The 57,528-nt window shown below is 61.6% G+C and carries 47 protein-coding genes and 1 pseudogene (1 of these 48 only partly in view); 16 read left to right on the top strand and 32 right to left on the bottom strand.

All coding sequences use genetic code 11. The features are described from left to right. From AC07V4_RS05600 to AC07V4_RS05620, 5 genes are all read right to left on the bottom strand, one after another. Positions 1 to 1,029: the beginning of a hybrid sensor histidine kinase/response regulator gene (locus AC07V4_RS05600; RefSeq protein WP_492635659.1), read on the bottom strand. Its footprint begins 2,145 nt before the window's first position; the window shows 1,029 of its 3,174 coding nt (coding positions 1-1,029); its start codon is at positions 1,027 to 1,029; the stop codon falls past the left edge of the window. Between the two features lie 81 nt (positions 1,030 to 1,110). Then, the gene (gene pvrR, locus AC07V4_RS05605; protein WP_492635658.1) at positions 1,111 to 2,304 is read right to left on the bottom strand and encodes a response regulator cyclic di-GMP phosphodiesterase PvrR; all 1,194 of its coding nucleotides are present in this window, start codon (positions 2,302 to 2,304) and stop codon (positions 1,111 to 1,113) included. Next, positions 2,291 to 5,089 carry an ATP-binding protein gene (locus tag AC07V4_RS05610; RefSeq protein WP_492635717.1) on the bottom strand — a complete coding sequence of 933 codons (2,799 nt, stop codon included), beginning with the start codon at positions 5,087 to 5,089 and terminating at the stop codon, positions 2,291 to 2,293. Before AC07V4_RS05610 ends, pvrR begins: the two co-directional genes overlap by 14 nt. A 59-nt stretch (positions 5,090 to 5,148) precedes the next feature. Next, positions 5,149 to 6,132 carry a fimbrial protein gene (locus AC07V4_RS05615; RefSeq protein ID WP_492635657.1) on the bottom strand — a complete coding sequence of 328 codons (984 nt, stop codon included), beginning with the start codon at positions 6,130 to 6,132 and terminating at the stop codon, positions 5,149 to 5,151. A 22-nt stretch (positions 6,133 to 6,154) separates the two neighbouring features. Further along, positions 6,155 to 6,838 (bottom strand): fimbrial biogenesis chaperone, encoded by a 684-nt coding sequence (locus AC07V4_RS05620; protein WP_492635656.1) that lies wholly within the window; start codon positions 6,836 to 6,838, stop codon positions 6,155 to 6,157. Positions 6,839 to 7,046: 208 nt separating this feature from the next. Between AC07V4_RS05620 and AC07V4_RS05625 the strand changes: the two genes are divergently transcribed. Beyond that, positions 7,047 to 7,568 carry a chemotaxis protein CheY gene (locus tag AC07V4_RS05625; protein WP_492635655.1) on the top strand — a complete coding sequence of 174 codons (522 nt, stop codon included), beginning with the start codon at positions 7,047 to 7,049 and terminating at the stop codon, positions 7,566 to 7,568. A gap of 22 nt (positions 7,569 to 7,590) precedes the next feature. Here the strand turns inward: AC07V4_RS05625 and AC07V4_RS05630 are convergent, their stop codons facing one another. Further along, on the bottom strand, positions 7,591 to 8,796 hold the full coding sequence (locus AC07V4_RS05630; RefSeq protein WP_492635654.1) for a DUF1835 domain-containing protein: 1,206 nt from the start codon (positions 8,794 to 8,796) through the stop codon (positions 7,591 to 7,593). 274 nt (positions 8,797 to 9,070) lie between these two features. On the opposite strand from AC07V4_RS05630, the gene AC07V4_RS05635 reads away from it, so the two are divergent. Together AC07V4_RS05635 and AC07V4_RS05640 are read left to right on the top strand one after the other, a co-directional pair. Then, entirely contained in the window at positions 9,071 to 9,748 is a 678-nt protein-coding gene (locus tag AC07V4_RS05635; protein ID WP_492635653.1) for an ABC transporter ATP-binding protein, read from the top strand. Next, positions 9,745 to 10,539: an ABC transporter permease gene (locus tag AC07V4_RS05640; protein ID WP_492635652.1), complete on the top strand. Its 795-nt coding sequence runs from the start codon at positions 9,745 to 9,747 to the stop codon at positions 10,537 to 10,539. Before AC07V4_RS05635 ends, AC07V4_RS05640 begins: the two co-directional genes overlap by 4 nt. A gap of 9 nt (positions 10,540 to 10,548) precedes the next feature. Here AC07V4_RS05640 and AC07V4_RS05645 read toward each other — a convergent pair whose 3' ends face one another. Next, entirely contained in the window at positions 10,549 to 11,763 is a 1,215-nt protein-coding gene (locus AC07V4_RS05645; protein ID WP_492635651.1) for a DUF2599 domain-containing protein, read from the bottom strand. A 284-nt stretch (positions 11,764 to 12,047) separates the two neighbouring features. Between AC07V4_RS05645 and AC07V4_RS05650 the strand changes: the two genes are divergently transcribed. The 4 genes from AC07V4_RS05650 (at position 12,048) to AC07V4_RS05665 (ending at position 15,503) form a co-directional block, all read left to right on the top strand. Beyond that, positions 12,048 to 12,668, top strand: coding sequence for a glutathione S-transferase family protein (locus AC07V4_RS05650; RefSeq protein ID WP_492635650.1), 621 nt, complete (start codon positions 12,048 to 12,050; stop codon positions 12,666 to 12,668). A gap of 18 nt (positions 12,669 to 12,686) precedes the next feature. Further along, on the top strand, positions 12,687 to 13,607 hold the full coding sequence (locus tag AC07V4_RS05655; protein ID WP_492635649.1) for a LysR family transcriptional regulator: 921 nt from the start codon (positions 12,687 to 12,689) through the stop codon (positions 13,605 to 13,607). Next, positions 13,607 to 14,482, top strand: a complete 876-nt coding sequence (locus AC07V4_RS05660) for a LysR substrate-binding domain-containing protein (protein ID WP_492635648.1) — start codon at positions 13,607 to 13,609, stop codon at positions 14,480 to 14,482. The genes AC07V4_RS05655 and AC07V4_RS05660 overlap by 1 nt, the downstream gene beginning before the upstream one ends. A gap of 88 nt (positions 14,483 to 14,570) precedes the next feature. Next, positions 14,571 to 15,503: a flavin-nucleotide-binding protein gene (locus AC07V4_RS05665; RefSeq protein ID WP_492635647.1), complete on the top strand. Its 933-nt coding sequence runs from the start codon at positions 14,571 to 14,573 to the stop codon at positions 15,501 to 15,503. Positions 15,504 to 15,671: 168 nt separating this feature from the next. Here the strand turns inward: AC07V4_RS05665 and AC07V4_RS05670 are convergent, their stop codons facing one another. Next, complete coding sequence (locus tag AC07V4_RS05670; RefSeq protein WP_492635646.1) at positions 15,672 to 17,159, bottom strand: aldehyde dehydrogenase family protein; 1,488 nt, start codon at positions 17,157 to 17,159, stop codon at positions 15,672 to 15,674. 235 nt (positions 17,160 to 17,394) lie between these two features. Between AC07V4_RS05670 and AC07V4_RS05675 the strand changes: the two genes are divergently transcribed. Both AC07V4_RS05675 and AC07V4_RS05680 read left to right on the top strand, forming a co-directional pair. Beyond that, positions 17,395 to 18,564 carry a p-hydroxyphenylacetate 3-hydroxylase oxygenase component gene (locus AC07V4_RS05675; RefSeq protein WP_492635645.1) on the top strand — a complete coding sequence of 390 codons (1,170 nt, stop codon included), beginning with the start codon at positions 17,395 to 17,397 and terminating at the stop codon, positions 18,562 to 18,564. Positions 18,565 to 18,621: 57 nt separating this feature from the next. Beyond that, positions 18,622 to 19,101 (top strand): annotated as a pseudogene (locus tag AC07V4_RS05680) (flavin reductase family protein); the annotation flags it as partial. A 32-nt stretch (positions 19,102 to 19,133) separates the two neighbouring features. Here AC07V4_RS05680 and AC07V4_RS05685 read toward each other — a convergent pair. Continuing rightward, the gene (locus tag AC07V4_RS05685; protein WP_492635644.1) at positions 19,134 to 20,456 is read right to left on the bottom strand and encodes an alginate export family protein; all 1,323 of its coding nucleotides are present in this window, start codon (positions 20,454 to 20,456) and stop codon (positions 19,134 to 19,136) included. A gap of 217 nt (positions 20,457 to 20,673) precedes the next feature. Here AC07V4_RS05685 and AC07V4_RS05690 point away from each other — a divergent pair, with 217 nt between their 5' ends. From AC07V4_RS05690 to feaR, 3 genes are all read left to right on the top strand, one after another. After that, positions 20,674 to 22,173, top strand: a complete 1,500-nt coding sequence (locus tag AC07V4_RS05690) for an APC family permease (RefSeq protein ID WP_492635643.1) — start codon at positions 20,674 to 20,676, stop codon at positions 22,171 to 22,173. Next, positions 22,136 to 22,702, top strand: coding sequence for a DUF3156 family protein (locus tag AC07V4_RS05695; RefSeq protein WP_492635642.1), 567 nt, complete (start codon positions 22,136 to 22,138; stop codon positions 22,700 to 22,702). The genes AC07V4_RS05690 and AC07V4_RS05695 overlap by 38 nt, the downstream gene beginning before the upstream one ends. A gap of 112 nt (positions 22,703 to 22,814) precedes the next feature. After that, positions 22,815 to 23,747, top strand: a complete 933-nt coding sequence (gene feaR / locus AC07V4_RS05700; RefSeq protein WP_492635641.1) for a transcriptional regulator FeaR — start codon at positions 22,815 to 22,817, stop codon at positions 23,745 to 23,747. 91 nt (positions 23,748 to 23,838) lie between these two features. Here feaR and AC07V4_RS05705 read toward each other — a convergent pair whose 3' ends face one another. From AC07V4_RS05705 to AC07V4_RS05725, 5 genes are read right to left on the bottom strand one after another with little or no spacing between them, the layout of a single operon-like run. Then, a complete protein-coding gene (locus tag AC07V4_RS05705; protein WP_492635640.1) occupies positions 23,839 to 24,591 on the bottom strand; it encodes an SDR family oxidoreductase in 753 nt (250 codons plus the stop codon). Continuing rightward, positions 24,584 to 25,384 (bottom strand): SDR family NAD(P)-dependent oxidoreductase, encoded by an 801-nt coding sequence (locus AC07V4_RS05710; RefSeq protein WP_492635639.1) that lies wholly within the window; start codon positions 25,382 to 25,384, stop codon positions 24,584 to 24,586. Before AC07V4_RS05710 ends, AC07V4_RS05705 begins: the two co-directional genes overlap by 8 nt. Next, complete coding sequence (locus AC07V4_RS05715; RefSeq protein WP_492635638.1) at positions 25,377 to 26,198, bottom strand: molybdenum cofactor biosynthesis F family protein; 822 nt, start codon at positions 26,196 to 26,198, stop codon at positions 25,377 to 25,379. Before AC07V4_RS05715 ends, AC07V4_RS05710 begins: the two co-directional genes overlap by 8 nt. 12 nt (positions 26,199 to 26,210) lie before the next feature. Beyond that, on the bottom strand, positions 26,211 to 26,576 hold the full coding sequence (locus AC07V4_RS05720; RefSeq protein ID WP_492635637.1) for a cupin domain-containing protein: 366 nt from the start codon (positions 26,574 to 26,576) through the stop codon (positions 26,211 to 26,213). 31 nt (positions 26,577 to 26,607) lie between these two features. After that, on the bottom strand, positions 26,608 to 27,906 hold the full coding sequence (locus AC07V4_RS05725; protein WP_431752021.1) for an NAD(P)/FAD-dependent oxidoreductase: 1,299 nt from the start codon (positions 27,904 to 27,906) through the stop codon (positions 26,608 to 26,610). A gap of 208 nt (positions 27,907 to 28,114) precedes the next feature. Between AC07V4_RS05725 and hpaR the strand changes: the two genes are divergently transcribed. Continuing rightward, positions 28,115 to 28,537: a homoprotocatechuate degradation operon regulator HpaR gene (hpaR, locus tag AC07V4_RS05730; protein WP_431752026.1), complete on the top strand. Its 423-nt coding sequence runs from the start codon at positions 28,115 to 28,117 to the stop codon at positions 28,535 to 28,537. A 111-nt stretch (positions 28,538 to 28,648) separates the two neighbouring features. On the opposite strand, the gene AC07V4_RS05735 is transcribed toward hpaR, so the two are convergent. The 6 genes from AC07V4_RS05735 to AC07V4_RS05760 form a co-directional block, all read right to left on the bottom strand. Then, positions 28,649 to 30,280, bottom strand: coding sequence for a GMC family oxidoreductase (locus tag AC07V4_RS05735; protein ID WP_492635636.1), 1,632 nt, complete (start codon positions 30,278 to 30,280; stop codon positions 28,649 to 28,651). A 33-nt stretch (positions 30,281 to 30,313) separates the two neighbouring features. Beyond that, the gene (locus AC07V4_RS05740) at positions 30,314 to 31,588 is read right to left on the bottom strand and encodes a carbohydrate porin (RefSeq protein ID WP_492635635.1); all 1,275 of its coding nucleotides are present in this window, start codon (positions 31,586 to 31,588) and stop codon (positions 30,314 to 30,316) included. 94 nt (positions 31,589 to 31,682) lie between these two features. Next, positions 31,683 to 32,408, bottom strand: coding sequence for an SDR family NAD(P)-dependent oxidoreductase (locus AC07V4_RS05745; RefSeq protein ID WP_492635634.1), 726 nt, complete (start codon positions 32,406 to 32,408; stop codon positions 31,683 to 31,685). A gap of 11 nt (positions 32,409 to 32,419) precedes the next feature. Continuing rightward, positions 32,420 to 33,478 (bottom strand): 2,3-butanediol dehydrogenase, encoded by a 1,059-nt coding sequence (locus tag AC07V4_RS05750; protein WP_492635633.1) that lies wholly within the window; start codon positions 33,476 to 33,478, stop codon positions 32,420 to 32,422. After that, positions 33,475 to 34,734, bottom strand: coding sequence for an MFS transporter (locus AC07V4_RS05755; protein ID WP_492635632.1), 1,260 nt, complete (start codon positions 34,732 to 34,734; stop codon positions 33,475 to 33,477). The genes AC07V4_RS05750 and AC07V4_RS05755 overlap by 4 nt, the downstream gene beginning before the upstream one ends. A 70-nt stretch (positions 34,735 to 34,804) precedes the next feature. Beyond that, the gene (locus AC07V4_RS05760; RefSeq protein ID WP_492635631.1) at positions 34,805 to 35,338 is read right to left on the bottom strand and encodes a 2,4'-dihydroxyacetophenone dioxygenase family protein; all 534 of its coding nucleotides are present in this window, start codon (positions 35,336 to 35,338) and stop codon (positions 34,805 to 34,807) included. 285 nt (positions 35,339 to 35,623) lie between these two features. On the opposite strand from AC07V4_RS05760, the gene AC07V4_RS05765 reads away from it, so the two are divergent. Continuing rightward, positions 35,624 to 36,583, top strand: coding sequence for a helix-turn-helix domain-containing protein (locus tag AC07V4_RS05765; protein WP_492635630.1), 960 nt, complete (start codon positions 35,624 to 35,626; stop codon positions 36,581 to 36,583). Positions 36,584 to 36,712: 129 nt separating this feature from the next. On the opposite strand, the gene hpaI is transcribed toward AC07V4_RS05765, so the two are convergent. The 8 genes from hpaI to AC07V4_RS05805 all read right to left on the bottom strand — a co-directional run bounded on the left by hpaI (position 36,713) and on the right by AC07V4_RS05805 (position 44,005). Next, positions 36,713 to 37,513: a 4-hydroxy-2-oxoheptanedioate aldolase gene (gene hpaI, locus AC07V4_RS05770; protein WP_431752398.1), complete on the bottom strand. Its 801-nt coding sequence runs from the start codon at positions 37,511 to 37,513 to the stop codon at positions 36,713 to 36,715. Positions 37,514 to 37,529: 16 nt separating this feature from the next. Continuing rightward, positions 37,530 to 38,333, bottom strand: a complete 804-nt coding sequence (gene hpaH, locus AC07V4_RS05775) for a 2-oxo-hept-4-ene-1,7-dioate hydratase (RefSeq protein WP_492635629.1) — start codon at positions 38,331 to 38,333, stop codon at positions 37,530 to 37,532. Between the two features lie 11 nt (positions 38,334 to 38,344). Then, positions 38,345 to 39,649, bottom strand: a complete 1,305-nt coding sequence (locus AC07V4_RS05780) for an MFS transporter (protein WP_492635628.1) — start codon at positions 39,647 to 39,649, stop codon at positions 38,345 to 38,347. Between the two features lie 46 nt (positions 39,650 to 39,695). After that, complete coding sequence (locus AC07V4_RS05785; RefSeq protein ID WP_431752401.1) at positions 39,696 to 40,088, bottom strand: tautomerase family protein; 393 nt, start codon at positions 40,086 to 40,088, stop codon at positions 39,696 to 39,698. Between the two features lie 15 nt (positions 40,089 to 40,103). Beyond that, positions 40,104 to 40,961, bottom strand: coding sequence for a 3,4-dihydroxyphenylacetate 2,3-dioxygenase (gene hpaD / locus AC07V4_RS05790; protein WP_492635627.1), 858 nt, complete (start codon positions 40,959 to 40,961; stop codon positions 40,104 to 40,106). 145 nt (positions 40,962 to 41,106) lie between these two features. After that, positions 41,107 to 42,567 (bottom strand): 5-carboxymethyl-2-hydroxymuconate semialdehyde dehydrogenase, encoded by a 1,461-nt coding sequence (hpaE, locus tag AC07V4_RS05795; RefSeq protein WP_492635716.1) that lies wholly within the window; start codon positions 42,565 to 42,567, stop codon positions 41,107 to 41,109. Between the two features lie 5 nt (positions 42,568 to 42,572). After that, positions 42,573 to 43,343 carry a fumarylacetoacetate hydrolase family protein gene (locus AC07V4_RS05800; protein WP_492635626.1) on the bottom strand — a complete coding sequence of 257 codons (771 nt, stop codon included), beginning with the start codon at positions 43,341 to 43,343 and terminating at the stop codon, positions 42,573 to 42,575. Further along, positions 43,340 to 44,005, bottom strand: a complete 666-nt coding sequence (locus tag AC07V4_RS05805) for a fumarylacetoacetate hydrolase family protein (RefSeq protein ID WP_492635625.1) — start codon at positions 44,003 to 44,005, stop codon at positions 43,340 to 43,342. Before AC07V4_RS05805 ends, AC07V4_RS05800 begins: the two co-directional genes overlap by 4 nt. Before the next feature lie 119 nt (positions 44,006 to 44,124). On the opposite strand from AC07V4_RS05805, the gene hpaA reads away from it, so the two are divergent. Beyond that, positions 44,125 to 44,994, top strand: coding sequence for a 4-hydroxyphenylacetate catabolism regulatory protein HpaA (gene hpaA, locus AC07V4_RS05810; protein ID WP_492635624.1), 870 nt, complete (start codon positions 44,125 to 44,127; stop codon positions 44,992 to 44,994). Here hpaA and AC07V4_RS05815 read toward each other — a convergent pair. Next, positions 44,921 to 46,390 carry an efflux transporter outer membrane subunit gene (locus AC07V4_RS05815; RefSeq protein ID WP_492635623.1) on the bottom strand — a complete coding sequence of 490 codons (1,470 nt, stop codon included), beginning with the start codon at positions 46,388 to 46,390 and terminating at the stop codon, positions 44,921 to 44,923. The genes hpaA and AC07V4_RS05815 overlap by 74 nt on opposite strands. After that, on the bottom strand, positions 46,390 to 47,184 hold the full coding sequence (locus AC07V4_RS05820) for a helix-turn-helix transcriptional regulator (protein ID WP_492635622.1): 795 nt from the start codon (positions 47,182 to 47,184) through the stop codon (positions 46,390 to 46,392). The genes AC07V4_RS05815 and AC07V4_RS05820 overlap by 1 nt, the downstream gene beginning before the upstream one ends. A gap of 489 nt (positions 47,185 to 47,673) precedes the next feature. Here AC07V4_RS05820 and AC07V4_RS05825 point away from each other — a divergent pair, with 489 nt between their 5' ends. Then, entirely contained in the window at positions 47,674 to 53,943 is a 6,270-nt protein-coding gene (locus AC07V4_RS05825) for an amino acid adenylation domain-containing protein (protein WP_492635621.1), read from the top strand. Positions 53,944 to 54,172: 229 nt separating this feature from the next. Here AC07V4_RS05825 and AC07V4_RS05830 read toward each other — a convergent pair whose 3' ends face one another. Then, the gene (locus AC07V4_RS05830) at positions 54,173 to 55,690 is read right to left on the bottom strand and encodes an ArnT family glycosyltransferase (RefSeq protein WP_492635620.1); all 1,518 of its coding nucleotides are present in this window, start codon (positions 55,688 to 55,690) and stop codon (positions 54,173 to 54,175) included. 26 nt (positions 55,691 to 55,716) lie between these two features. Beyond that, a complete protein-coding gene (gene arnT, locus AC07V4_RS05835; protein ID WP_492635619.1) occupies positions 55,717 to 57,372 on the bottom strand; it encodes a lipid IV(A) 4-amino-4-deoxy-L-arabinosyltransferase in 1,656 nt (551 codons plus the stop codon). Positions 57,373 to 57,528: the final 156 nt, after the last annotated feature.

The raw sequence follows: 57,528 nt of genomic DNA on the forward strand, positions 1-57,528 counted from the left end.
CCGATACCAACGGCTGCCGGCCCAACCCAGGGTCATCAGGCTGGCCAGCAGCAGGGCCAGACTACTCAGCGGCCACACGGTGGAATGGAAAAAGTGCGAGTAGTTCAGGCCATAGATCGCGCTCCATGGCTGGTCGCCGGTGTGGGTAATCTTGAATTCAAAGCCATTGGCCGTGAAGTGCACGCCATCACTGAGTGACGCCGGCGTCGCGGGCCCGATCAACCGCTTGCCGTCCGGTGCGATCAGGGTAAAGCGATCAAAGGCCGAGTGATCCAGGGCACGCTGTACGTCGTCGACCCGCGACAGGTCGAGCAAGGTGCCCACCACCGCCTGGCCTGGGCCGTCGAGTGGCAGTCCGATATAGGCCAGCAGGTGTTTGGGTTCTGGCCCTGTCTGCCAATACACGCGATCTTGCTCCAGCGGTTGCGGCGTCTGCGCGAGGGTGTGTTGCACCGCCTTGACCAGCGCCACCAGATTGCCGGTTTCCTCGGTGCTTTCCCTTCGTTGGTAACCCACCGACGGAATCGTGATGGTGTAGTTCGCCTGGCGGTTGAACAGAAAGGTTTGCGGCGCCTCGTACGGCGACGAGGACCAGAAGGCGCTGTAGTAGCTGGTCAGGTGCGCGCCCAGGGCAAAAATGGGCGGCCTGTCGGCGGCGCCGATCTGCTGTTCATCCAACTTGACGCTGAACGGCACCGAAAACGAATACTTCTGGCCTTCGTACAGCGTGCGACGGTTGTCGACCATGCGGCTTTTCAGGCTGACCTGAACGTTGGTGGCACGCAGCAGTTCGGCCTGGATGCCCGGATGGGCCAGGCTCTTGAGGTAGGTTTGCTGCTCTGCGAGGTTTTCCATCAGGCGCGCGAAGTGAAAGCGCGTGGCGCCGTAGCGAGTCTCGACTCCCCGTTGCAGTGACCAGTAATTGGTGAGGACCAGCAGCAACGCGATTCCAATCAGCATCATCAAGCCTTTGTTCAGGCGTGCAGAGCTACGGGTAAAGGCTTCGAGGATCGCGTTGTTGTGCTTCATCAGGGGGTTCCGCAGGCGCTGGATAAATCGGCACTGGATGGAGCTTAGTCCTTAAAAGGGCAAATAATCCGGGGCCGCCAGCTAGTGAGATGTCGCGGGGCCATCATTGTTCAGTAGTTGTTGAAATTGGTCTGAAGACACCGCGTGAGAAATCAGGAAACCTTGCACCTGATTGCAGTCGATCTTGCGCAGCAGGGCCAGTTGCTGGGGCGTTTCCACGCCTTCGGCGACCACCGTAAGGCCGAGTTTGCGGCCCAGTGCAATGATGCTCGCCAATGCCTGGGCCATGCCTTCGTTATCGTGGCTGCCCTGGACCAGGGCCTGGTCGATCTTCAGTTCGGTGAACGGTGTGGACACCAGGTTGAGGTACGAGCTGTAGCCTTTGCCGAAATCGTCCTGGGACAGCCCGAAGCCCTTGATACGCAGACGGCAGGCCCCGGCGTAGAAGTTACTGATGTCCTGCGGCACCGAGCACTCCATCAGCTCGAAGCAAATCATTCCCGGGATACCGTCGTAGTGCAGCACGAACTCCAGCAGGCGGTCGGCCAGGTCGTGGCTGTTGAGCAGGTGCGTGGGCAGGTTGATCGACACCGGTATTTCATAACCCCGCTGGCGCCAACGCTCCTGGGCGTGAATCGCCTGCTTGAGCACCACCCACAGCAGGCGCTCCTCCAGTTCGAATGCCTTGATCGCCGGCAGGAACGCGGCCGGCAGCATCACGCCTTGCTCGGGGTGCATCCAGCGCACCAGGGCTTCGGCGGCGACAATGCGACCGTTGGCCAGGGACTTTTTCGGCTGGAACCACGCTTGGAACTGGCCGTTGCCCATGGCCTGGACCAGCGTGTGGCGGTCGATGTCCACGTGCTCGGCCAAGTCGGGCGAGGGCCGGTGTATCTTGTTCTTGAGCTGTTCTACCAGGCTGCGCAGAGCGTCGGCGGCGACCGGTTTGGAGATCAGCCCGATGACCTCCACATCGAGATTTTTTGCCACCAGGCTGGCCGCCATCAGCATACGCCGCGATGCTGCGCTCATGATCGCCAGGGCCGGTTTGCAACGCAGGTTGGCCAGGCACTGAATGAACTGCACACCGTCCATGCCGGGCATCAGCAGGTCGGTCAGGACCAGATCGAAATCCCGCTGGCGCAGGCGCTCCAGCGCTTCTTTGCCATCCTCGGCGGTTTCGAGCCTGAAATCCCCCAACTCACTGAGCAGGTGCTGCAGGTAGATGTGCTGCAGGGGATGATCCTCAACAATCAGAATACTAAGGGGCTTCATGGGTGATCCGTGCATAAGGCGCCAGGGAGTTGAATAGAGCCCGCAACGCAAAGGGTTTGACCAGGCAATGGTTCATGCCGGCGGCCAGGCACAGGTCGGCCTCGCCGCGCATGGCGTTGGCGGTGGCCCCGATAATCGGCAACGGGCAGCCCTGGCGACGCAGTTCGCGCGCCAGTTCATAGCCGTTGATGTGGGGCATATTGACGTCGGTGAGCACCACGTCGAAATGACCGGCGCTGTACAACTGCAGCGCCTCCTGGCCGTCGGCCGCCAGCTCCACGGTGCAGCCGAGTTCTTCGAGTTGGTCGCGCAATATCAGTTGGTTGATGATGTTGTCCTCGGCCACCAACAGGTGCAGGTTGAGTTTGTCCACGTCGTGCTGGCGCGTTTGCTCATCGCTACGGACCACCCACAGTCCCTGGGCCTGGCTGACGGCCTGGTGGATCGCGCCCAGATGGTTGAGATTGACGTGCCACGCACCCGTATCGGCTTCCAAGGTGGTACAGGCATTGCTGCTGACATGAATCACCGGCCCTGGCCAGTCGGGCGCCAGCAAGGGATCGACGCTGCCGGGGTGTAATTGCAGCAGCAGATGCTGGTCGGGCAGGCTCGGCAGGCCGGCCTGGGCGCGTGCGCCCCAGCGGCGCAGCCAGCCGCTGATGGCGTGGGCCAGTTCCGGGATAGGCGAGGCGACGTAGATGGTGTCGGCCAGCAGCGCAGTCATTGGCAGGCTGGGCGCTTCTTCCAGTGGCAGGGTGAGGCTGAAACTGCTGCCCAGGCCCAGCTCGCTGACCATGCGCAGCGAGCCATTCATCAACTCGGTCAGGCGTTGGCAAATCGGCAGGCCCAGGCCGGTGCCGGCCACCACATTGGTGTTGCCTTCGCTCTGGTAGAACGGCTCGAAAATCATCGCCTGGTCTTCCTGGGCGATGCCTTTGCCGGTGTCCGAGACTTGCCACAACACACTGGAGCGCTCGCCGTCGCGGCCCAATACCTTGACCCGCAGCACCACACGCCCGTAATCGGTGAACTTCACCGCATTATTGAGCAGGTTGTTGAGGATCTGGCGGATGCGCGTCACGTCGCCGATCAGCCGCTCGGGCAGCTTGGGGTCGAAGCAGGCGTACAGCTGCAAACCTTTACCCTGGGCGGCTGCGGCGTAGCCCTGGATGATTTCGTGTACCAGGTCCAGCGGCGAGAATTCGCTCATCTCCAGTGCCAGTTGGCCGGCCTCGATCTTCGACACGTCGAGCACATCGCAGATCAGTTGCAGCAGCGTCGCGGACGAGCCTTCGATGGCATGCAGATAGTCTTTTTGCTGGGCATCCAGTTGGGTGCGGGCCAGCAGTTCCAGGGTGCCCAGCACGCCATACAGGGGCGTGCGGATCTCGTGGCTCATGGTGGCCAGGAACAGGGTTTTCGCCGCGTTGGCGGCATCCGCCGATTGCCGGGCTTCTTCCAGCGCGGCCTCCACCTGCTTGCGCGCACTGAGGTCGCTGAAGGCGCAAAACAACACGTCTTCACCTTTGTAGCGAGTGGGCGCACTGCTCAGATAGAGGTGACGGCCGTCGACGGTTTCAAAGTAGTCGCTGCGTTCGGACGGCTCGCTGGCAAAGGCTTGCTCGATCCAGCCCGTTCGCAAGGCTTCGCGCTCCGGGCCGTTGCCTAACCATTGTTGGGCCAGGGTATTTTCCAGTACTACCTGGCCGTCGGTGCGGCGCAGTACGCACAGCGCGACGGGGGCGGTCTGGATCACGTCGCGGCCGAAGGCTTCGCTTTCGATCAACGCCTGGATGCGATGGATCGACGGAATGATGAAACGCTGGTCGACCCGGCGCATCATCAGCCAGATCAGCGTGAGGCTGAACAGGCAGAACAGCAGTGAGCCGAGCAGTTGTTTCCACAGGCCGGTGACCACCGCGCGCAGGTCGATGGAGTACATCAGTTGCCATTCAGAGGACTTCAAGTGCTTGCGGATCACTAGGTGATCGGGCAGCCAACCGTTGCCGACAAACCCGAAAAAGCTGTCCTCTCCAGGCTTGAGGCGTTGCTGGCTCCGCCGCGCATCGGCGCTGTTGGTGAACACCAGCATGCCTTGGGCGTTGAGCATCATGAACTCGCCGGCGCTCTGGTCACTGAGGGTCGACGATACCTCACGGCTTTCCATCTCCAGGCCGAGCCAACCGGAATTGGCATCGCGATCATCCAACCGTATGAACACATACAGGTGCGAGTGGTGCTCGGTCTTGTCACTGAGCCACAGCTCGCCGAGGGTGGTCGAGTCGCTGTGTTGCAAGTCCTTGAGGCGATTGAGCATGCACTTGGAAATCGGCAGTACCTGCGCGGTCGAGTTGTAGAGGCGCATCACCTGTGGATTGGGGCCGGCGTTCACATAGAGCAGGTTGAGCTGCTTGGCCTTGAGGTAGTCGCGCATGCGCGCGGTGAGCCAGATGCTCCATTGGTTGCCGGGGGTGTCGCCCAGTTGCAGGTGTTCCTCTTCCGGGGAGGGCGGGTAGATCCGTGCCTGTTTGCGCACCGCCGACAGACTGAGGCTTTCGAGCAGGGCTTCGCGGTTGGTGAAAAAAGTGTGCGCCTCGGCAATGGCGCTGCTCATGTAGCCGCGTCGTTGGGAGATGTCGTTGTTGAAGGTGGACAGCAGAAAGGTATAGACCCCGCTCAGGATGCCGACCAATAACACGGTGGCAAACGTACGAAGCAGCCTTCTGGCTGCTTCGGGTCGGGAGAGGACGGGGTTGATCTGGAGCAGATAACTTTTCAATCGCATCGGCACAGAGTAGTGGCAGAACGATGCCAACGGCATAAGACGATCCTTAAAGTCGCCAGCTACTTGTAAAGCATGTCGACCACCACAGCGGCTTCGAAAGCCCCGGGAATCGGCAGGGTGCGCCAGTTCAGGTCGGCTCGGAAATCATTGCGCGCCTGGCCGGAGCCCATCAGCGTCTGCAGGGTGAACCAATTGTTGAAGGGCAGGCGCTGATCGCTGTCGGCGCGGGACAACGAGATACCTGCCGAGCTGTTGTTGGCCGGCACCAGCAGGCCATTGATCACGCTGCCGCCGCCCGGGGTGGTGGCGAAGCGTGCATCGACGGTGTAGGGCGTGTCGCAGGCTTTGCGCAGACTCAGGTTGAAATTCGCGGTGCTGGCCACGGCGCCGATCTGCGCCTGGCGTGATGGCGTGGGGAAGTTGACCACGCTGGGGGTGATGGTCAGCTCGGGCGCGCAGGGCACGAAGCGGATGTCGTTCATGCCGGTGACGATGTAGTTCAGATTGCTATTGGGGTTGGTGTTGAGCCCGCGTACGCCGTCCAGCTGGAACACCCGGTATTGGGTCAGGGTGCTGGCTTGGCCATTGGGTGGTGTCTTGCCATATTTTTCAATGAACACACTGAAGTTCAGGGTGAAGCGTGCGTTGTTCCAACCGGTGCAGTTGGACCAGGTGCAGCCGCGGTCGGAGTAGAAGCCGGTGCCTACCTTGCCGGTGCTTTGGGTGATCGGCGCATTGTTGTAGCGAATGCCCACGCGGATGCCCTGGCCGATACTGACGTTGGCTGGGTTGACGTAGAAATACACTTCTTCGCGGCCGTGGTTGCGATCGTCGCTGCACCGCACATTGGTGGAGCGTGGCCCCGACTCCCAGATGATCGTGCCATCCGGTGCGTCGGCCGCGACCGCCAGTGAGGTGCCAAGGGGGTTGATATCCACATACGCGCCGCTGCCATCTTCCACGCAGGCCAGGGCGTGGCTGGTGGCGGGCAGCGCGGCGCAGCCCCAGAGCAGCAAAGGGAGAAAACGTTTGATCAGTGACATAGGTGCCATACCCCGCGATGGATCAGTTGAGCGCCGCGCTATGGCGGGCCTGCAAACCGATATCGTTGATTTCGGTGAAGTGGAGGGTGGTGCCTTTGGGCAGTGCGCCCGGCGTGGTCAGGGTTTTGCTTTCGTGGGGCTTGAGCAGCAGATAGTCGCTGAGCGCCTGGGTCTCGGTGTGCACGTTCACCAACGACAGGTGAAACGCGCTGGGGTTGCTCACCGTGATGCTGTGCCCGTCGTGGCGGCTCCACACCAACTGCTGCAGCGCTTCGGTCGAGCCACCGTCGAGGGTGGGCGGGCGATAGAACAGCTTGAGGCGTTGACGTATCGCAAACTGCACGCTGTTGGGGTCGTCCGGCTTGAGCGGGACTTCCATGATATTGAGCCAGAACAGTGACTCGCGATCAGCGGGAAGGCCGGCCCCGGCGTACAGAATCCGCAGCCGGTGATGTTCCCCTGGCCCCAACTTCACCAACGGCTCGGTGGCGGCAAACGGCACGTCGCGGTTAGCCGTTTCATCCTCGGCGGTGATCCAGGTTTGCACCACCACATCCTGTGGCGCCTGGTTGACCACGCTGATGCCGGCCGCCTTGTCCTGGCCGAAATAAATCAGGCGTGTGCCTTCGATTTTCAGCGCGGCGCGGGCGGGTGGCGCGAGAGCCAGCAACGTACCGGCGATCAGCAGCATTCGCAAAAGTGACATCAACACAGTGAGTTCCATGGGGCGTTTGGGGACGCAATCCATGGTAGGGGCTGGGCGGGAGGAGGGCTTTGAGGCGATTCTTAAAAGTGCGCCATTGCTCCCCCGCCTACCGTTTCAGAATCGCCTTAAAGTCATGGCCGGCCACTGACCGTTACCGTATTCACCGTTGAATGATCGACGTTGATGCCCAACTGTCAGGTTTACCCCTATGTCCAATAAAGCGTTACGCCTTCTGATTGCCGATGCCGACCTGCTGCAACGGATCAAGATCGAGAAAATGCTCAACCAACTGGGCTATCACCGTATTGCGCCCATCAGTTCATTCGACGAGCTCCAGGGGCTGACACGTTCTGAGGGGGTGGCGTTCGACCTGTTGATCATCAACACGGCGCTGGTGCATTCGCGGCAGGTCAACCTGCTCAAGTACTGCCACGACAATCCGCTGATTCGCCACACCCTGATCTATGACGGCCAATGTGCGCTGAGCTCGGTGGTGTCGGTGTCGGTGAGCCAGACTTTGCACCTGTCGCTCTCGCAATCGCCCGATTTCAATTCGTTGCGTCGCTGCATGGAAATCGTCGATCCGGCCCACAGTCCGCCCGTGGTTGAACGGCCTGCGTTGCGCGCGGTGGACACGCGCACCCTGCAATCGCCGATCAGCCTGCGCGCCAACGGCCAGGGTGACCCGGCCGTGGTCGCGTGTGCGGTGGGCTTATCGCCCAAACGCTAAGCCGCGTGACGATGCAGAAACCTCAGCTACGCCATGCAGGTCGGTTATCGTGCCCCAATGCCCAGTGCGCCTGGCCGGGTTGCAGGCAGGTACCCCCCACCCAGCGTTCTTGGCTGGCGTGGTCCAACCAATAGGCTTGGCCGGCCAACACGGCTTGCCCCAGCGCGGTCAGCGTCAGCATGCGCCGAGGCCATTCCAGATGTACCTCGGTTTCCGACAGCAACGGTTGTTCTGCATCGATCAGTGGCCGTAACAGTGCATGAAACATCATGTCGCCCAGAAACGGCAGCGGCTCGCGCTTGACCATCAACTCGGCGAAAACACGGCCAAAGGGCACCGGCCCGGACTCGGCGATGTACGCCAGCGACAGGCGCTCAGTGAGTGATAGACCGTCCTGGACTCCCGGTAACTCCTGCAACTGGCGCAGTAAGGCAGGGGCAAGAAACGGTAGGGACGCCTGTGAAGAGTGGGCCAGCTCTGCCCACCGTCTGGGTGAGTTGTCGCAATACGCGGACCATGCCTGTTTGGCCATCAGCACCGCCTCTTCATCGATCAAGCGACGCTGTGGCCACAGCCACGCCAATACATCGGGTGCCAACTGGCCGATACCGATAAAACGCTCGACGCCAGGAATACGATCGACCTCGATCAGCTCCAGTTTTTTCGGCAGCCGTTCAAGCCCCGCCAGAGTACGGATCAGGAAGAGTTGGTCATAGGCATCTGCCTCGCACCACAGCACGCTGTGGTCAGCATCGGCCAGCGCTGCAAGCTGGTCGTATTCATCGTCCATACGGCGGGCAACCTGCACCTCATCCAAGGCAAATGCCTGGCTGATAAAAGCACTGCGCAGTGCGCGGAATGCTGTGTTGGGCAGGTCACGTACCGGCCCCATGCACAGTGGGTCCGTGAGCATCTGAAACTGCCCCTTGAACCCCGCCAGTTGGAGGCTATGGGCGATGTCATTGCCACAACGCCAATGAGTCGTACGGGCTTCGTCGCTGGCCTCGAAACCGGGGTGGCGCGCGGCGAAGTCGATGGCGTCGACATGGGCCTTGAGCTTGGGCCAACTGCTGAAACCCAGCTGTTTAGCGACGTGCCATTGAGCCTGGGACAAGGTGCTGGTCGGGTCTTGGCTTTTCAGGCGCGGCAGCAGTTCCTTGGCGCGCTTGCGTTGCTGCTCAAGGTTAATGCGGCCGTCGGTGGTCGAGGATATGGGGCGTTGCGACATACGATCTCCTTGCACAAACCTTTTCCGCTTTAAGGCTGGGAGTCGTAGAAATGAGGTAAAGCTTAAGTATCTTGGGCGCAGCCCTTTCCGCGGAAGGTGGCGTAGAGAGCGCCAGGCGGGAAATATAGGCAGTGCAGTCACCGATTGCAAGGCGGGCCTCATCGCAAGGACCTCCATCGTGTTAACGAGAGGCGACAGTTTGAAATTTTTCATGAATTCTTCGCGCGCGTGCCGCACCATTGCGCCCAACAGGATCAAGAGGAATATCGCGTCCATGAGTGCACTGATAGAAACCCGCGGCCTCATGCGCCGGGACGAGCGTCGCCAGACGACCTTGCTGCAACCCACGGACTTCACCTTGAACTCCACCGACCGCGTGTCGATCACCGGCTCCTCCGGCTCCGGTAAAAGTGTATTCCTGCGCGCACTGGCCCTGCTGGATGCGCCCACCTCGGGACAGATCCTGTGGAACGGCCAACCGATTACCAACGCCGAGATTCCCCACTATCGCAGCCATATCAGCTACCTGTCGCAGCGCCCGGCGCTGATCGAGGGCACGGTGGAAGACAACCTGCGTTTCCCGTTCAGCCTCAAGACTCTGCGCAAGCGCAGTTTCGATCTGCAAGCCGTGACCACGTTGCTGGGACATGCCGGTAAACAACCGGACTTCCTGGCTAAAAATGCCGGCGACTTGTCGGGCGGTGAGTCCCAGGTGGTGTCGCTGATCCGCACCCTGCAGCTCAACCCCGAAGTGCTTTTGCTGGATGAGCCTACTGCAGCCCTCGACCCGGCTTCGTCCCGCGATGTCGAAGCGCTGATCGATGCCTGGTATGCCGCCGATAACGCCCGCGCCTATATCTGGGTCTCCCACGATTTGGAGCAGGCCCGGCGCATGAGCGACATTCACTTGCAGATGAGCGCCGGCGTGCTGAACGGAGTCGCACAACCATGAATTATCAAAACCTCACCGCGCTGGACATGGGCATCGCTGCCTCGCTGATCCTGATCAACGGCGCCTTGTCGCTGTTGTTGCGCCTGGGCCTGGAGCGCCAGTTGCTATGGGCCGCCGTGCGCACGGTGGTGCAGTTGATGGCCATCGGTTACTTGCTGGGCTGGGTGTTCGAATTCGCCTACTGGTATGTGGTGCTGCCGTTGATGTGCGCGATGACGTTGATCGCCGGTATGTCGGCCGCGGAGCGTGGGCGGCGGACCTACCGAGGGCAGCGGGTCGACAGCATTGTGTCGGTGTGGGGCAGTTCATGGCTGGTGACGGCAGTGGGTCTGTTCGCGGTGATCCGCATCCACCCGTGGTACGAGCCACAGTATGCGATCCCGATCCTGGGCATGATCCTCGGTAACACCCTGACCGGCGTGTCGTTGGGGATCGAGCGCATGACCCAGGAACTCACCTCGGGTCGTAATACCATCGAGATGATCCTGGCCCTCGGCGGCTCACGCTGGGAAGCCGCCCAGGAGGCGATCCGCCAGGCCGTGCGCGCTGGGATGATCCCCACGCTGAACCAGATGACGGTGGTGGGGATTGTCAGCTTGCCCGGCATGATGACCGGCCAGGTGCTGGCGGGGGAGAGCCCGGTGGATGCGGTGCGTTACCAGATCGTGATCATGTTTTTGATCGCGGCATCCTCGGCGTTGGGCACGGTAGGTGCGGTGTTGCTCACCTACCGGCGGTTGTTTTCCACGAGCCATCGGTTTTTGCGTGATCGGCTTGAGGAACGTGCCTGAGGTCTTACCTCAAGTGTTATTGCAACCCTTGGCAATCGAATCCTCATTGGAGGTATACGGCCGCGAAGGCTCCAGGTTCCATTCCGGTTTGTTGCGGGCAATATTGAAGTGACAGACCAGTTGGCGGCGCATGCTGCCGACGTTGCTATCGCGGTTGTCCGGGTTGTCCTTCCAGTCAGCATCCAGGTAATGGTCGCTGGCCAGCTCGTTGAAGAAGTTGTTGGTCTGGCCGTCTTTGACTTGGCGGCCGCAGTCGGTTGGGGTCACTTCCAGGGTCATGACCTTGCGACCAAAGCCAGGGTCGTCACGCTCCACCCAGGTTGCGCTTTGCACGTAACGCTCGCAGCTGTTCTTTTCGGTGATGGGCTGGATGACCTGCTTCTTGCTGTCGTAGGCGAATGAGGCTTCTTGCTGGCGGGTCTGCGGCAGTTTCATATTGATCACCGGCAAGTATTGGCCCACGGCTTTGTACCACTGCAACTGGTTCAAGCGGGCGCCTTCCAGGCCGGCGTCTTCGGTGTAGAACGAGGCCAGGATCGACGGCGACTTCGGCGGGTTTTCCTCCCACTTGGCCAGGCGCAGTTCGTTCTGGGTCGTGAAGGATTCGTCGGCAATCGTCGCCATTGCCCGAATGCTTTGATAGAAGGCCGGGCCAGCAGCGGTGTTGCGTTCGTCGCGCACGTCAAAGGAGCATTGGCGCGAGTGGTCACCACGGTTCTGCTTGTAGTTGACACCCCATTGCTCGGCGGTGGTGATGCCTTGCTCATGGCAGTACTTTTCGACGACCCCCGGGGTTCGGCGCGAGTCGGTGCAGCCTTGCTGGCTGCGATCGTCGGTGGCCGCGTCGATGGGGAACGAGCACAGCACCGCATAGTCCTGATGGTCGTTGGGGTTGCCAAAAATGGTGTCGAAGATGAAGCCGCTTTTGAGGCCGTAGGCCAACTTGCGGTACTTGGAGTCCTTGCGCAGGTATGACGCGGATACGCCGCCACTGGCCTGGCTTTTCGGGCTGACGCTGTAGAACTGATAGTCGGTGGAGGGCCACGTGGCGCGGAACAAGACGCCAGAACACAGGAAGGCGGGCTTGGACGGCCCACCGCAGTCCTGGCGGGTGTCGTTGTAGAGTTGGTTGAGTCGAGTGACGGTGTCGCTGCCTTGATCGGCATGGGCGGTGAATGCCAGCGCCGCGAGGGCCATGGCGATGGGCGTGCGTAATCCTTTCATGGGTATTATTCCTTGAATAGGTGGAGCGACTGGAACGATTCCTTGCTCCACTCGGTGCAGAGCGTAGACAGACTCTTGGTAGCGCTCCAGTCGCTCCCGGGCGCTTGATAATTCGTGCCAGAACCTGTCCCCCTTTTGCCTGTCAGGCCGCTTTCCGGTTGATTGGCTTGTCGAGTGATTGTTTCATCGGGTGAAATGCTGGATTGTGAATCCTGGTGATTCCAACGGAAGGAGCAGCGGCGGAATATCCGGGGCGCCGATATCCCACTCTTTTGGAGACTTTCATGATCAAACTCTACGGTTTTCCGTTGTCCGGCCACTCACACCGCGTCGAGCTGATGCTGTCCCTGCTCGGCCTGCCCATGGAGTTTGTCCTGGTGGACCTCAAGCAGGGCGCGCACAAAACCGCCGGTTTTCTTGCTGACATCAACAGCTTCGGGCAGGTCCCGGCGATTGACGACAACGGTGTCGTGCTCGCGGACTCCAACGCGATTCTGGTCTATCTCGCGGCCACCTACGGCAAAGGCCAATGGCTGCCGAGTGACCCCGTGGGCCAGGCACGTGTACAACGCTGGCTGTCGGCTGCGGCCGGTCAGTTGCATGTGGGGCCTGCGTCAGCACGCCTGGCCGTGGTGTTTGGTGCCGAGATCGACACCGTCAATGCCATCGCCCGTTCCCACGCCTTGCTGAAACTGGTGGAACAGCAACTGAGTCAGACTGGATTTCTGGTCGGCGAGCAGCCGACCATCGCCGATGTCGCGTTTTACTCCTATGTGGCTCACGCGCCGGAAGGCAATGTGTCACTGGCCGACTACCCTCATGTGCGGGCCTGGCTAGCCAGTATCGAGGCGTTGCCGGGCTTTGTCGGCATGCCTCGCACGGCGGCGGGCCTGCAATCACAGTAACGTCCAGAAGGGGCGCCGATGGATCGATTTCATGAAATGCAGGTGTTCCTCGCGGTGGCTGAGGAGGAGGGTTTCGCCGCAGCCGCGCGTCGTTTGAAAACCTCGCCGCCCAGTGTCACCCGGGCCATTGCCGCCATGGAGGCGCGCATCGGCACCCAGTTGCTGGCGCGCACCACGCGCAGCTTGCACCTGACCGAAGCCGGCCAGCGTTACTTGGAGGATTGTCGGCGCATCCTGGCAGAACTTGATGAAGCCGAAGAAGCGGCGGCCGGTAGTTATTCCATCCCGTGCGGGCACCTGACGGTGACCGCACCGGTGTTGTTTGGCGAGCGGTATGTGGCGCCGGTACTGGGGGACTACCTGGACCGTTTCCCTTTGGTGACGATCAACGCGTTGCTGGTCGATCGCGTGGTGAACATGACCGACGAAGGCGTCGACGTTGCCGTGCGCATCGGTCATCTGCATGAGCCGGGGCAGCAGGCCATCAAGGTCGGTGAGGTGCGCCGAGTGGTCTGTGCGGCGCCGGCTTTTCTCGATCAACACGGGCGACCCCGACATCCTGCGCAATTGCGTGAATTCAAGATCGCCACATCGTCCACCAGCCAAAGGGTGAACGAGTGGGTGTTTGTCGAAACGGGACAGCCGCTGACGGTGCCTATCGAACCGCGCCTGGTGGTTAGCGCGAACCATGCGGCGATCAACCTGGCTCAAATGGGCTGGGGTGTGACGCGGGTGTTGTCCTATCAAGTGGCGGCGGCGGTGGCGGCGGGTGAGTTGGAAATTGTGCTGGAGGATTTCGAACCGGCGCCGCTGCCGATCCAGGTGGTGTTCCAGAAAAGCGTCCGCGTGCCGGCCAAGGTCAGCACGTTCGTGGACTTCCTTTCCCATCGCCTGGGCCAGGACATTGCTCTGAACCCGGCGATGAAGCGGCGCGGCTGATGGAGCGTTACCGCGATATGCAGCTGTTCACCGCATTGGCCGGGAAACCGAGCCTGGCGGCAGCGGCGCGCGCAGCTCACGTTTCCGGCCCGACCTTGGTACGGGCGATTGCACGGCTGGAAGCGCGCTTGCGCGTGCCGTTGCTGTTGCGCAATACCCAAGGTGTCAGCTTGACCGACGCAGGCCACGCTTACCTGGCCGATTGCGTGCGCTTGCTGGCGGCCGTGGAGGCTGCCGAAGCTTCGGCCAAGGGCTTGCATGTCGAGGCCCAAGGCAATCTGCGAGTGTTCTTGCCGTTACTGTTCAGCCGCTATGTGATGGCGCCGGTATTGGCCAGTTATATGGACCGTTATCCCGGCGTGCGCCTGGAGGCGCACTACCACGACTATTACCCGAATCTGCATGACGAGGGCCTGGACGTGGCGGTGCTGATGGGCAAGTTGCCCGACTCGTCGCTGATCGCACGGCCGGTGGGGCAGGTGCGTCCTATCCTCTGCGCCAGCCCTGATTACCTCGCGGCCCACGGCGAACCCCGGCACCCGAGTGACCTCAAGCAACATCATCTGATCGCCAGTGCCGACGCGGTGTATTGGGATTTTCAGGGTTATCAACTCAAGGCCCGTGCACGTTTGGTCTGTGCCACGGTACAAGGCGCGATCAATGCAGGCGTGGGGGGCGCGGGGCTGATCCGCTGCCTGAGCTACCCAGTGCATGAGCATCTGCTGAAGGGACAATTACGCCGGGTATTGCCCGCTTATGAACCGCCTCCGGTGCCCATGCAGGTGGTGTATCGCGAAGGTCGCCATGCGCCCATGCGTGTGCGCAGTTTTGTCGACCACTGCGTGACGGCGCTGCGTGAGCATCCGGCATTTTAGTTGGCGTAATGGTGGATTGCCGGGCGTGGTTATTCTCACACCATCTGGCAAGGCGCAGCATCGACGCATCCAACACGAGGTGCTCGCCATGAACCTGATCGAACAATCTCCCTGGCATGCCGGCGAACGGCAGGTACAAGAAGTGGTGGGCGTGGCCGACCGCATGGCCGTGGTCGGGCCCAAGGTGATCCGCGATCACCTGCCCGAACAGCACCGGGATTTCTACCCGTTGTTGCCTTACTTGATGCTGGGTGTGGTGGACGAGCAAGGTATTCCCTGGGCGACGATGATTGAAGGGGCGCCGGGATTTGCCCATTCACCCGATCCACACACTTTACAGATCGACAGCTTGCCGTCTTCCGGCGACCCGGCGCGTGCGGCGTTACACCGAGGCGCGTCCGTCGGCCTGCTCGGCATCGACCTCAACACCCGCCGCCGCAACCGCATGAACGGACGCATTGGCGCGCTCGATCACGAGGGCTTTTCGGTCGACGTGGTGCATACGTTCGGCAATTGCCCCAAGTACATCCAACTGCGCCCGGTCGATTCGATTGCCCGTAGACCCGGCACGCAGGTTGAACGTCTTGAGGGTTTGGACGATGCGGCCCAAGCGATGATCCGCAACACCGACACTTTCTTCGTCGCCAGCTACGTCGACGTGGAGGGCAAACGCTCGGTGGACGTCTCCCATCGCGGCGGCAACCGCGGTTTTGTGCGGGTGGAGGGCAGCGTGTTGACCATTCCCGACTTTGCCGGCAACCAGTTCTTCAACACCCTAGGCAACTTGCAGATCAACCCGGTAGCGGGGTTGTTGTTTGTCGATTTTGAATCAGGGGATGTGCTACAGGTGGCCGGGCGCACCACGTTGATCCTCGATGGCCCGCAAGTGGCGGCCTTCGAGGGGGCGCAACGGTTATGGACGGTGACCGTGCAGCAGGCCGTACGACGTCCGGCGGCACTGGCGCTGCGTTGGCAGTTTGCTGAGTTCTCACCGTTCAGCCTGGCGACGGGAAGTTGGTAGCCCTGTCGCCGTTTATTCAGCCTTGTGAAGATTACATGTGGGAGTTGTCGAGCTTTAGCGAGGCTACGATAGCATTCTGTCAGCCGACGATTTTACCGCCTGACACGGCCCCATCGTAGCCTCGCTAAAGCTCGACAACTCCCACAATGGTTCTGCGTTTCTGATTGCTCAATACCGAATCATCACCGACTTGAGCTCGGTGTAATCCTCGATAAACGCACTGCCAAACTCCCGACCCACCCCCGAAGACCGGTTGCCCCCAAACGGCACAGCGGGGTCGAGTAGTGTGTGCATGTTCACCCACACCGTGCCTGCCTGGATGGCCGGCACCATGCGTAGGGCCTTGCCCAGGTCGTGGGTCCACAGGCTGGCGCTGAGGCCGAAGGGGCTGTTGTTCATCAGGGTCAGCAGTTCGTCTTCGCTGTCGTAGGGCAGGAAGGTGGCAATAGGGCCGAAGGTTTCTTCGTTGAGCAGGGTGTCGTTGATGCTGTTGGCCAGGATGACCGTGGGTTCGACATAGCACCCTGGGCGGTCGAGCAGGTTGCCACCGTGGATGATCGTATTGTTCTCGGCGCGGGCCTGGTTGAAGTAACCGAGCAGTTTCAGCTGATGCTGGCGGTGGGTCACCGGGCCGAACTCGGTGCGTTCGTCCAAGGGCGAGCCAATGGTCAGGCGGCTGAGGCGCTGGCTGAGTTTTTCCAGGACGGCGTCGATTTGCGAGCGGTGCACGAAGAAGCGTTCGGCCGCCGCACAGATTTGCCCGGAATGCAGAAAGCCCGCTTCGATGATGCCCTCCACGGCTTTGTCCACGTCGATGTCGCGCAGGAAGCCCGCTGCGTTTTTACCGCCCAATTCGAGGGTCGCACGGGTCAAACCAGCGCCCATGGCGCTACGGCCCACGGCGATGCCAGTGGGCACGGAGCCGGTGAACGACACCTTGTGGGTGCCTGGGTGTTCCACCAGGCCCTTGCCGACGTGGCCGCCACCGGTCAGTACGTTAAGCACGCCGGCCGGCAGCCCGGCTTCAATCGCCAGTTCGGCGATGCGCAGCAGGGTCAGCGGCGTGAACTCGCTGGGTTTGATGATGATGCTGCAACCGGTCACCAGCGCCGAGGCAAGTTTCCAGATGGCGATCATGGTCGAGAAATTCCACGGCACGATACCCACCACCACACCCACGGGTTCGCGCAGGGTAAACGCGGTGTAGCGCTCGCCATTGAAGGAGGGCAGCGACGGCGTGATGGTCTGGCCACTGATCTTGGTGGCCCAACCGGCGTAGTAACGCAAGAAATGTGCGGCCTGGTCGACCTCGAAGGCGCGGGCAATCTGGATGATCTTGCCCGATTGGCAGGTTTCGATCTGCGCCAGCTCTTCGCGGTTTTGTTCGAGCAGGTCAGCCAGTTTGAGCAGCACATTGCCGCGCGTCGCAGGGGCGGCCTGGGACCACAGCGCAAAGCCACGGTTGGCGGAGCTGACGGCCGCGTCGATATCCGCAAGGTCGGCATCGGCAACCTGGGCGATGACTTGGCCGGTGGCCGGGTTGGTGACGGCCAAGGTCTGGTCGGCATGGCTCGGCACGTTGACACCATCGATGAACAACCCATGGCGGCGACGCAAAAAGGCTTCGACTTGAGGCAGCAGTGGGGTATCGCTCATGGCAGGTTCCTGGCAGTTCACTGAGAAAAACCGAGGGTAACCAAGGACTGCCGAAGCGGCTTGACTGTGCCTGCCAGGTTTTATGCCTGTGCCTGCCGTGCTTGCGAAAAGTACAACCTTGCCTGTGAAACGTGCATTTTCCGCCTGCGCAACGCGTTCGATACTGGCCCTGCATCCTGCGTCGCTCCTGATCTTGGAGCGCGTGCCGGACTTCCAATAATAAGCAGGGCCTTCCATGAAAAAGCCAAACCCGTTGCTCGAAGACCTCAAGCCTCTCCTGCCCGCCATCGCTGCGAACGCCACGCGTGCAGAACAACTGCGCCAGGTACCGGATGAAAACATCGCGTTGCTCAAAAGCATCGGCTTGCATCGTGCTTTTCAGCCCAAGGCATTCGGCGGCCTGGAGCTGTCATTGCCCGAGTTTGCCGACTGTATCGCGCTGCTCGCCGGCAGTTGCGCCAGCACCGCCTGGGCCATGAGTTTGTTGTGCACTCACAGCCACCAGTTGGCGTTGTTCTCGCCGATCTTGCAGCAGGAGATCTGGGGCGAGAACCCGGACGCCACAGCCAGCAGCAGTATCGCGCCGTTCGGGCGCGTGACGGAGGGCGAGGGCGGCGTGCACTTCAGTGGTGAAATGGGCTGGAGCAGTGGTTGTGACCATGGCGAGTGGGCGATTGTCGGTTGCCGTCGCCAGAACGCCGAAGGCACCCAGGATTACTGCTTCGCGGTGCTGCCGCGCGGCGACTATCAGATCCGCGATGACTGGTACGCCGCGGGCATGAAAGGCAGCGGCACCAAGACCCTGGTCATCGACAACGCCTGGGTGCCCGAACACCGTATCCAGAAGGCCAAGGACATGATGGAAGGCAAGTCGGCAGGTTTTGGCCTTTACCCCGACAGCCGGATTTTCTACGCGCCGTATCGGCCGTACTTCGCCAGTGGGTTCTCCACCGTCAGCCTGGGGGTGGCCGAGCGCATGCTGGAGGTGTTCCGCGAGAAAACCAAAAACCGCGTGCGCGCCTACACCGGTGCTGCCGTGGGCGCAGCCACGCCGGCATTGATGCGCCTGGCCGAGTCCACGCATCAGGTGGCTGCCGCCCGTGCATTCCTCGAAAAGACCTGGCAGGACCACGCCGAACACAGCGCCGCGCAGCGTTACCCGAGCCGCGAAACCTTGGCGTTCTGGCGCACCAACCAAGCCTACGCGACAAAAATGTGCATCGAAGCCGTGGACCGGCTGTTCGCTGCAGCTGGGGGGAATGCCTGGTTCGAACACAACGAGATGCAGCGTTTGTTCCGCGATTCCCATATGACCGGCGCCCATGCCTATACCGACTACGACGTCTGCGCGCAGATCCTCGGCCGTGAGCTGATGGGCCTGGAGCCGGACCCGAGCATGGTCTGATGGGTTCATCCACAACAATAATCAGGGCGATCGTTTGCAGCCGCCCGGGAGTCTTGCATGTCTGACAGCCAGCTTTTCGATCCACGGGCCTTTCGTCGCGCCCTGGGTAATTTCGCCACTGGCGTGACCGTGGTCACTGCCGCTACCGCCTCCGGGCGCAAGGTCGGCGTGACGGCCAACAGTTTCAACTCGGTGTCCCTTGACCCACCCCTGGTGCTGTGGAGTATCGACAAGCGCTCCAATAGCCATGAAGTGTTCGAGGAGGCCAGCCACTTTGCGGTGAACGTGCTGGCGGCGGATCAGGTGCACCTCTCCAATAACTTTGCGCGCCCCCGTGAAGACCGTTTTGCCTTGATCGAGTATGAGCCTGGGGAGGGCGGTTCGCCGGTGTTCGCCGATTGCTCTGCGCGCTTTCACTGCGAGAAATACCAGCAAGTGGACGGCGGCGATCATTGGATCATGATCGGCAAGGTGGTGGCCTTCGACGACTTCGGGCGGGCGCCGCTGTTGTATCACCAAGGCACCTACGCCGAGGTCCGGGCGCTGCGTCCCTGCGCGCCCGAGGGAAGTCAGAACGGTACGGCGACCACCAACTGACTGTAGACATTGGTGCCGTTGCCACCGATCTGGTTGCCGCCGGTCTCGGCGTCCTTGTTGGGTTTGTACAGGCCCAACAGCGGCGTGATGATCAGGTGCTCGTTCACCGCCCACTCGGCGTACAGGTCCAGCTCGCGCCCGTCCAGGTTCAGCTGGCCCTGCGTGCTGACGGTGCTGTAGTCGAAAAACAGTGCGCCCAGGGTGACGTTGTCCAGCGGCTTGACCTTGAGCGCCACGTGTTGCACCGCTGTATTGGTGTTGTACGGTCCGGAGTAGTTGCCCGCGACTTCGCCCTGCACCCAGGTGCCGTAGCCACGGTTGAAGCCTGAGGACATGGCGTCCCAGTTTTTCGAATAACGCGCATAGCGGTAGGTCAGGTCCGGTGACCACGGCAGGTCGGCGAAGGTGTAGCCAGCCTCGGCGTAACCGGCGTTTTCCTGGCTGTCGCGACGGTCCTGGCGCGCGAGTTCGAAGGCGAAGTGCGCGTTATCGATTCCGGCATTGCCGGCACCGCGCAGGCTGTAGATGTTCATGCCCTTGCGCTGGCGCTGCACCTCGCTGGCGAAGCGCTCGTCTACGTCGATCCCGTGAATATAGGTCAGGCCCAAGGTGCCCGGCGCTGCGCTGTAGTCCAGGGTACCGGCGGCCATTTCCGTCTTGGCCTGGGCCGGGTTGTCGGACTTGATCCACATCAGGCTGCCATGCACGCCGTCCTTGCCGCCCAGGCGGATGACTGCGGTCTTGTCGAAAGCATGGCGCGCGGCGATGTAGTAGGCGCCGCCGCGATTGAACTGGCCATCGCCCACGCCCTTGCCCAGGTTGGGGCCGTTGTCGTTGACGATGAAACCATCACCCAGGGTGATGACCTGCCGGCCGAAGGACAGGTCCACACCGTCCTTGCCCAGCGCGGGGAACAGGTCGCCGGAACGCCAGCCGGCAAAGGCTTCATCAAACCTGGTGGTGCGCTCCTTGCCGTTGGTGACCCCGGACGCATCGCCATCGCCCCAAGTGCCGGAACTCACCAGGTTGGCCGTGCCATACACCCCGCCGAAGTGGCCCAGGCTTTGCTCGACGCTCAGGCCATATTTGATGAACGCCTCGCGCCAAGTCGAGCCGCCGCTACGACCGTCATAGTTCTTGGGGCTGTTGAACATGCCGTATACGGCGAGAAAGTTGCCGGTGATCTTGGTGTCGCTATCGGCGTACAGTTCGATGGCTTGGGCGTGGCCGACCAGCAAGGTGAAACCCAGCATGACCGTCTGGCGCAGGCGGCGGTTTTTCAGTGTGTGCTCCATTGTTATTGTCCCCATCTTGGTTAAGAGTGAGGGCGCATTAGGACGAGCGCTGGACGCTGAAGTCTTTCATTTGCGTGCCAGGGAATTGACCCTGGCCGCCAGCCAACACGTTGTGGCAGGGAGCAACAAAACCGGCGGCAGACAGGGGCAAGACGAGCAACTCGGGTGGGGCGCAGAGTGCCGACACATTAAAAAAACCGCTTTCGAGGACCCCACCATGTCGAGCAATGACCGACTCACCGCGCACCTCAACCGGGGTACGGTAGGTTTTCCCACCGCGTTGGCCAGTACCATCGGCCTGATCATGGCCAGCCCGGTGATACTCACCGCCACCATGGGTTTCGGCATCGGTGGCAGTGCGTTTGCCCTGGCGATGCTGATCGCCGTGGTGATGATGCTGGCCCAGGCGACCACCTTCGCCGAAGCCGCTGCGATCCTGCCCACCACCGGCTCGGTGTACGACTACATCAACTGCGGCATGGGGCGTTTTTTTGCGATCACCGGCACTTTGTCGGCCTACCTGATCGTGCATGTGTTTGCCGGCACCGCCGAAACCATTCTCTCCGGGGTCATGGCCTTGGTGAACTTCGAGCACCTCAATACCTTAGCCGAGTCGGCGGGCGGCTCATGGTTGCTGGGCGTGGGCTTCGTGATTGTGTTCGGCGTACTGAATGCTTTTGGTGTCAGCGCTTTTGGCCGCGCAGAAATCATCCTCACCTTCGGCATGTGGACCACCCTGATGGTGTTTGGCGTGCTGGGCCTGATCGCCGCCCCAGCGGTGCAGTTGGACGGCTGGTTCGGTGCGTCGCTGGTGGGCACCGACCTGATCACTGTGCTGTCGCTGGTGGGCATGGCGATGTTCATGTTCGTCGGTTGCGAGTTCGTCACGCCGCTGGCGCCGGACCTGCGCCAATCGGCCAAGGTGATGCCACGTGCAATGATGCTGGGGCTGATGGGGGTGGCCACCTGCATGTTCATCTACGGCGCGGCGATGAAACGCCAGGTGGAAAATGTGGTGCTGGACGCTGCGTCCGGTGTGCACCTGCTGGACACACCCATGGCCATCCCCAAGTTCGCCGAGCAGGTGATGGGGCAGGTCGGTCCATTGTGGCTGGGCATCGGCTTTCTGTTTGCCGGGGCGGCCACCATCAATACCCTGATGGCCGGCGTGCCGCGTATCCTCTACGGCATGGCGGTGGACGGTGCGCTACCCAAGGTTTTCACTTACCTGCACCCGCGCTTCAAGACGCCGCTGCTGTGCATCCTGGTGGCGATGCTGATTCCCTGCCTGCACGCGCTGTACCTGGGCGGCAATACCGACAACATCATGCATTTGGTACTGGCGGCGGTGTGCGCGTGGAGCTTTGCCTACCTGCTGGTGACGGTGTCGGTGGTGATCCTGCGCATCCGCCGCCCGGATCTGCCGCGGGCCTACCGCTCGCCATGGTTTCCGCTGCCGCAGATCGCGTCGAGCATCGGCATTTTGCTGGGCATGTGGTTTATCACACCCCCTGGCATGAACCCGGCCGATATCTACGTGCCGTTCGGCGTGATGCTGGGCGTGACGGCGGCGTATGCGCTGTTCTGGACCCTGGTGGTGCAGAAGGTCAACCCCTTCAAGCCGGCCTCCGTGGAGGAGGTGCTGGCCAAGGAATTCAGCAACGAGCCCGGGCTGCCCCATGATGGTTATGACGACTTTGCGGCAAAAACTGTTTGACTGGTTCCGCGCCGATCGTGCCCCGGCCGGATACCAGCCAGGGGTAACGCTGGCGCGCTTGCGGCGTAATCTTGGGCTGGCGAATCTTGAAGTCGGTGGCTTGGCGTTTGAGATTGTCGAGCGCACCGAGTCGCAGTTGTTGATGCACCTGGTACTGACCGAATTTGTCCTGCGCGTACCTGCTCAGACAGGGGGCGTGGGGCGCTTCGAGGTGCACCATGGCGGCGCGATTCGGCGCAATGGCGTTCGCGTACGACACCGCTCCGGCAGCCAGGCATTGGGCCGCGAGTTGCAGGCGCGATTACTGGCCGACGAGGCATTGTTCCAAGCGTTGATGCCGCTTGATTTCAAACGCCTGCGCATCGAACTGGAGGGCCAGCAATGGTGCGTACGGCTGGAGCATATGGGCGGCAGTGAGGTGGTCAATCGCATGCCGGCGTTTCGGCGTTACATCGCCCTGAGCCCTGAGCAGCGCGGGCATTTGTTTGCGACGCTGGCCGGGTTGCAACGGGTATTGTCGAACCTCTGATTGGCATCATTAGTGCTTCTGCAATGGCAAACAGGTAGTTGTTGCGTGCATATAGATAACATGTTAACTATTGCATCAGAACAACAAAAAGAAGCCATTGCGGAGGCACCTCATGAGCATCCCACAGCAGGTAAACGACGGGCTCGACAGCTGGAACAGCGAGCTGCGCGCCGCGTGCGGTCACTTCGATACCGAACTGGCCTTCAATCGCTCGCTGTTCATCGGCGAGATTCACAACCTGCCGCGCGGCCTGGCTATCCTGCGCACCAACGCCGGGCTGATCAAGCGCCCGACGCACCACGCCGACCACGACAACGACCAGGAGTGTTTCCTGGTCAGCCAGCGCAGCGGTTACTCGCAGATCGTACAGAACGGTCAGACCCTGCAACTGGCCCCCGGCGAGATGCTGCTGATGGACTCGGTCGGCTCTATCGAAATCACGCCCTTTGGCTTGATTGAACACGCCTCGCTATCCCTCTCGCGTGCAGACGTGTGCAAGCACGTGGGCGGTGAAGCCCGTGCCTTCGGCAAGATTTCCTCGACCAAAGCCTGTGGGCGCATGTTGCACGTGCTGATGGACCAGTTGTGCAAGGACGACACCGAAGACGGCGCGGGTGAGGTCGAGGCGTTGCAAACGGCGTTTGTCTCGCTGCTGGGCTCGGCTTTGGAACTTGGCAATGAGTGCCGTGACGGCGTGGCGGCGTTGCAGGGCAATAACCTGCGCAGCTATGTGCAGAAGGTGATTGATGAGTCCCTCAGCCAGCCGGGCCTGAGCCCGATTGGCCTGGCCAATCGGCTCAACATTTCCGTGCGCCACCTGTACCGCTTGTTCGAGGAGCAGGACGACAGCGTCTGCCGTTATATCCAGCGGGCGCGGCTCAAGCGCAGTGCGGATGACTTGACCAACCCGTTCCTCAGGAGCGAGTCGATCACCTCGATTGCCTACAAATGGGGCTTTACCGATTCGGCGCACTTCAGCCGGTCGTTCAAGAAGCAGTTCGAGGTGTCGCCGAAGGACTTCCGGTCGAGCCGGTTGCAGGCCTAATGTGGGAGGGAGGCTTGCCCAGTTGTAGTGAGCGGGCTTGCCCCCCCAGCGCGGGGCAAGCCCGCTCACTACAATTAGAGTTTGAAGAGGGTCAGACTTCCGGCAGGGTAGATCCACCATCCACCACCAGGGTCTGACCGGTGATGTAGCTGGCGAGGTCGGACGCTAGAAACAGCATGGCTCCCGCGATATCCGCCGCTACGCCCAAACGCCCCAGGGGTACGCGGCTGGCGATGCTGTCGTTCAGCGAGGCGTCGCCCAGATTGCCCATTGCCGGGGTGGCGATCATGCCGGGCTCTACACCGTTGACCCGCACGTTCAACGGCGCCAACTCCAGCGCCGCATTACGGATAAACCCGTTGACCCCGGCCTTGGACGCCGCGTAATGACTCAGCCCAGGGTAGCCGACCCGGTTGCCGGTAACGGAGGACGTCACCAGCACACAGCCTCGGCCTTGTGCGCGAAACATCGGCAGCGCTGCCTGAGTCAGCCAGAACAGCGCCGACAGGTTGACCGCCAAGGTGCGCTGCAGGAGCGCCGGGGTGATGTCTTCCAAGGCGGTCAATGGAAAATAGCCGGCGTTGTGCACCACGGTGTCGAGCCGGGTCAGCCCCTTGACGCAGTCGAATACCGCCTCGGCTTCTGCCAGGTCCACACCCAGCGCCTCCACGCAATAACCTTGCGCGCATAACTCAGCGGCCACGCCCTGGGCCTGCACCAACAGGCGATCGGCAATCACGACCCGCGCGCCACGCTGGGCGAACGCTTCGACGATGCCACGCCCGATACCTTGGGCACCCCCAGTGACCAACACCACTTGCCCACTGAATTCCAGGTCATTCATGAAGGTTCTCCAAATGGGCGAAGGCCAGGGTCGGGACGTCGACGATGCTTGAACCACCGTCGGCCACCACCGTGGCGCCGGTCATGATCGAGGCATCGCTGGATGCCAGGAAGCGGCACACCTTGGCAATTTCCTCTGGTTGGGCGGCACGTCGCAAAGGGACGTCGGCGCACACCCGTGCATAGGCCTGCTGCAAGCTATCGCCATAAGTGTCCATCAACGGCTGCATTTCCGCATCGGCCATGGGCGTGTGTACCCAGCCCGGACATACTGCGTTCACCCGCACGCCGTGAGGACCGTAGTCCCGTGCCAATGAGCGGTTCAACCCCAGCAACGCATGCTTGGCCGTGGTGTAGCCGCACACTTCAGGCCCCGCTGCCAGTGAGGCAATGGAGCCGATCAGTACGATGTTGCCTGCGCTTGCCTGCAGCAGCGGCAGGCAGGCGCGGGCACTGTAGAACGCGCTGTCGAGGTTACTGCGCAGGGCGTCTGCCCAGGTGGCGGGGAGGGTCTGGGTCGCGCTACCCAGGCCATGCCCGCCAGCGCAGGTCAGCAGCACATCGAGGCGGCCGTAATGCTCGCGGATCTGGCGGATAAAACCCTCCCAGGTGTCCGGGCAGGCGGCATCGCCCACCAGGATCAGCCCACCCGTTTCGCGCGCCACCTGTTCCAGCGGCTCGCGACGCCGGCCCACCAGCACCAGGCGTGCGCCTTCTTCGGCATACAACCGTGCGCAGGCCGCGCCGATGCCGGTGCCGGCCCCGGTGATCAGTACCGTGCGCGGCTCAGTCACGGGGGTACTCCGTGCGGTTGAGCACCTGGCAATAGGAACTGACCGGAAAGTTCGACAGCGCATCGAACGACGTCCCGGCATAGCCGAAGATTTTGCCGTCACTGCGATGCTGTTGCAGGTCGATCAGCACCAGGCCTAGGGTGGGCACGATCTTTTCCTGCCACACGAACAGGTACAACTGATCGGCGATCTTGTAGTAATGGCAGCGGTCGGTATCGCACAGGCCTTGCTCCACACCCTTCAAACACTGCCAGGCATAGAAGCGTTCATTGAGGTAGATGTGCTCGTAGACTTCGCTGGGGCTATAGCGGTATTGGTTGCGCAGGCCCACCAGTTCGTCGGTGGGGGCATGTTGGCAATGCCCGGCTTGCCACGGACGATCGAGGCTGCCGTGGAGGAAGTCGACTTCGACCGAGGTCAGCGGCTTGCCGGCCAGGGCTCTGTGGTAGAGACCTTCGTGGGTGGCTTGCTGATCCGGCAGACGGCCGATCACCGCCGTGAACGATGCGTTCGGCGTATCCAGCACCAGGCTGATCGACCAGCTGTGCCCAGCCTCCTGTTTGATGAAGTCCACCAGGTACAGGCCTGGGCGGATCGAGGTGGCGCGGTAAGGCGCGCTGCCGCTGGAGTGACCGTCGGCGGCGTGCCAGGCCAGGCGCTCCTGTTCAAAACGATGCTCGATCTGCCAACCATTGGCGAAGTGCAGGGTGAAGGTCTTGCCGGCCAGTTCGGCGAGGTTGGGCAGGATAAAGGCTTGCGGGGCAAAACCGTCGGCCAGGGCGCCCACGGTGATCCAGTCTGGAGAGCTTGTCATGGCAACGCCTCCTTACGCGACGGCGAAGTAGTGTTTGACGAAACTCTCGCTGACCACTTCCCACAGCACGGGCGTGCCCTTGGTCACGAACCAGCTGTCACCGGCCCTGTAGCGTGTGGATTGGCCTGTGGTTTCGTCGGTCAGCACCACTTCGCCAGTGACCACCGTGGCCTGTTCAGCGAACGGGTAGACCATGCGGAACTTGCCCTGGGTGGTGCCGAAGTACGCGCTGCTGACCGGGTCGGTGGGGGCGCCGAAGGTCATCTTGCCGAAGGCGCGTACCTCGCCTTCGAGGATCTCGGAGCCGAGGTCGGCCACGGTGCCCCAAGGGTCGAGTTCCGACAGCTGGACGTTGTGCTTGAGGGTAGTGAGGGTCATGGCAGTTGCTCCAGTTGAGTAAAAAATAGGGTTAGCGGCGCCCGTTCCAATAACCGGAAAGTTGGTGCCAGGATTTACCCGCCGTCAGCAGCAAGGGGCGAATCGCGTCCTTGCCGATGATGGTCGGGCGATGAATCGAGCTGACCAGGTCGTAGCGCGCCGAGCCTTCGCTCATGCCTTCGGCCAAGACCTTGCAGATGATGTGGCTGGGGGTCACGCCGAAGCCGGAGTAGCCCTGCACGAAAAACGCGTTGCTGCGCCCCGGCAAGGTGCCGATCTGTGGGAACAGGTTGGGGCTGCAGGCCATCGGGCCACCCCAGGCCAGGTCGATCTTCACGTCCTTGAGGTAGGGGAAAATCTTCAGCATGAGGTTGCGGTTCCAGGCCTTGAGGTCGCCGGGAATATGTTCCACCAACGGCGTCGCGGCGCCGAACAGCAGGCGGTTCTCGTTGGTAACGCGGTAGTAGTCGATCACTGGGCGAATGTCGCTGTAGGCCCCGCGAATTGGGCTGATGCGTTGGATCAGCTCTTCGGACAACGGCTCGGTCATCATTTGGAACGCGTAGGTGTTGATGGTCGAGCGGTGCAGCTCCGGCTCCAGCTTGTTGAGGAAACTGTCGCAGGCCCACAGCAACTTGCTCGCCCGCACCGAACCACGGCCGGTGCGCACGGTGATGCGTTCGCCGTAGCTGACTTCCAGCGCCGGGCTGTTCTCGAATATCCGCACGCCATGGCTGGCCAATGCGGTAGCTTCGCCCAGAAGCAGGTTCAGCGAATGCACGTGCCCGCCGCCCATGTGCAGCAGGGCGCTGGTGTAGGCCTTGGAGCCGATGATCTGCTGCACGTCGGAACCGCCGAGAAAGCGTATTTCGTGCTGGCTGTTGATCGACTTGAAGTCTTTTTCCCAGGCGCGCAGGGTTTTTTCCTGGCGGGCGTTGAAACCCATGTAGCCGTAGCCGTGGCAAAAATCCGCGTCGATGTTGTACTTGGCGATGCGGTTCTTGATGATGTCGGCGCCCAGGTCGCTGATCTCGAACACCTGGCGCAGACCGTCTTCGCCCACGTCTTTCTTGATCTTCTCCAAGTCATGGCCGATGCCGGCCATGATCTGCCCGCCATTGCGGCCGGTTCCGCCGAAGCCCAGGTAGCGTGCCTCCAGCACCACAATGTTGGTGATGCCTTTTTCCGCCAGTTCCAGGGCCGTGTTGATGCCGGAAAAACCACCGCCGATCACCACCACATCGGCGTCGATGTCCTGCTCCAGCGTGGGGAAACTGAGGTTGTATTTCTTGGTGGCGGTGTAATACGTGGGGGTTTCGATGTTGATCATGGCGCAGCCTGAAAAGGTGAAGGAAGGCTCTAAAGCGGATGCCTCCATTAGGGGCCCTGGCGGGATGGAAGTCTTGACCCTGCGTGCCCAGGCATTTGATTCAGCGCGCCATGGGCAGGTGCTGCCAACAAGTTATAGCGCGCTCGCTGGCCGGGAATGCTAGAGTTTCGTTAAATTATTAACTAAATACGTCGTGACCCTGATCCCTATGTCCAAACCGCGCCAGTCCCTGACCTTGACCCTGCTGCAAGCCCGCGAAGCCGCGATGAGCTTTTTCCGCCCGTCCTTGAACGAACACGGCCTGACCGAACAGCAATGGCGGATCATCCGCATCCTTGAACAGTACGGTGAGCTGGAGATTTACCAGTTGGCGGAACTGGCCTGCATCCTCAAACCGAGCATGACCGGCGTGTTGGTGCGCATGGAAGCTGCCGGCATGGTGCACCGGCGCAAGGCCGAGCAGGACCAGCGCCGTGTGTTGGTGACCCTGGCCGACAAGGGCAAGGCGAGTTTCGAATCCATGAGCCATTGCATGGAAGCCAACTACCAGCGCTTGCAGGATCAGCTGGGTGCAGAGAAGTTCGAGGCCCTGTTGGGCCTGCTGGAGGATTTGAAGAACATCAAGCGTTGAGGGGGTGTTTCAAACGGCACCGATCAAAATGCTAGGGCTGGCTGGGTGGTGGCCACGGTCGTTTTATTCAGGTTGATTGAGTACCTGTCCGTCACAGGAGCATTCGGTGTACTACCGCGCCGGCTGCACTTTGCCCAGCAGCAGGTCCGAGGCTTTCTCGCCGATCATGATTGCGCCGGCGTTGGTATTACCGGTAATCAGGGTCGGCATGATCGACGCGTCAGCTACCCGCAATCGTTGCAAGCCGTGGACACGCAGTTGGTCATCGACCACCGCCATGGGATCGTTGCCCATTTTGCAGGTGCCTATCGGGTGAAACACGGTGCCCAGGTTTTCCCTGATCCACTGCTCGATGTGCTCAGTGCTGCTGACCTTCGGCCCAGGCACCAGTTCGCCTCTCAAGCGCTCGGCAAAGGCCGGAGTCGCCGCCAATTTACGCACCAGGCGAAAGCCTTTTACCAGGGTGTTCAAATCCTCTGGATGGCTGAGGAAGTTGCCGTCCACCTGGGGTTTTTCCTTCGGGTCCGCAGAGCGCAAGCGCACCTGGCCACGGCTTTTGGGATGCATCACCGCCACGTGCAAACTGATGCCGTGGCCTACGGGAACCAGGCGTTGGGGCTGGTTCTTCAATGCCGGGGCGACAATCAGACCCAACTGCGGCGCGGTATCGGCAGGATCGAGGCGCAAAAAGGCACCGGACTCCACGGTGTTCGAGGTCAATGGACCCCGTCGCGCTGCCAGGTACTGAAACGGCGAGGCCGCCAATGGCAACATTCCGCGAACAGACAGCCCGTAACCCAGTTCGCTGTCGCTGCGGTACATCAAGACAATGTCCTGGTGATCCTGCAGGTTTTGCCCGACTCCCGGCAGTTCGTGGTGCTGGGTAATCCCGTGGCGGGCCAGTTCTTCGGCCGGCCCAATACCGGACAGCAACAACAGCTGGGGTGAGTTGATACTGCCAGCGCTGAGGATCACTTCACGCCGGGCCTTGAGCGTGAACGTCTGATCTCCCTGACTGACTTCGACACCCTCGGCACGCTTGCCATCGAGCAACACCCGATGAGTCAGGGTCTCGCTGAGCACGGTTAAATTCGGTCGAGACAACGCCGGGTAGAGAAACGCTCGGGCAGTGCTGCAGCGCTCGCCGTTGATCTGGGTGACGTGAAACGCACCATACCCTTCCTGTTCTTCGCCGTTGAAGTCGTTGTTGTAGCGCCAGCCCATTTGCGCCGCTGCCTCATAGAACACTGAGTTGACTGCGCTTGGGCTGCGTTGGTGAGTGACGTTCAGTTCGCCGTTCTGACCATGCCATGGCGAAGGTCCTGGCTCGAAATGCTCGGAGCGGCGAAAGTACGGTAACAGGTCGTCGTAGCCCCAGCCCCGGTTGCCGGCCGCCCCCCAGCGATCGTAATCGCTGCGGTGGCCCCGCACATAGATCATGCCATTGATCGCACTTGAACCGCCCCAGACCCGACCGCGAGGGCAGGGGATCGGTTGGTCACCACTGGCCGATTGGGGTTCGAACTGATGCATCCAGTTCCATTTCGGATTGGCGATCAAGCGGATGATGCCCGCCGGTGTGCGTATGTAGGCCCCGGGAAACAGCGTGCGATCACTGGGCCCTGCTTCGATCAGGCACACCGAAACCCCGGGTTCGGCAGACAGTCGGTTGGCCAGCACACAGCCGGCCGATCCTGCGCCGACCACGATGTAGTCGAACGTGTGTGCGGGGGATTGGGTCATGACAATTACCTCGTTGACGATAGAAAAACAGCTTCAGAGCCCGAGCATCGAACCGACATCCAGCATCACTTGCAGCCCAACCACAAAGCCATTACCGCTCAACTCTCGGGCGCCAGGGTTGTAGAAGTTGTCCGGATTGATCAGGTACTGCACGCTCGGCTCAATGGATAAGTTGCGGCTAAGGGCAAAGTGACCGTTGGCTTCCAGCGCGTAGACATCGCGGTCGCCCAAGCGCGGGTCGCCGTTGTTGTCGGTGCGCATCCGCTGCTGAAATTCCAGTTGGTGCGGATTGATTCGCAGGTAACTGGCCTTGAAGTTGAGTTTGTCCTGTGGCCGGTCGAAGGGCGCGAGATAGGTCAGACCGGCTTCGGCAAAATGGCTGAAGGGCTGCTTGTCATCGGCGGCTGCCGACAGCGAGCCGAACACTTGTAAACCTTGCAGGTTGGCGCGCCACAGCGTTTGGCGGAACTTGAAGAAGGCGCCAGCGGTGCCGTGGTCACTGGCACCGGTCAAGGGATCGATCTGCCTTGAGGTGTTGAAATAAGCGTTGAGTTCGTACTGGGTGGTGTCGTCGCCTGGCTTGCCGCCGATCCCCAGCAGGAAGCTGGTACCGCTGGCATCGTCGGTGCTGAAGTCCAGGCCCTTGCGCTTTTTCAGGTAGTCCATCGGGTTGGATTCGAACGCCCCCGCGTGTACGTACAGGCTTGGGTTCACCTGGTATTTCAGGTAGCCGCCCCAGGCGCCGTAGGGCGGTGGCAGCACGCCGGTAGATGAGTCGATGATCGGGTCATTGCAGGTGACCACGGTGTCGCAGTTGTAGATGTAGAAATAGCGCCGGGCATTGGTGCGTCCCAGGTGCAGGTCGAGCCGGCCGTCGAGCCATTTTTGTTCGAAGGTCAGCAGGCTCAGTTGGTTGCTGGTGATGTCGTTGTGAATCGGTGCGCCGCCGAAATAACTGCCGGCGGCACCTTGCCAGTTGCGTGAGGTAGGTTGTCCGGTGCCCTGATCGAGGATGAAGACCGTTTCTTCGACATGAAATGCCGAACCTTCGAGGCCCGCCAGGGTGCCGAGGTTGATATCAGCCCCGACGAACAGGTCGCCACTGTTGCCAAAACTGTTAGGCCTTGGGCCGGTATCGAGGTTTTTCATCGACAGGCTCCAGAGTTGTGCGTGGGTACTCACGCCGTTCAGCTCGAGTTGTTCACCGAGTCCGGCCAGCGGCCCGCTGCGGATGTTCTCGGCGCAATACGCAGGCAGAGTCAGGACGCTGGTGCAGAACAGCACCGGCAGAATGCGAAGGGTTTTCATGGCAAGGTACTCGTCTTTTTATTGTTTTTTTGCGAACGTCCGCCTGCGCCACGCAGGCGGTTCCAGGCTATGGCCAGCTAATGTCGGTAAGGTGTCAGACGCAGAGGTAGCCGCCGTCCACCGCCAGCACGGCGCCGGTGATGAAGCTGGCGCCGGGGCTGCAAAGGAACGCGGCGGCACTGGCCACTTCAACCGGCTCGCCCCATCGCGCCAGCGGTGTTCGTTGCATGATCCGGCCAGTGGCTTCGACGTCAGCCTTGAGGCCGGCACCCAACGGCGTGTCGATCCAGCCGGGTGCGATGGCGTTGACCCGAATACCTTCGGCGGCGTACTCGCCTGCCAGCGACTTTGTCAGTTGCACGATGGCGCCTTTGCTGGCGCTGTAGGCTGGGCGATCGGCTGAGCCGAAGGTGCTGAACATCGACGCGATGTTGAGGATGCTGCCGCCCCGTTTCGCCAGCAGAGGTCGGGCCAACTGGCTCGTGTGCATGGCGGCGGTCAGGTTAAGGCGCAGCACCCGCTCGAAAGTCGCCAAGTCGTATTCGTCACGGTCGCGGCTGATGCCGGCGCTGTTGACCAGCACGTTCAGGCTCGGCAGTTCGGCGAACACCTGCTCCAGTTGTGGGTGATCGGTGATGTCCAGTTCCAGGTGCCGGACCCGTGGGTGGCGTAGTGCATGTTCGCCGTCAGCGGCCAGGCCTACGGCCAGGACCTCGGCGCCAAGCTCTGCGAAATGCACGGCAATAGTGGCACCGATGCCGGAGGTGCCGCCGGTGACCAGCACCTGTTGGTGCAAATAGAGATTGTCTTGAAAAATCATGCTTTGCTCCTTTAAGCGTCGGCCAGGTCCGGATTGGGGTTGACCAGTATTTTGATCTGCGACTTGTCCCGCAGCAGTGCTTCGAAACCTTGGTCCACTGCCTGCTCCAGGGATACGCTGCGAGTCACCGCACGGGCCAGGTCGAGATGGCCGTCGGCGATCAGGGCGATCAGTTCGGGATAGACGTCCCGGTAGCCGACGCTGCCAAGCAGGCGCAGCTCTCGGTTGACAAGGTCAAAGGCGTCCAGGCGGACCTCGCCCATAAGGCTTACCAAGACCAACTCGCCGCCCTTGCGCAGGCTGGCCAGAGCGGCGTTGAGACTGGCCTGGCTGCCGGCTGCTTCAAAGGCGCAATCCATGGCGCCGCCTTCTCGCAACCGCGCTGCCGTGTCAGCGTTCCTGGCGTCGAGCACCTGGGTGGCGCCGAATTCTTCGGCCAGGGCCAGGCGTTCCGGGCTGAGGTCGACGACAGTGATGTCGTCCACGCCGCGAAGGCGGGCCAGCATCACCAGCAGCAAACCGATCGGGCCGAGACCGAACACCACGCAGCGTTGCCCGGGCGCCAGGCTGCTGCGGTACAAGGCGTGCAGGGCGACGGCCGCCGGTTCGAGCACGGCGGCCTGACGCAAGCTCACGGTCTCCGGCAGGCGGTGCAGCATGTAGGCAGGCACCCGTGCACGTTCAGCGAATCCGCCGTCCCCCATCAGGCCGATGAAACCCATCGATTCGCAGAGGTTGTAACGGCCTTCTTGGCAGTAACGGCATTTGCCGCAGCGGTACTCCGGCTCTACCGCTACCCGGTCGCCGACCTTCAGGTCCACCACCCCCGCGCCTAGGGCGCTGACCACGCCGCAAAACTCGTGACCGAGGGTCAGTGGCGCACGGCAGCCAGAGAGTGGGTGGGGCTCGGCTTGGGGAATTGAGTGCGGTCCGTCCTGGTATTCGTGCAGGTCGCTGCCGCAGATTCCGCAGTAGGCAACCCGTAGTTCGACTTCACCCGTGCCAGGTCCAGGGAGTTCCAGGTCGCTCAGGCGCAGGTCGCGAGCAGCATGCCAGCGCAGTGCTTTCATGATTGGTTTCCTTGCATGGCGTTGGTCACTGGAGCGCTGCGGCGGGCGAGTACCGCCGGCGCGGTTTCTTGCAGGAACAGCGAGAGGACGGCGGCGAGCAGGGCGCCGCCGCAGGAGATCCACATGACGATGGACAGGCCGAAGCGGTCAGCCGCGAAGCCTGCGATGGTGGGCGCGACGAAACCGCCGATCAGCTCTCCCAACCCCATGATCAGGCCGAGGGCAGTGGCAACAATTGCGCGCGACACGGTCTCCGCCGGAATGGTGGCCATGAAGAGGGTGAAGCAGCCGAGCCCGGTGTAAGTCAGCAGCAACAGCAAGCCAAGGCTGGTGGCGTCCGGTGCGTAGAGCATGGCCAGCGGGCAACAGGCAGCGAGCAGGGAGAAGATCACCAGGGTAGGTCGGCGACCGATGCGATCGGAGATCGCTGGCACGGCAAAGCCCCAGACCACCCATGCGGCGCCCAGGCAGCTCATCAGGTTGCCCATGGTGGTCGGGCTGAAGCCGCGGGTGTTAACCAGAAAGATCGGGGTAAAGGAGATCAGCACGATGAACCAAGTGACGAACACGCAACTGATCAGGGTGCAGAGCAGGATATTACGGCTCTTCAACAACGCCAGGCGACTGCCTTTCGGCGCGTCTGCACTGACTGCCGGTACCTTTTCGCGGGCTGGGTCCGGGCGCACATAGCGCCAGATCAGCCAGGCGATTAACAGTCCTGGCAGCAGTGAGACGATGAAGGCATGGCGCCAACCGAAGGCCTGAGCCAAGGCTACGAGCAACGGTGGGCCAATGACCGCACCTAGCAGGCCAGCTGCCGAGCCTTGCAGCAGGCCCATATTCAGACCGCGCCGATGCGGTGAAGAGGCCTCCACCATCAGCGATTGCGAGAGCGGCAGGATCGGTCCCTCGGCGAGGCCCATGATGCCGCGAAACAGCAGCAGACTGAAGAAACCACCAACGAGCCCGGACAGCGCCGAGCACAATGAGAACAGGATCACCGCAGCGACTAGCAACGGCTTGCGCTGGCCGCGGCGGTCTGACCAGGCGCTGACCAGCGCGCCGGACACTGCCCAGGCCAGGGCGAGTACCGAGGAGAGCATGCCTAGATGGCTATTGCTCAGTTGCAGCTCCTTCTGCATGAAGGGGAACAGGAACGATAGCGCGAGGCGGTCGAAGAAGACGAATCCGAAGGTCAGGAACAGCACGCTGAGGAGGACGTTTTCGTAACTGGCGGATTTTTTATTATGTGCCATGTCTGTCTCCAGGCCGGGTTGGCCGGCCAGCAGGGAGGGCGCGTCGGTAAGGCGCGGCGCGCGTCTTGGGTCAGCGGAATAGAGAGTCGATGTAAGCGGCGCCGACGCCGATTTTCTCGTAGTGCTCGCGGCACATCGCGATGTAGTCGTGGACGTCGAAGAAACCATCAGGATTACCGTTCTCGTCGAGCCAGATCAGCGGGCCCTTGACGATGAAGAACGCGCGCATTGGCTCTTCGTGTTCGTAGGCAACCAAGGTATGGCCTTCGCCGGGTGTTTCGTAGACGAAGTCGCCAGCGGTGGCGGTCCAGTCATGCTCCAGGTAGCCCCACTTGCCGCTGATGGTGTAGGCGAACACCTCGTGAGGGTGGTAGTGACGGTTGACCAAGCCCGCAGTCGTCGACATCAGGATGTCGCACCAGCGATTCTCGCTCGGCGAGATCCACAGCGGTCGCGACTTGACGGTTTCGGTGAAGGGCACGTAGAGGCTCTCGTCCTCGGTCGGCGCGTTGTGCAGGTAGACTTCCGGTTTAGCGTCGGGCTTGAAGCAGTCAGGGATGGGTTGCAGGTCTTTCCAGAATTCACGGTTGGCGGCTTCGGGCATGATTGGCATCTGACGTTGTTATGGGTGAGTCGAATATAACGAGGACCCGATGAGCGGGTTTGACCCTGGCGGCCGGGATGCTTACCTTTTTCGGACATCGCTGGTACGGGAGCGACGCAGCTCCCTGCCGTCGATCATGCAGGCGATTGACGGCGACCTTGATTAAGATATTAATGTTCGTACGCCACCCATCATTCCTGCCGATCGAGAAACGTCGGCGGCTTGACCCGGACGCCTTGCCTGAAATCCGGGAGGTCCACGTAGCGTTCAACGAGAAGAATAAAAATGACCGCAAATGCCTTGCTCGAAATCCGACGGGCCAGCACCCAGGACACCCCCTTGGAACAGCGCCTGGAGTTCTGGGAGAACTACAACTCGTCTATCCTGGTTGGCCTGAAATGTTCGTCGTATTCCCAATTCGGCTTCACCGCGACCCAGGACAACTTGTGCCTCGAGCGCCTACGGGTGGCCAGCATCGGCGGCAACGAACACGTGGTGGAGCGCGATCGCTCGATGGTCCGCGCGGCCCCCAAGGAGTCGATCTTCGTGTCCCTGGTCCTGGGCAACCAATCGTTCTTCTACCAGGACAACGGCTGCAACCTGCTGCAGCCGGGCGAGCTGGTGATCTACCGGACCGACAAACCCTACGTATTCGGCTTTTCGGGACCGATGCGCCAGCTCATCTTCGACATTCCCCAGGATGACTTCGCCGAGCGCTGTTTACGCGACCTCAAAGGGCCGCTGAAGATCGGCGCCGAGACCGCGGTTCAGCGCCTGCTGGTGCGCTCCCTCGGCGAGCGCACCCAGGGATTTTTCGACGCTCCTCGGGAGGACGGCGCAGGACGTTTCCAGGAAGAGGCTTACAACCTGCTGGCGAGCATCATCAGCGACCACACCGGCGAGCATCGGGCCAGTGCGCTGAGCGCCTCCTACCTGCTGGCAGCCAAGCAACACATCCAGGAGCACCTCGACGACCCATCGCTGACTTGTGAGCAAGTGGCCGCCGCCGCCGGCATCTCCAGTCGCCACTTGGCGCGGTTGTTCGCCCAGGAGGGCGGGGCGCCCGGTCGTTACCTGCAAGAGAAGCGCCTTGAGCGCGCCCGCCAGTTACTCGCCTCGCCCCGCGGAAGCCGCCTGGACATCGCCGAGATAGCCTATCGACACGGGTTCTCCAGCCAGGCACATTTCGCCCGCGCCTTCAAGGCACGCTTTGGAATGACTCCCAGCGAAGCGCGCACCCGTTAGATGTGATCGAAACCGGGAGCGATGTTGCGGCCTTTAAAGCTGATCTGAGTGGCGTAGATCAAGCGCGCTCCTACATTTGGATCTCCATACATCAGGCAAACACCCATTGCTGTTGATCTAGCTTTTGACTCAGTACACTGCGCCTACCTCTGCGGCCACAGGCGCGCCTTTGAATTTTCCGGCCAACGCCTGCAACCCACGCATCAACACCGTGGTATCCACCCCCACCGCCACAAACGTTGCACCCAGTTCGATATAGCGTCGTGCCAGGCTTTCATCGGCACTGAGAATCCCCGCCGCTTTGCCTGCCTGAACGATGCGCACGATGGCATCCTCAATCGCCGCTTGCACCTCAGGGTGCCCCGGATTGCCACGATGCCCCATGGACGCACTCAAATCTGCCGGCCCGATGAACACCCCGTCCACCCCGTCGACGGCGGCAATCGCGTCCAGGTTCGCCAGGCCCTCGCGGTTTTCGATCTGCACCAGCAGGCACATTTGCTCGTCGGCCTGATCGAGGTAACCGGGAATACTGTTCCAGCGCGATGCACGGGCCAAGGCACTGCCGACACCACGAATACCAGCAGGTGGATAGCGCATGGCGCGCACCAGATCGTGGGCTTGGTCGGCACTTTCCACCATTGGCACCAGCAAGGTTTGGGCGCCGATATCCAGTAGCTGTTTGATCAGCGCGCTGTCGCCGATCACCGGTCGAATCAATGCCTGGCTGGGGTAGGGCGCGATAGCCTGTAATTGGCCGAGCATGCCTTGCAGCAGGTTGGGGGCGTGTTCGCCATCGATCAGCAGCCAGTCGAAACCGGCGTTGGCGGCCAGTTCTGCGCAGTAGGCGTCGGCGAGGCCGAGCCACAGGCCGATCTGTACGTCACCGTTGCTCAAGCGTTGTTTGAAGCGGTTGATGGGCATGTGCATGACAATCCTCCAGGGTTCAGACGAAGCGGCAGGCAATCGACCCGAGCATGTCGTAGTCGACATGGAAGGTATCGCCCGGGTTGGCCGCCACCGGCCGGGTAAAGGAGCCACCTAGGATCACTTGCCCCGGCAACAGCGTGACGTCATAGGGCGCCAGCTTGTTGGCCAGCCACGCCACCCCCTTGGCCGGGTGGTTGAGCACCGCTGCCGACACGCCGGACTCCTCGATCACGCCATTGCGATACAACACCGCAGGCACTTTGCGCAGGTCGATGTCGTTGGGGCGCACGGCGCGGCCACCCAGTACCACACCGGCATTCGCGGCATTGTCGGAGATGGTGTCGAAGACCTTGCGGGTCGCGGCGGTTTGCGGGTCGACTTGTTGGATGCGCGCGTCGATGATCTCCAGGGCCGGGATTACCCACTCGGTGGCATCGAGTACATCGAACACCGTGCAGTTCGGGCCTTTGAGGGGTTTGCCGAGGATGAATGCCAGCTCCACTTCCACCCGCGGCACGATGAAGCGCTCGAAGGGGATGTCGCTGCCTTCGTCGAAAAACATGTCATCGAGCAGGGCGCCGTAGTCGGGTTCGGTGATGTTCGACGACACCTGCATGGCCCGTGAGGTCAGGCCGATCTTGTGGCCCTTGAGGGTGCGTCCATCCTTGATTTTCTGCGCGACCCAGGCGCGCTGGATAGCGTAGGCGTCCTCGATCGTGATGCCGGGGTAGTCGAGGGAAAACTGGCGCACCTGTTCGCGGCTGCGTTCGGCGCGGTCCAGGCGGGTGGCCGCCTCAAGGATTTGCTGGGAGTCGAGCATGGCAACGGTCTCTAGTGTGGGTTGACGATGGCGGCATGGGTGCGCAGCACCAGCAGGCCGCCGAGGGCGATAAACAGGGCGAGTACATACAGGGCCAGGCTGGCGCTTTGGGTGGCGTCGCGCATCCAGCCGATCAGGTACGGCGCGAGGAACGCGGCGACGCTGCCGAACGAGCTGATCATGGCGATGCCCGCAGCCTGGGTGGTGGTGGACAGAAAGGCCGGTGGCAACTGCCAGAACATCGGTAGGGCGGCGCTGGCGCCCATGCCGGCGACCACCAGCCCGCTCATCACCAGCAATGGGTTACCTGGCGCCAGGCCTGCCACGGCGATGCCGACGGCGGCCATCAGCAGTGGCACACACAGGTGCCAGCGGCGTTCGCGATGGCGGTCGGAGGAGCGCCCGCAACCGATCATGAAGAAGCAGCCGGCCAGGTACGGCACGGCGCTGAGCAGGCCGACCTGGCTGTCGCGGCCGATGCCGGCGCCATGGATCAGGGTGGGCATCCAGAATGCCAGGGTGTTTACCGCGAGCATCACGGCGAAATACACCGCCACCAGTAGCCACACCTGCGGGTCACGCAGGATGCCGCCGAACGAGGTGATGGTCTTGCGTTGCTCTTCGCTGCTGAGTTGGGCCCGCAGTTGTTGTTTTTGCTCGACTGTCAGCCAGTTCACCGAATCGAAACCATCCGGCAGCCATTTGAGTACCACCAGGCCGAGGAGCACCACTGGCGCGCCTTCGATCAGGAACATCCACTGCCAGCCGCGCAGGCTGCCTACATTGTGGAAGTTTTCCAGGATGGCACCGGAAATCGGCCCACCCAGTACCCCGGCCATTGGCACCGCAATCGCAAACAGCGCAGTGACCTGGGCGCGGCGGCGCGCCGGGTACCAGCGGTTGAGATACACCAGAATCCCAGGGAAGAACCCAGCCTCGGCCACTCCCAGCAGAAAGCGCAGCACGTAGAAGCCACGGGCGCTCTCCACCCATAACATGCCGGTGGACAACAGGCCCCACACCACCATCAGGCTGGCGATCCAGCGCCTCGGCCCGACCCGGTCCAGCGCCATGTTGCTCGGCACGCCGAACAATGCGTAGGCGATGAAGAACAGCCCGGCGCCGAAGCCGTACACCGTGTCGCTGAAGTGCAGGTCGCTGCTCATCTGCATCTTGGCGAAGCCGATGTTGATACGGTCCAGGTGGGCGAACAGGTAGCACACCAGCAACAGCGGCATCAGGCGCCAGGTGACTAAACGATGGGTGCGGTCGTGCTCGGCCAGCGCGGGGCTGACAGTGGAATGGGCTGTGCTCATGATGTTGTACTTTTTGTCTGAGTGGCCGTGAGAGGAACGGCGGGGCTTACCCCGTCGGGTTGTTCAGAAACGCATGCACGTTGTTCTGCTTGAAGTTGAGCTGCGGGTGCAACTCGACCATCTCGAATGACAGCGCCAGCAGGCGTTGCGCCTGCAGTTCGGCGAAGTGCGCGGTGATCAGTGCGAACACCTTCTCGGCCACCGCCTGGCGCGTGGGCAGATCGCGGCCATGGCCGACCTTGAGGGTCATGTGCACAAAGGCGTAGTCGTGCTTGCCATCGGCCATGCGCCAAGTGTCCAGGCGCACGCCACGGCTACGGATACCGCCGAGGGGAAACACGCCACTGTCTCCCAGCACGCGGTGGACCTTTTCAAACAGGCCCGGCAGGTCGGCCTGTTGTTCGATGTTGTCGGTGTACTCGGCAATAAAGTGCGGCATGGGTTTCTCCCAGGGTTACAGCGGGAAAATCGCGTTGATCTGACCGGTGCCCGAACTGCCGAACGGCGCCGTGATGATTTCGGCAGGCTTGGCATAGTCCGGCCCGCCGAGCAGGCCGAGGAGCATGGCGGTGTCGTGCATCTTGCCTTCACCGAAGCAGTGTTCGGCGTAGTCGGGCAGCATGGCGCAGAACTCCTTGAAGCGGCCTTGCTTCCACATCTCGACCACGTGCAGGTCCACCTGCTTGTCGAATTCACGGGTCCAGTTATGGATATTCGCTTCAGCCTGGCGGTCGTCCGAGAAACGGTGCGACAAGGAGCCGGAGGCCAGCACCAGCACCTTGCGATCACTCTTCTCGATGGCCCGGCGTACGGCGGCGCCAAAGGCAAAGCTGTCTTCCAGGCGATGCCAGGCGCACCAGGCGGCGATGGAGATGACCTTGAATTTTTCATCCTCCGGCACGCCCATGTGCATGTAGCGCATGGGCACGAGGGTGCCGTATTCCAGCTCCAGGCTCGGGATGTTGTGGGCCATGCTGCGCACGCCGGCTTCGTTGGCCTCGGCGGCGATCAATTCGCCCAGTTCAGGGCAGCCGGGGTAGGCGTACTCCATGTTCTTGATGAAGTGCGGCAGCTCGTTGCTGGTATAGGTGCCCTGGAACTGCTCGCCACAGTTGACGTGATAGCCGCTGTTGACCAGCCAGTGCACGTCGAACACCACCGCCGTGTCGGCGCCCAATTCACGGGCGCGCCTGCCGATCTCCTTGTGCCCGGCAATCGCCGCCTCGCGACAGCCGTGATGTTTGCCGGGCAGTTCCGACAGGTACATCGACGGTACGTGGCAGATCTTCGCTGCCAGAACCACTTCGCCCATGATGACTCTCCTGAATAATTATTCTTGTAAGGCCAATGAGGTCCCTGTGAGAGCTGGCTTGCCTGCGATGCGGTGTCTCAGGTGTACCGAGTCGATATCATCGCGGGCAAGCCCGGCTCCCACAGGAAAGCCTGCTTGATTCAAACTACACACCCCAGCGAGGGATGTGGTGACTGCCCATGGAAATACACACGTTCTTGATCTCGGCAAACACTTCAAAGCTGTACTGGCCGCCTTCGCGCCCGGTGCCGGAGCCTTTGACCCCGCCGAATGGCTGGCGCAGGTCGCGTACGTTCTGGCTGTTGATAAATACCATGCCGGCTTCAATACCGCGCGCCAGGCGATGGGCCTTGCCGATGTCCTGGGTCCAGATGTACGAGGCCAGGCCGTATTCGGTGTCGTTGGCCAGTTGCAGCGCCTCGGCTTCGTCCTTGAACGGGATCAGGCACACCACCGGACCGAAGATTTCTTCCTGGGCGATACGCATTTTGTTGTTCACATTGGCAAACACGGTCGGCTGGATGAACTGGCCTTTGCTCAAGTGCGCAGGCAGGTTGGCCGGGCGCTCCAGGCCTCCGGCGAGCAGGGTGGCGCCTTCCTCGAGACCGATCTTGATGTAGCCGGTGACCTTGTCGTAGTGCGCCTGGGTGATCATCGAGCCGACCTGGGTTTTCGGGTCTTGCGGGTCGCCGACGATCAGGCGTTTGGCCCGGGCAGCGAACTCAGCGACGAACTGCGGGTAGACGCTTTCCTGGATAAAGATCCGGCTGCCGGCGGTGCAGCGCTCGCCGTTCAGGGAAAAGATGGTGAACAGGGCTGCATCAAGGGCGCGTTCCAGGTCGGCATCTTCAAAGATCAACACCGGTGACTTGCCGCCCAACTCCATGGAGTATTTTTTCAGCCCGGCGGTCTGCATGATTTTCTTGCCGGTGGCGGTGCCGCCGGTAAAGGAAATCGCCCGCACATCCGGGTGGCGCACCAGCGCGTCGCCGGCCGTGGCGCCGTAGCCCTGGATCACGTTGAGTACGCCGTTGGGAATCCCGGCTTCCACCGCCAGGCGCCCGAGCTCGTTGGCGGTCAGCGGCGACAATTCGGACATCTTCAACACCGCCGTATTACCCAGGGCCAAACACGGCGCGGTCTTCCAGGTGGCCGTCATGAACGGCACGTTCCATGGCGACACCAGCCCGCACACGCCGACCGGCTGATACAGGGTGTAGTTGAGCATCTGGTCGTCCACCGGATAGCTGTGGCCGTCCATGCGGGTGCAGACTTCAGCGAAAAAATCGAAGTTATGTGAAGCCCGTGGGATCAGCACGTTCTTGGTCTGGTGGATCGGCAGGCCGGTGTCGAGGGTTTCCAGTTCGGCCAGGCGCGGCACGTTCTGCTCGATCAGTTCTCCGAGCTTGCGCATCAAGCGGGCACGCTCCTTGGCCGGGGTGTTGGCCCACTTGGGGAACGCCTCTTTGGCGGCCGCCACAGCTTGAGCGACCTCTTCGGTGCCACCGCTGGCGACTTCGCCGATGGCCTCGCCGGTGGCCGGGTTGTAGTTGATGAAGGTGTCTTTGCTCTCGACCTCGCGGCCGTTGATCCAGTGTTTGATCATGTTGTTCACGCCTCTTTCCGGGCGGAGAAGAAGTCCGCCTCGCTGACAATTCGGTTGACCAGGCGACCCACGCCTTCGACTTCCACCACCACTTCATCCCCTGGCACTACGTCGGCCAGGCCTTCGGGTGTGCCGGTGGCGATCATGTCGCCAGGTTGCAGGGTCATGAAGCTGGACAGGTATTCGATGAGGTAGGGGATATCGAAAATCATGTCGCGGGTGCTGCCTTCCTGGCGCAGTTCGCCGTTGATCCAGGTGCGCAGGGTCAGGTTGCTGGGGTCGGGCACGTCGGCCACATCGACGATCCACGGGCCGACCGGCGTGGTGGCGTCGCGGTTTTTCACGCGCAAGTTGGGGCGGTAGTAGTTTTCCAGGTAGTCGCGGATCGCATAGTCGTTGCACACCGTGTAGCCGGCCAGGTAGTCCAGCGCATCGGCGCGTTTGACGTTGCGCGCGGTCTTGCCGATCACCGCCACCAGTTCGCACTCGTAGTGCATGTAGGCGACGTTGTCCGGGCGCCAGGTGGTCTGGCGATGGCCGGTGTAGGTGCCGACGGACTTGATGAAGGCCAGGGGCTCGGTCGGCGGCTTGAATGCCAGCTCGGCGGCGTGGTCGGCGTAGTTCAGGCCGAGGGCGAACATGTTGCCGGTAGCTGGCGGCAGCCATTCCACCTGATCCTCCGCGACCCGGCGGCCATCGCTCAGGCGCACGGCATGGTCGGCCTCGACCTGCACGGCGTGGACTTCACCTTCAAAGCGGATACGGGCGTGCTTCATGCTTGAGTCTCCGCTTGAACATGACTGATCAGGCGTCCCACGCCGCTGATCTCAACCTCAACCTGGTCACCCGGTTGCACATCCACACGGCCTTCGGGGGTGCCGGTGATCAGTACGTCGCCGGGGTGCAGGGTCATGAACTCGCTGATCTCGGCGATCAATTGCGGAATGTCCCGTACCCAGTTGGACGTGGCGTTTTCCTGGCGCAGTTCGCCGTTGACCCAGAGTTTGAGACTCAACTGATTGGGGTTGGCGACTTGATCCCGTGGCACAAGCGCCGGCCCCAAGGCACAAAACCCATCGCGGCATTTGGCTTTGACGGCGGGGCGGTAGTAGCTGTCTTCCGGCAGGCTGAATTCATTCACCACCACATAACCGGCCACATGGGCCATGGCATTGTCCAGGCTGACGCGACTGGCGCGCTGGCCGATGACCACACCCAGCGCCGGCCCTGGTTGCAGGCGTTCTCCTTCAGGATGCAGCACCACACCGCCATGCTTATTGCGCGTATTTGGGGTTTTGATAAACAGCACCGGCTTGGTCGGCGGCTTCTGGTAGGGCGCCTGTTCGAAGGCGGCGAGATGTTGGTCCAGCAGGCCCTGGTAGTTCAGCGCAACGCCGAACAGGGTGCCGCTGGCAACATCATGCAGGGTACGGCTCATGCGTTTCTCCTGGCGGTGGCGACTGCTGCATAGGCAGTTCGTTAATGTGTTAACGTTATAATTAATATGTTAACTACCGTCAAGCATGGCAAAATCCAGCGGCACTCCAATAATAAGAAGTGAGCAGCGTGAAGCCGATTCCCAATATCAATATCGGGCAGGTCTACGACCAGCGTTACAGCGACGCCGAGGTGCATTACGACAAGCTCGGCAACCTGGCGGGATTTTTCGGGCGCAACATGCCCGTGCATCGGCATGACCGATTTTTCCAGGTGCATTACGTGAAAAGTGGTGCGGTGCGGGTGTATCTGGATGACCGCCAATACGTCGAATCGGGGCCGCTGTTTTTCCTCACGCCACCCACGGTGCCCCACGCCTTTGTCACCGAGGCCGACGCCGACGGGCATGTGCTGACGGTACGCCAGCAACTGGTGTGGGCGTTGATGGAGGCCGATCCCAGCCTCGCCTCAGGCGCTGCCTGCGTGACCCTGACGGAGGATGCCCAAGGGCTGGATCAACTCTTTGAAGCATTGAGTGGCGAGATCAACGCCGAACGGGCAGGGCGTGCCGCCGCCCTGGACAGCCTGACTCGCCTGATCATGATCCGCCTGCTGCGTTTGTGCGCCCACTCGCTGCCGGCACGCCCGACGCGGCATGAGGACTTGCGCATCTTCCATCGCTTCAACGAGTTGATCGAGGCTCACTACCTGGAGCATTGGCCGCTGGTACGTTACGCCGAGGGGATTGGCGTCACCGAAGCGCGCCTCAATGAGGTCTGCCGACGCCTGGCCGACCTGCCATCCAAGCGCCTGATCCTAGAGCGCCTGATGCAGGAAGCCAAGCGCCTTTTGCTGTTTACCGGCAGCTCCGCGAATGAAATCTGCTACCAGCTGGGGTTCAAGGACCCGGCGTATTTCAGCCGGTTTTTCCTTCGCTACGCCCAGGTGACGCCGGGGGAGTATCGCTTGCGGCAGCCTGGCTTGCGTTGACGTTCCACGCGCCGCCCAGCGCCGTGTACAGGTTCACCTCCGCCACCAGTTGCGCCAGCCGATCCACAATCAACGCTTGCTGCGAGCTGAACAGCGAGCGTTGCGCATCGAGGAACGTCAGGTTGCTGTCCACGCCGCTGCGGTAGCGGTGTTGAGCCAGGTCGTAATAAGTCTGGTTGGCGGCGACGAAATCCCGTTGCGCCGCCAGTTGATCGTTGAACGTCTGGCGTGCAGCGAGGCCATCGGCGACTTCCTGGAACGCGGTCTGGATAGATTTTTCGTACTGCGCCACGGTGATGTCTTTCTGTAATTTGGCGTAGTCGAGGCTGGCACGCAGGCTGCCGGCGTTGAAGATCGGCAGGTTGATCTGCGGCTGGAACGTCCAGGTGCCCGAGCCGCCCTTGAACAACCCCGACAGGTCCTTGCTGGTGCTGCCGGCGTTAGCGGTGAGGGTGATCGACGGAAAGAACGCGGCACGCGCCGCACCGATATTCGCGTTGGCGGCTTGCAACTGGTATTCGGCCTGGAGGATATCCGGGCGACGTTGCAGCAGGTCGGACGGCAGCCCTGCCGGCACGCGTGCCACCAAGTCATCGGCCAATGGGCGGGCGGGCAGATTTTCATCCACCGGGCCGCCCACCAGCAAGGCGAGATTGTTGAGGTCCTGGGCTACCTGACGTTCATAACGGGCCACGCTGGCGCGGGTGCTTTCCACCGCCGTGCGCGCTTGCACTACGTCCAGCGCCGAAGCTTTACCCGCGGTTTTGCTGCGGTTGGTCAACTGCCAGCTGTGATCATTGGCAACCAGGGTTTGCTCGGCCAGGGCCAGCAGTTCCTGGTCGGCGCGCCAGGTCAGGTAAGCGTTGGCGACGTTCGCCACCAGGCTCAGTTGCGCGCTGCGCCGTGCCTCTTCGGTGCCCAGGTAGTTCAGCATCGCCTGTTCACTGAGGCTGCGCACACGGCCGAACAAATCCAGCTCGTAGGCGCTCAACCCCAAGGTGGCGGAGTAGTTGGAGGTGATCGCCGACTTGCCGGTGCCGGTCACGTCGCCGGGCAGTTTCTGACGTTTGCCGGCACCGCTGGCGGACACCGCCGGGAACAGGTCCGCGCGCTGGATGCGGTACTGCGCCTGGAACGCTTGCACATTGAGAGCCGCCACCCGCAAGTCACGGTTATTGACCAGCGCAGCGTCAATCAGCTGTTGCAGGGCCGGGTCATGGAACAGTTGTTGCCAGTCCGGTTTCACCGCCAGAGTCCCGGCCTGGGCCAGGCTGTAGACACCACCTTGAGGGTACTGTGCAGGCGTGGGGGCAGGTGGCCGTTGGTACTCGGGAATCAGCGAGCAACCGCCGAGCAGCCAAGCCATGCCGACAGTGGTGAGCGTCAATTTGTTCATCAGGCGCCAACCATCCATTTGGCCAAGCCATGGCGGCCACTCACGCCCAATTTGGCGGCGGCACGCTTGAGATAGGTTTCGATAGAGCTGTTTTTCACGCTGAGTTTTTCCGCTATTTGCGGCACGGTGCCGCCGGTCAGCAGGCCGAGACAGACTTCCTGTTCTCGCGCCGAGAGGGTGATTTCACTGAGGGACAAACGCTTGTAGAACTCACGTTGCAACTGTGATTGTTCGAGCAGATTGTGGACCGGCTCAGCTTCTGTATGAGAGGTCTGGCGCAAGAGTTGCGCGTGCCGTTCCATCAGTGGCAGCAGGGTGTCCGACAGGCACTTGAGGAACGACAGTTCGGCCAGGGAAAAGCCACGTTGGGTCGCTTGGCGATAGAACGAAATCACACAGCGTCGATTGCCCTGGCGAGACACCAGGTTGCACTGGTGCGAGGTGCCCAGTGGGCAGGTGCTGCTGGCCTTGGCCTTCATCTGGATCAGCAGCGGGTCTTGCATGCGCAGCATCTCTCGCAGCAGCGGGTGGTCTTTGAGGGGCCGCAAAGGTTGGGGCGCACAGAGGTTTTTTTTCAGGCCGGCGCTGCCCAGCAATTTGATGTCGAGCGCGCTGTCGCGCAGTTCATCGAGGGTCCATTCACTCAGGTCCACCAGGTGAATGGGCACCCATTTGTCCACCAGGTGCAACATGTTGGCGGCGAAGCTCGGGTGGCCGCTGTTTGAAATCAACTCACCCAATTCAGCATAGAAATGCGGGCTTTGCGTGTTGCCAATACTGCGATTCAGACTCATAGCCATCTCATCCTTGATGTCGAAAACCTTCAACGGGCGCCCTGGGTCTGTGTGGGGGACTCCGTACTGCTAAACGAAACTCGGCGTTCGAGATTTCATTTAGCCATAGCGATTTGCCCTACGTATGTAGCGGAAACGAGGGACACAACCTGCCATAAAAACGGTGTCACTAATTCGACGTTTCTGACGGTGTATTCCGCCTTTGATAAATCGAATTTGGTTTTTAGAGTTAGTTAACTAGTTGATTTTTAATGTGAAAATCAATTTTAAATAAAATTTTGAGAAAACTGACATCGGCCAGGTATAGCTAATCTCCTACATCGCTTTAATCGATTCAGCAATGAACCATCAGCCAGGCCCATTCCTGTCCATTTGGGTGTCCGGGTTTCGGGTGTCAGACACACTCCTAGCCCCATGCTCCAATCCGGCGCATTCGTCGTAATGGGCCACCTTGCGCGGCCAGTGCCTGACCCCCATGAGAAGGATCTTATGAAGCATCTCAACAGCCTGCCGGCCAGCTTCCCCCTCACCGCCGCCCAACAAGACATCTGGCTCGACCAACTGCGGGCAGGCGACTCGCCGCTGTACAACATCGGCGGTTATGTCGATTTCGCAGGCCCCGTGGTGCCCGACCTGATCCGACGCGCCGTCGAGCTGCTGGTGGCCAAGCACGATGCGTTACGTACCCAACTGCACAGCGATGGGAGCGGTCTGCCCCGGCAAACCTTCGCCGCTACTTTGGCGACAGAGGTGGCACTGCATGACTTCTCTGGGTTGCCCGACCCCAAGGCAGCGACCCAGGCCCTGATGCAGGCGCATATGGCCCGCCCCTACGCCATGACCGATGAGCCGTTGTTCCGCTTTTTCCTGGTCAAGCTCGATGACGATCACTACCGCCTCGGCACTCAGGCTCATCACCTGATCCTCGACGGCTGGGGCTTTGGTCAAATGCTGCAATCCCTGGCGCACCTGTACACCGCCCTGGAGCATGGGCGACAACCGGAACCCGACGCACCGTCCTATATCGAATTCATCGACACTGACCTGCGCTACCATCAATCCGCGCGTTATGCTCGCGACCGCGCGTATTGGCTAGATAAGTACAGGGTTCTGCCCGAGCCGCTGCTCACTCCCAAACTGAACGCCCCGGCGCCGAGCAATACCCTGGTGCAACCCTTCCCGGTGACGCTGCTCAACCGCATGGAGCAAGTGGCCAACCGTTACCAGGCCTCGGCGTTTCACGTGTTGCTGGCGGCGATGTACGTGTATTTCACCCGGACCTATCAGCGTGATGAGTGGGTGGTAGGGCTGCCGATTCTCAACCGCTCCAACGCACGTTTTCGTTCCACCGTGGGGTTGTTCACCCAAGTGAGTGCGGTGCGTTTTCAGTTCAGTGAGCAGTTGCCGTTTAGTGCGCTGGTGCGTGGTGTGCGCGATCAGCTCAAACAGGACTTTCGCCACCAGCGCTTTCCCTTGAGTGAGATGAACCGCGAGCTGGGCCTGCGTCGCACTGATCGCGGCCAGTTGTTCGACCTGTCGGTATCCTTCGAGCAGGACGACCATGACCTGCGCTACGGCCACGTCCAGGCCCGTGCGATCAAGGTCTCCAACCACCACGAGCCGTTGCCGATTGCGATTCACCTGCGCAGCAACCGCTACCAGGACACCGCGTGCCTGCATTGCGTCTATAACGAAGCGTACTTCCAGCACGACGAGGTGCAGGCGTTGGCGCAGCGCTTCACCTGGCTGCTGGAGCAGGGCCTGGAAAACACCGGGTTGGCCCTGGCCGAGTTTTCTCTGGTGACAGCGGCTGAACAGGCGCAATTGCAACAGTGGAATGCCACCGCGCAACCCAACACCGTACCGCAGACCTTGCACGGGCGCATCGAAGCCCAGGTCGCGCGTACGCCCGATGCCATCGCGGCGATTTACCAAGGGCAGCCACTGACTTACCGGCAGCTCGATCAGCAGGCCAATGCCTTGGCCTATCAGCTGTTGACCCACGGTGTGGAGCCGGATGATCGCGTGGCAATTGTGGCCCGGCGTGGCCTGGACACGTTGGTGGGATTGCTGGCGATCCTCAAGTCCGGCGCCTGCTATGTGCCGGTTGATCCTGCCCATCCCGCCGAACGCCTGGACTATCTGCTGCACGACAGCGCGCCTGTGGCGGTGCTGACCCAGCATGATCTGCTGCATCGCTTGCCCGCCTCAGAGGTGCCGGTACTGCTGCTGGACCGACCCACAGTGCACTTGGGCGAGAGCCCGCGTGTCGCAGCCGGCCCCTCGAGCCTCGCTTATGTTATCTACACCTCCGGCTCCACCGGATTGCCCAAGGGCGTGATGGTCGAGCATCACACGGTGTCCAACCTGGTGGACTGGCACTGCCAGGCCTTCAATCTTCACGCTGGCAGCCACACCGCCAGTGTGGCCGGGTTCGGTTTTGATGCGATGGCCTGGGAAGTCTGGCCGGCGCTGTGTGTGGGCGCGACGTTGCATCTGCCACCGGCCCATGAAGGTGCCGAAGACATCGATGCGCTGCTCGACTGGTGGCGCGCACAGCCGCTGGATGTGTGTTTCCTGCCAACACCGGTCGCCGAGTACGCTTTCAGCCAGCGCCTGGAACACCCGACCCTGCATACCCTGTTGATCGGCGGCGACCGCCTGCGCTCATATACTCGGGCGCAAACCTTCGACGTGATCAACAACTATGGCCCCACCGAAGCCACGGTGGTTGCCACCTCCGGGCGTGTGGATGTCGGTGGTCCGTTGCATATCGGCGGGCCGATAGCCAATGCCAGCGTGTACCTGCTGGATGAACAACAACGCCAAGTGCCCATCGGCGCCACGGGGGAACTGTACGTCGGCGGTAAAGGCGTGGCGCGCGGCTATCTGAACCGGCCCGAGTTGAGTGCCGAACGCTTCCTTGATAACCCGTTCGGTGACGGCCGTCTGTACCGCACCGGCGACCTGGCGCGTTGGTTACCCGACGGCAACCTGGAGTACCTGGGGCGCAACGATGATCAGGTGAAAATTCGAGGCGTGCGTATCGAACTGGGGGAAATCGAGTCGGCCCTGGCGGCTCACTCGGCAGTTCAAGAAGCCGTGGTGCTGTTTCGCGAGGGGCAATTGTTGGCGTGGTTCGTCGAGCGGCATCACGTTGACATCCACATGCTACGTGCCCATCTGCAAGCCTCGCTGCCGGATTACATGCTGCCCGCGGCCTACGTGAAACTCGACGTTTTACCCCTGACAGCCAACGGCAAGCTCGACCGCAAGGCCCTGCCGGCACCGACCCAGGCCGCCTTTATCACTCGTGTGTTCGAGGCGCCGCGCGCGGGTGTGGAAACGATGTTGGCACAGATCTGGGCTGACCTCTTGCAGGTGCAGCAGGTCGGGCGGCACGACCACTTCTTCGAACTGGGCGGGCATTCATTGCTGGCGGTACAACTGGTGCAACGCATGCGCCAGGCCGGGTTGCAGGCCGATGTGCAGGTGCTGTTCGGCCAGCCGACGTTGTCGGCGCTGGCGGCGGCCAGTGCCGGCAGCGACAGAGAGGTGCCGGCCAACCGAATTGCGACGGATTGCACCCATATCACCACCGACATGCTCGTCCTGGCCGAGCTGGACCCGCCGAGCCTGGATCGGATCATCGCCGGCATTCCCGGTGGCGCGGCGAATGTGCAGGAAATCTACCCGCTGGCGCCGCTGCAGGAAGGCTTGCTCTACCATCACATTACCGACGAGCGCGATCCGTACCAGCAACACGCGATGTTCAGTTTTGCCCGGCGCGAGCAACTGGACGCGTTTGCCCAGGCCCTGCAACAGGTGATCGATCGTCACGATATCCTGCGCACCAGCCTGGTGTGGGATGCCCTTGAACAGCCCATGCAAGTGGTGTGGCGCCATGCGTCATTGCGCGTCGAGCCGCTGCGCGAACCTTGCGAACCCCTCGACTTGCGCCAGGCGCCGCTGATGGCCCTGGAGTACGCCGAAGACCCGCAGCAGCAACGCTGGGTGGCGAGGTTACGCTTCCATCACCTGGTCAATGACGCCACATCCATGACGGTACTGGCAAACGAAATCCGCGCCCACATGCTCGGTCAACAGGCGCAACTTCCGCTACCGGTGCCTTATCGCAACGTAGTGGCACAGAGTCGCTCCGCGGCGCAGCAGATCGCCCACGAGGCCTTCTTTCGTGAGCGGCTGGCGGATGTCAGCGAGCCGACCCTGGCGTTCGGTTTGCAGGAACATCAGCTGGACCGCAGTGAAATCGAAGCATCCGAGCGGCCGGTCACTGACCTCCTAAACCGGCGTTTGCGCGCACAGGCCAGCGTGATGGGCGTGAGCGCCGCGAGCCTGTTCCACCTGGCCTGGGCCCATGTGCTGGGCTGCGTATCAGGGCGCGATGATGTTGTGTTCGGTACTGTGCTGCTGGGCCGCTTGCAGGCGGGCGAGGGCGCAGACCGTGCACTGGGTATGTTTATCAATACCTTGCCGCTGCGGGCGTGCTTGGCCGGCAAAACCGTGGTTGAGGCGTTGGGCGACACCCATGCTCAATTAAGCGCCTTGCTCGTTCACGAGCAAGCGTCCCTAGCGTTGGCGCAGCGGTGCAGCAGCGCCACACCCCTGTTCAACAGCCTGCTCAACTATCGGCACACAGGCGCCGACAAGGACTTTAACCTGGTGCCGGGCGTCGCCTTGATCAGCAGTGAAGACATCGTCAGTTATCCGCTGATGATCAGCGTGGACGATACCGCCAGCGGTTTTCGTCTCAATGCGATGGCGCCGCGTGAGGTGGGTGCCGAGCGTTTGCTGGACTACCTCGACACTGTGTTGAACGGGCTGGTGGACGCCCTTGAACAAGCCCCGCACACGCTTCTGAGCGAGGTGCCGGTGTTACCCTCCGGCGAGTTACGCAAGCTGTTGGTGGACTTCAACCCTAGTGAAATCGACTACCCCACAACCGTCACCCTGCAAGGGCTGTTTGAAGCCCATGCGCGACATACCCCGCATGGCATTGCCGTGCAGGCCGATGCAGGCCAACTGACCTACCGCGAGCTCAACGAGCGCGCCAACCAGTTGGCTTTCCACCTGCGCGAGCGTGGGGTGCAACCCGATTCGCGGGTGGCGTTATGCGTCGAACGCGGGTTGGAGCTGGTCGTGGGCTTGCTGGCGATTCTCAAGGCCGGAGGCGCCTATGTGCCACTGGACCCGGGCTTCCCGAGCGAACGCCTGGCCTACATGCTCAAAGACAGTCAACCCGTGGCACTGTTGGTACACGCGGCTACGCGTGAGTTACTGGGTGAAGTCTCGATCCCGGTAGTCGACTTCGACCGTTGTGCCTGGAGCCGGGCACCGACCGGCAACCCCCTGGTCCCTGGCCTGACCGCCGCCAACTTGGCCTATGTGATGTATACCTCCGGCTCCACAGGGACGCCGAAAGGCGTAATGGTCGAGCATCGTGGCCTGTGCAACCTGATGCAGTGGGCTTCCCGGTTGTGCTCGGACGCTGAGGGTGGGGCCTTGCTGCAAAGGGCTCCGTTCAGTTTCGATGGTTCGGTGTGGGAGTTGTTCTGGCCGTTGACCCATGGCATGCGTCTGGTGCTGGCACGGGTTGACGGTCATCGCGAACCGGCTTACCTGGCGCAGGTGATTTGCGCGCAGCGCATCACGGTGATCCAATTTGTACCTGCCATGCTGCAGCAATTCCTCGAATTGGAAGTGTCAGCGTTGTGCAGCAGCCTCACCGATGTCTTTTGCGGCGGCGGTGAACTGACCGAAGCCTTGGCCCGCAGCGTCCGGGCACGCCTACCGCAGGTGCGCCTGCACAACGTCTATGGGCCTACCGAAGCCACGGTAGACAGTTGTATCTGGACCCTGGAGCCCAGTGCGCCGGTGCCTGCCCTGCAATTGCCGATCGGGCGGGCCATCAGCAATACCCGCCTCTATGTGCTGGATGAGCGCGACAGACCGGTGCCGCTGGGTGTCAGCGGTCAGCTACACATCGGCGGCGTCGGGGTCGCGCGAGGCTACCTGGGGCTGGAGCAAATGACCGCCGAGCGCTTTATCGAGAACCCGTTCGTGCGCGGTGACCGGCTGTATCGTACTGGCGACCTGGTGCGTTACCTGCCGGATGGCAACCTGGCATTCCTGGGGCGCAACGACTTTCAGGTCAAGCTGCGCGGTGTGCGGCTGGAACTGGGTGAAATCGAATCGCGATTGTCGACACACCCGGCGTTGCGTGAAGTGGCGGTGCTGATTCGCGATGAGCGCTTGGTCGCCTACTTCACTCTGCGCGGCGAGGCACCGAGCCTGGGCGACCTGCGTGCCCACGTGCTGGAGCAGTTGCCGGAATACATGGTGCCGGCGGCCTTTGTGCAATTGGCTGAATGGCCGCTCAACCCCGCGGGCAAGCTCGACCGCAAGGCCCTGCCGGAGCCGGGGGGGGATGCCGTGGTCAGCCGTGCTTACGAGCCACCGCTGGGCGAGGTGGAAACCTTGATGTCCGGCATCTGGGCCGAGGTCTTGAAGCTGGACCGGGTAGGGCGCCACGACCACTTCTTTGAACTGGGCGGGCATTCCTTGCTGGCGGTAAATCTGGTGGCGCGCCTGCGCAAGGCCGGTTTGGTGGTAGACACCCGCAGCGTGTTCAGCCAGCCGACCCTGGCGCAACTGGCGGCGTGCTCGGTGGCACAGGTGCAACACGTGGAAGTGCCGCAGACTTCTATTCCGCAGCTCGATCGCCGTCGTAGGATCTGACGGAGGCAAGTATGCGGTGGAATTAGAGCGCATCACCTGTAGTGAGCGCGCTTGCCCCGCGCTGGGCGGCGCAGCCGCCCCAAACCCAGGCACCTCGGTCCTTCTGAAATACCGCAGTGTCTTTGTTGAGGTGGCTTTGCCACCTAGCGCGGGGCAAGCCCGCTCACTACAAGAATTAGGTCAAACCTATATGAGGTGCGTTGCCGGTTGGGACAGCGCGCCATATGGGTCAGCGCGGCGTGGGAATGAACGCCACACTGCCCCCCGACCGCTTCTGGAACAACCGCTCGCCGTTGTCCGGCTGGGTGGTGATGACCTGATGGTCCGCACCGAGGAACGCCAGCGGCGTCGGGTCTTCCTTGGAGTACTGCGCGACGATGATCGTGTGTTGCGGGTCGAAGCCCTGGCCGCTGGTTTTTTCCAGCCAGGCCATGAACGCGGCGCTGTCGCCCTGGCGCGGGAAGTCCTGGGTTTCGCTGACGTAGTAGAACGGTTTGCCGCCGTTTTGCAGGTACATGGGCAGCTTGTTATCGACTTCCACCAACACCATCTGCCATTGGTTCCACGGTGCGGTTTTGACCGCTTCGGCCTGCACATCCTCGGCGAAGCGGGTCACACCGCCGTTGCCGGTGGTCCAGGGGTAAATCACGCCGAGTACCAGCAGCAGTAAACCTGCGGTGATACCGAAACCTTTCTGCCAGCGCGGCCAGCTGGCTTGTTTCTTCTCCAGGCGTTCGCTCAGCCACCAAGCTGCCAGCAACTGGGCAAATGGCACCAGCGGCAGTACGTAGTAGCTGCGACGGCTGCCGCTGGCGGTGAAGAACACGAACAGCAGGCCCAGGCCCCACACCAGCCAGCGCACATTGGGTGGCGTCTGCCGCCAGTTGCGCACGGCCAGCCACAGGCCCAGCAACCAGCAGGGCGCCCACGGCAGGGTGTAGACCGGCAGATAGATCAGGTAGGTGTAGATCGGCCCCATATGGTCGAACGGGTCGAAGAAGCGCACCACGTTTTCCCGGAACACCAGCTCCAGGCCGCTGGCGCCGTAGGTTGGCGCGCCATACAGATGGGACAGTACAAACGGGATGGCGTAGAACGCTCCGGCGATGACCATGGCCACCAGCAGGCGCAGATTAAGGTGGCGCTTGTAGCGGTGCTCACTGAGCAGATGCGGCAACAGCACCAGGCCTGGCAGCACAAAACCGATCAGGCCTTTGAACAGGGAGGTGGCCGCCAGCAGCAGGAAAAATACGGTGTAGCGTCCCAGGCGAGTGTCATCCGGCCCGCGCCAGTACCACCAGACCGCTGCCAACACACCGCACACCGTCAGCACATCCGCCGTGGCCACCCTGGCCCAGAACAGGAAGTAGAAGGTGGTGGCGAGCATCCAGCCGGCAATCAAGCCAGTGCCCTTGCGGAACAGGCGTTCGCCGATCAGGTACACCAGCCAGATGCTCAACCAGGCGGAGATGACCGACGACAGGCGCAACGACCAAGGGCCGAGGCCGCCCATCAGGTTGGCAAAGCCAGTGATCAGCCAGTAGGAGGGCAGGGGCTTGTCGTAATAGGGCGTGCCTTTGAGGTACGGGTCGAAGTAGTCGCCGCTTTGCAGCATTTGCAGGGTGATGTTGGCCCAGCGGGTTTCCGGCCCCCACAGGTCGCGTGCGCCCAGTCCCAACAGTAGGAGCAGGGCGGAGACGCTCAGCAGCAGCACCAGCGCGCCACGTTCGGTTTTCCAGAAACTCATGGGTTCTTCCTGTGGCAGGCGCTGCATTAAGGTTGTTGTGGGTACACGATCAGCAGCAGGTCGCCCTTGCGATAACGCTTGCCACCCGGTGGCAACTGCCCTTCCTCGCGATGTTCACTCGTGCTCTTGACCCGCATCAGCACGCCGACCGAGCCTTGCTTGCGCGCATCGGCCAGCCAGGTCTGGACGCTGTCCAGGTCGACCTTGCGGTGTTCCGAATCGGGATATTGCAGGCCATAGCGCAACTCGCCTTCGGTGTCATAAAACGCCACTTCCGGGCGACGCAAGCGCCACGACAACGCGGAGGCCGAGCCTAATTCGTTGCTCAGCAAAGCATGGGTTTGTTGCAATTCATCCAGATGCTCGGCCACGAACTGATCGGGCATTTCGTTATCCGTGATCATCGCCGGCATGCCCGCTGGCAACAGCGCCACCAGCAAACCGATGCCCAGGGCCGGCATTGCCCACAAGGTCAGCGGGCGAACCACTTGCAGCAGGTTGGCCAGAATCCAGCCCAGCAGCACGATAAACGTCAGGGACAGGCTGAACATCTCGGCGTGGCTATTGCCGTACACCGGGTTGCTGATTTGCAGGTAGATCAGCACCACCATCGCTGTCAGGCCGATCAGGAAGTTGACGACGCCGTTGACCAGGATCGAGCGCGTCTTGCCTTGCTTGACGAGGTCGATCAAGGCGTGGCCCATCAGCAAGGCCAGGGGCAGCAGGCACGGCATGATGTAGGTCGGCAGCTTGCCCTTGCTCATGCTGAAGAAGGCCAGTGGCAACAACATCCACAAGGCGAGAAAGGCAATCGCCGGCTGGCCTTTTTCTTTCCAGGTCTTGATCAGGGTCGCCGGCAACAGTGCCGACCAAGGCAGGCACGCCACCACCATGATCGGCAGGAAGAACCAGATTGGCCGTGCATGTTGGGCGTTGTCGGCGGCGAAGCGGCGGATGTGCTCGTGCCAGAAGAAGAAACGCCAGAAGTCAGGTTCTTGCAAGTGAACCGCCAACACCCACGGCAAGCACACCAGCGCGGCGACCAGCACCGCCAACGGGCCATAGCGCAATAGCTCGCCCACGCGGCGCTGCCACAGCAGGTAAGGCACGGCGATCAGCACCGGCAACAGCCACGCCAGGAAACCTTTGGTCAAGAAACCCATGCCACAGGCGACGCCCAGCAACGCCCAGGCGCCCAACCGCCCGCGCGTCGTGCGGTTGTCCAAGGCAAACCACAGCGCCACCAGGCTCAGGTTGACCCAGAACGTGAATTGGGGATCGAGGTTGGAATAACCCGCTTGGCCGGCGACCAGGCCAAAGCTCATGTACAGCAGTGCGCAGGCGAAGCTCTTGCGTGGGTCGTTCCACAAGCGACGGGCGATCAAGTAGGCCAGCAACACACTCAGGCCCGAGGTGATAACCGAGGCGATACGCACACCAAACAGGTTTTCGCCAAACACCGCCTGGCCGAGGGCAATCAACCAATAACCGCCAGCCGGCTTTTCGAAATAACGCACCCCCATGAAGTGCGGCGACACCCAGTTGCCGCTCATGAGCATTTCCTGGCTCACCTGACCGTAGCGGGTTTCGTCCGGAATCCACAGGCCGTGAAAGCCCAGCGGCAACAAAAAGAAAATGGCAAAGCCGAGCAACAGGAGGGGCAGGGGTTTCAACCGGGTCATGAACACGTCGCTCCTTGACGTTTAATGGGGGGCAATGAGTGTAATGAATTCATAGAGCAAAGCATCACTAAGTTCACTAAGCGATTGGAGAAAGGGATAACGACCTTAACTAACGGGCGCGTTTAAACATGCCAGAACAGGGCTGTCGTTTGGCTG

The organism is Pseudomonas sp. GW821-FHT03A09, assembly GCF_059421065.1.

Coding starts and splice junctions, on each gene's coding strand:
- pvrR (WP_492635658.1), bottom strand. CDS start 2,304: ATGAAGCCCCTTAGTATTCTGATTGTTGAGGATCATCCCCTGCAGCAC.
- AC07V4_RS05610 (WP_492635717.1), bottom strand. CDS start 5,089: ATGCGATTGAAAAGTTATCTGCTCCAGATCAACCCCGTCCTCTCCCGA.
- AC07V4_RS05615 (WP_492635657.1), bottom strand. CDS start 6,132: ATGTCACTGATCAAACGTTTTCTCCCTTTGCTGCTCTGGGGCTGCGCC.
- AC07V4_RS05620 (WP_492635656.1), bottom strand. CDS start 6,838: ATGTCACTTTTGCGAATGCTGCTGATCGCCGGTACGTTGCTGGCTCTC.
- AC07V4_RS05625 (WP_492635655.1), top strand. CDS start 7,047: ATGTCCAATAAAGCGTTACGCCTTCTGATTGCCGATGCCGACCTGCTG.
- AC07V4_RS05630 (WP_492635654.1), bottom strand. CDS start 8,796: ATGTCGCAACGCCCCATATCCTCGACCACCGACGGCCGCATTAACCTT.
- AC07V4_RS05635 (WP_492635653.1), top strand. CDS start 9,071: ATGAGTGCACTGATAGAAACCCGCGGCCTCATGCGCCGGGACGAGCGT.
- AC07V4_RS05640 (WP_492635652.1), top strand. CDS start 9,745: ATGAATTATCAAAACCTCACCGCGCTGGACATGGGCATCGCTGCCTCG.
- AC07V4_RS05645 (WP_492635651.1), bottom strand. CDS start 11,763: ATGAAAGGATTACGCACGCCCATCGCCATGGCCCTCGCGGCGCTGGCA.
- AC07V4_RS05650 (WP_492635650.1), top strand. CDS start 12,048: ATGATCAAACTCTACGGTTTTCCGTTGTCCGGCCACTCACACCGCGTC.
- AC07V4_RS05655 (WP_492635649.1), top strand. CDS start 12,687: ATGGATCGATTTCATGAAATGCAGGTGTTCCTCGCGGTGGCTGAGGAG.
- AC07V4_RS05660 (WP_492635648.1), top strand. CDS start 13,607: ATGGAGCGTTACCGCGATATGCAGCTGTTCACCGCATTGGCCGGGAAA.
- AC07V4_RS05665 (WP_492635647.1), top strand. CDS start 14,571: ATGAACCTGATCGAACAATCTCCCTGGCATGCCGGCGAACGGCAGGTA.
- AC07V4_RS05670 (WP_492635646.1), bottom strand. CDS start 17,159: ATGAGCGATACCCCACTGCTGCCTCAAGTCGAAGCCTTTTTGCGTCGC.
- AC07V4_RS05675 (WP_492635645.1), top strand. CDS start 17,395: ATGAAAAAGCCAAACCCGTTGCTCGAAGACCTCAAGCCTCTCCTGCCC.
- AC07V4_RS05685 (WP_492635644.1), bottom strand. CDS start 20,456: ATGGAGCACACACTGAAAAACCGCCGCCTGCGCCAGACGGTCATGCTG.
- AC07V4_RS05690 (WP_492635643.1), top strand. CDS start 20,674: ATGTCGAGCAATGACCGACTCACCGCGCACCTCAACCGGGGTACGGTA.
- AC07V4_RS05695 (WP_492635642.1), top strand. CDS start 22,136: ATGATGGTTATGACGACTTTGCGGCAAAAACTGTTTGACTGGTTCCGC.
- feaR (WP_492635641.1), top strand. CDS start 22,815: ATGAGCATCCCACAGCAGGTAAACGACGGGCTCGACAGCTGGAACAGC.
- AC07V4_RS05705 (WP_492635640.1), bottom strand. CDS start 24,591: ATGAATGACCTGGAATTCAGTGGGCAAGTGGTGTTGGTCACTGGGGGT.
- AC07V4_RS05715 (WP_492635638.1), bottom strand. CDS start 26,198: ATGACAAGCTCTCCAGACTGGATCACCGTGGGCGCCCTGGCCGACGGT.
- AC07V4_RS05720 (WP_492635637.1), bottom strand. CDS start 26,576: ATGACCCTCACTACCCTCAAGCACAACGTCCAGCTGTCGGAACTCGAC.
- AC07V4_RS05725 (WP_431752021.1), bottom strand. CDS start 27,906: ATGATCAACATCGAAACCCCCACGTATTACACCGCCACCAAGAAATAC.
- hpaR (WP_431752026.1), top strand. CDS start 28,115: ATGTCCAAACCGCGCCAGTCCCTGACCTTGACCCTGCTGCAAGCCCGC.
- AC07V4_RS05735 (WP_492635636.1), bottom strand. CDS start 30,280: ATGACCCAATCCCCCGCACACACGTTCGACTACATCGTGGTCGGCGCA.
- AC07V4_RS05740 (WP_492635635.1), bottom strand. CDS start 31,588: ATGAAAACCCTTCGCATTCTGCCGGTGCTGTTCTGCACCAGCGTCCTG.
- AC07V4_RS05745 (WP_492635634.1), bottom strand. CDS start 32,408: ATGATTTTTCAAGACAATCTCTATTTGCACCAACAGGTGCTGGTCACC.
- AC07V4_RS05750 (WP_492635633.1), bottom strand. CDS start 33,478: ATGAAAGCACTGCGCTGGCATGCTGCTCGCGACCTGCGCCTGAGCGAC.
- AC07V4_RS05755 (WP_492635632.1), bottom strand. CDS start 34,734: ATGGCACATAATAAAAAATCCGCCAGTTACGAAAACGTCCTCCTCAGC.
- AC07V4_RS05760 (WP_492635631.1), bottom strand. CDS start 35,338: ATGCCCGAAGCCGCCAACCGTGAATTCTGGAAAGACCTGCAACCCATC.
- AC07V4_RS05765 (WP_492635630.1), top strand. CDS start 35,624: ATGACCGCAAATGCCTTGCTCGAAATCCGACGGGCCAGCACCCAGGAC.
- hpaI (WP_431752398.1), bottom strand. CDS start 37,513: ATGCACATGCCCATCAACCGCTTCAAACAACGCTTGAGCAACGGTGAC.
- hpaH (WP_492635629.1), bottom strand. CDS start 38,333: ATGCTCGACTCCCAGCAAATCCTTGAGGCGGCCACCCGCCTGGACCGC.
- AC07V4_RS05780 (WP_492635628.1), bottom strand. CDS start 39,649: ATGAGCACAGCCCATTCCACTGTCAGCCCCGCGCTGGCCGAGCACGAC.
- AC07V4_RS05785 (WP_431752401.1), bottom strand. CDS start 40,088: ATGCCGCACTTTATTGCCGAGTACACCGACAACATCGAACAACAGGCC.
- hpaD (WP_492635627.1), bottom strand. CDS start 40,961: ATGGGCGAAGTGGTTCTGGCAGCGAAGATCTGCCACGTACCGTCGATG.
- hpaE (WP_492635716.1), bottom strand. CDS start 42,567: ATGATCAAACACTGGATCAACGGCCGCGAGGTCGAGAGCAAAGACACC.
- AC07V4_RS05800 (WP_492635626.1), bottom strand. CDS start 43,343: ATGAAGCACGCCCGTATCCGCTTTGAAGGTGAAGTCCACGCCGTGCAG.
- AC07V4_RS05805 (WP_492635625.1), bottom strand. CDS start 44,005: ATGAGCCGTACCCTGCATGATGTTGCCAGCGGCACCCTGTTCGGCGTT.
- AC07V4_RS05815 (WP_492635623.1), bottom strand. CDS start 46,390: ATGAACAAATTGACGCTCACCACTGTCGGCATGGCTTGGCTGCTCGGC.
- AC07V4_RS05820 (WP_492635622.1), bottom strand. CDS start 47,184: ATGAGTCTGAATCGCAGTATTGGCAACACGCAAAGCCCGCATTTCTAT.
- AC07V4_RS05825 (WP_492635621.1), top strand. CDS start 47,674: ATGAAGCATCTCAACAGCCTGCCGGCCAGCTTCCCCCTCACCGCCGCC.
- AC07V4_RS05830 (WP_492635620.1), bottom strand. CDS start 55,690: ATGAGTTTCTGGAAAACCGAACGTGGCGCGCTGGTGCTGCTGCTGAGC.
- arnT (WP_492635619.1), bottom strand. CDS start 57,372: ATGACCCGGTTGAAACCCCTGCCCCTCCTGTTGCTCGGCTTTGCCATT.